The sequence below is a fragment of the Adhaeribacter radiodurans genome (assembly GCF_014075995.1).
Lineage (GTDB): Bacteria > Bacteroidota > Bacteroidia > Cytophagales > Hymenobacteraceae > Adhaeribacter > Adhaeribacter radiodurans.
Genome location: NZ_CP055153.1, coordinates 4,383,035 through 4,440,705, shown reverse-complemented (window position 1 = coordinate 4,440,705; position 57,671 = coordinate 4,383,035). Strand labels below are relative to the sequence as shown.

The following is a 57,671-nucleotide window of genomic DNA, read 5'->3' as shown; positions in this document are numbered from 1 at the left end:
CTACTTTTACCGTTACCGCCAGAAACAATGGTCTTAGTAATGCCACTAATGTGAGCGTACTGGATCAGTTACCCGCAGGATTACAATTTGTAAGTGCAACTCCCTCCGATGGTTCTTACAATTCAACCACAGGAATCTGGGATATTGGTAATTTAGTAAATAATACGCAGGCTACTTTAACTTTAATCGTTAAGCCCACTACTACGGGTACACTTTCTACTACTGCCAGTAAAAATGGCGCTACGGAATTTGATAATGTAAGTTCTAATAATCAGGCTACTGCTAGTATTCCCGTGCTTGCCAATGCCGATTTAGCAGTTACCAACACAGTTTCTCCCAGCCCATACGTGGTAGGTACTGATGTTACTTATACCATAACGGTTACGAACAATGGCCCGAATGCCACAAGTGCAGTTTCTATTACCGATCAATTACCAGCTGGACTTGATTTTAAAAGTTATACTGCCTCTACGGGTGTTGGTACTTATAATTCTACCACTGGGGTATGGACCGTAGGTGCCTTAGCGAGTGGCGCTTCTCAGACGTTAACTTTAGTAGCGGCTCCGAATACAACCAACACTATTACTACTACTGCTTCTGTAACTAATTCAAGTACTTACGATAGTCAAACAGGTAATAATGCCGCGTCTAATTCTATAAACGTGAATGCTAAACCTGTAGCCGATATTGCCATAACCAATACACCGGCAGCTGGTCCTTATTACAACAAAGTACAAACAACTTTTACGGTAACGGCCAAGAACAATGGACCGGGTGCTACTTCTGGGGTGCAGGTTACCGATTTATTGCCAGCTGGTTTAACTTTTATAAGTGCCGTTCCTAGTGTAGGTACCTACAATAATACTACTGGTATCTGGGATATTGGAAGTATTGGTAGTGGGGTTACCCAAACCTTAGTGCTAACTGTAGAACCAAATACAGTAGGTGATCAAGTCACCCTTGCATCCAAAACCGCTCAGGCTACTACTGAGAACGATAATGTTCCTGGTAATGATTCGGATAGCAAAACTATTACAGTAAGTCCTAATGCAGATATTGGGATAGATATATCAGTAGGTAACGGACCTTATTATTTAGGTGATTACCCCGTATTTACAGCCAAAGTGCGCAACAATGGTCCCAATACGGCCACAAATGTTCAATTCTACGATAATAGACCAGGTGCCTTCGATACTAATACTATAATTACTACTACGTCTACCGGAACGTATAACCGTGCTACAGGTTATTGGGATATCCCATCATTAGCACCGGGTCAAGAAGCAACAATTACCCTCACCGGAAAACTTATTCGTTCTGGGGCAGTATCCTTTTTAGTAAGTAAAACCGGCGAGACGCAATTCGATAGTAATCCGGGCAACAACGAAGATTTTGCGTCTATTTACGTTAATCCGGCTTCTGATATTGAAGTTACGAATACAGTATCGGCAGAGCCCTACATTAACGGCAACCTAGTAACTTATACCGTAAATGCAAAAAATTTAGGTCCAAGTCCAGCTTCCGGAGTTGCTATCACCGACAAGTTACCAGCCGGCTTACAGTTTGTGAGCGCTACCACCACATCAGGAACCTACGATGCAGCCAACGGAATCTGGACCGTAGGAAACATTGCGCTAAATGCTACTCAAATCCTTACTATAGTTGCTAAGCCTATCCAATCAGGTACTTTTATTACTACCGCTACCAAAACGGCTCAAAATGAAAACGATAAAGTAACTGAGAATAACAGTTCGCAGAATACTATTACGGTTGGAGCCAGTGCCGATGTAGCGGCATCTTTTAACGTAACTCCTGGTCCCTATTATAACGGGGTAACTCCTACTACCTTTACCGGCACTATAACTAATAATGGCCCGGATATAGCAACTGGAATTATTTACTACGATAACCGTTCTTCGGGTGGGAATGTAAATGTTCAGGGAATTACCGTTAGTCAGGGAACGTATAATCCGCTAACCGGATACTGGAATGTAGGCACCTTAGCTCCTGGGGCAAGCGCTACTTTTAAAGTTGAAACCTTGCCTTCCGCTACGGGTAGTACAAATATCACCATTTCTAAAACCGGGCAAGATCAAACAGACCTGGTACCGGCTAACAATGATGCAACTATAACAATTAATGTGCAGGAGGCAGCAGATATTGCATTAACCAGTTCGCAAAGTAATGCTCCTTATTTTACCGGTCAGCCAGCTACTTTTACCATCACGGCTACCAACAACGGAGCTAACGATGCTACTGCCGTAGCGGTTACCCATGCGTTACCGGCTGGTTTAACTCTGGTTAGTGCTAACCCTGCCGTTGGTTCTTATAATTCTTCTACCGGTATCTGGCAAATTGGAAACTTGGCTAAGGCTACATCCACTACCATTACCTTTACGGTTATCCCTACTATTGCCGGCCAATTAACGGTACAATCCAGTAAATCGGCCGCTACTGAGTACGATGCTGTTGCTGGCAATAATTCAGTAAATACGGTTTTCAACAATGTTCTTATTCATCAGCCAGCCGTTTATACGGCCATTGCTGCCCGCAACGTAGATTCTTATACCAATGGGCAAAGCTTAGCCACGGTTGTTGACCCGGATGGGACTATTGCAGCGGCTGAAATTACTTCCGGAACCTTGCCGGCCGGGGTAGCTTTTAACACGACTACCGGCGAATTTACGGTTGCGGATAGAAGTTTATTAGCTGCCGGCTCTTATACTTTTCAGGTTAAAACCACTGATCCCATGGGTGGTCAATCTACGCCATCCGTAACTATAACTTTTCTACCCGATGCTGAAGCAAGTGCTGTTGTTTTTACTGCCAAAAACTTCTACGATTATAAAAACAACGATATACTGGCTACTTTCACCGACGATGACGGCGCAATTACTAACACTACTTTAGTGAGTGGCCCCTTACCAAACGGTGTTACAATGCCAGATGGGCATATTGTAGTAAATAATCGTTTTTTAATCCGTCCGGGCTCTTATCCTATTACCGTGCGCACTTTAGATGCAATCGGCGGTACTACAGAAAAATCAATCACCTTAATCATAACCCAAGATCGGGACGGCGATGGGGTAAGTGATTTTGTGGATATTGATGACAACAACGATGGCATTACGGATCTTATTTCGGGTAGCGGCATTGATCCTTTCGGCGATGAAAACGGTGATGGTAATTTTAATTATTACGATCCTACCTTTCTGCATCCAAAATATGGTGCTTTCCGCGATATTAATAATGATCAAATTAATGATTGGTTTGATATTGATCTGGATGGAATTATTAACAGCTTGGATTTAGATATGGATGGCGATGGTATTGCTAACACCAGAGAGGCTAATCGCGGGGTAGCTCCAGGTAATTATAATACATTATTAGGCAGATACGGGGGTATTGTTGGCAATAATGGGATGCCTGATTTTGCAGAAACCAGTCCGGATAATGGTATTTCCAGATTGCCCATGCCTGATACTGACGGTGATTCTTTCCTGGATTTTCTGGATCTGGATTCTGATAATGATGGTATTCCGGATAATATAGAAGCCCAAACAACGGCTGGTTTTATTGCCCCGAACCAAATAGATGATGACAACGACGGCATAGCCAGTGTTTACGATGGTAGTGAAAATGGTCAGCCCCTGGTACCCATAAATACTGATGGCGCCTACGTTAACAGCGATACCATACCAGATTATTTAGATTTAGATTCAGATAACGACGGCAGTAGCGACTACTACGAAGCCTTTGATGTGAACCATGATAAGAAAGCGCTGGATAATTTACTGCAAAGGGCTCAGGACTTCGAAGCATCGTCTAACCTGGGATATTACCTGAACCGCGATAGTAATAATTTTCAGGATGGCGATAACGTGCCCGACTGGCTAGAAAAGCAAGCAACCAATCCCAATTTTTTAAGTGCGAATAATACTACTTACTACCGCGATACAGATAAGGATGGACTGGTAGATTTGTTTGATAACAATAACTTTGGAGTGGTGGTGAATCCGTCGGTATCAAACAATATAGCTGATTTCCGCAGCGTTGATGTAATAGTTCCGCTGCCAGTGGAGTTGTTGCGGTTTGAAGCCAAAAATCAAAACAATCAGGTATATCTTACCTGGGCAACTGCCTCCGAAAAAAATAACGATTACTTTGTGGTAGAGCGCAGTTCCGATGGTAAAACTTTTACCAGCATTGGACAGGTGAAAGGAGCAGGAACTACTAACCAGTTAAAAGAATATTCATTTTTTGATCAAAGTCCTTTGTTCGGAACGGCTTATTACCGGCTTAAACAGGTAGATTTTAATGCCGTTAGTAAGCTTAGTAAAATAATTGCCGTAGATGTTAAATTAAGTCCGGTAACTGCAACCAAACTCTATCCTAATCCGGCCCAAGATAAAGTAAATCTTCAATTTTCTGCCATTGCTAATGGTACAGCTGCAATTGAAATAATGGATGCGAAAGGCCGACGAGTCAAAACTCAACTTATTACAGTAACAAGCGGTCAGAATATCATTGTGCTGAATATTCAGGATTTAGCAACGGGTATGTATGTGCTGTATTTGAACGGAAATAATATGCATTCAACTATTCAGTTGATAAAAAATTAAAAAGCCTAATTCAATAAAAAAAGCCTTGAGTGACAGGGCTTTTTTATTACATGAAAGTCATAAATTTACTGCATTTTCATTTAAAAAGAAGCAGAAGTATTTAGCTACAGGAAAGCCTGAACGAGTAAGTAATAAGTAGTAAAGGCAACTACTTTGATAAATTAGAATTCTATCAAAGCTTACACGTACCTTTGAATTTACTAAAATTATAAACTACAAAATCCTGCTAACAAAAGTGCCTCATAAATTTGAATTGTTCTGTTTATTTTGCAAATAGTGCTCTGGAAATGAGTTTCTTATTAAGTAAAATTGAATAAGCTTTCTAGCCCGTATTAATTGCCTATACTTAAAAAATAAAAACACGTTCCTATTTAACTTTCCTTTTCTAACAAGAATAATGGTTCGATAACTAAATTTTTTAAGAGAGTGTGCCTTATGGAAACAGCTTCTCAACTTTTAGATCAGGCCAGGAAAACGATGCAGTCGCAGCAACTAAGTAACCGCACCGAGGCCGCTTACTGCGATTGGATTTTCCGGTACTTTCTTTTTAACGGGAAAAAAGATCCTCTGATATTGGGGGAGAAAGAAGTAGCAACCTTTCTCGATTATCTTTCCCTTCAGAGTAAAAAGTCGGCTTCTACGCAAAACCAGGCGCATTGTGCACTTTTATTTTTATACAACGAAGTATTACACCAACCACTGGCTAAACTCCATTTCTCACGTCTCAAGCATTACCGTTCTATCCCGGCTATACTTACTAAAAAAGAAATAGACGTATTATATTCTTATTTAGATAGAGTACCCCGGTTGGTGGCAGGTTTGTTATACGGTTGTGGTTTAAAAATTACGGAAGGACTTTCGCTGCGTGTCCGGGATGTGGACGTAGAAAAGAAGCAGTTAAAATTAAATAACCGGGTTTTATTTTTTCCGGCTTCGTTAGAACCAGAATTGCAATTCCAGATTCAGGAAGTAGCAGCTATTCACCAGGAAGATATAAAACTTGGCTTTGGCGAAGTAGATATTCCATTAACGGTACGCGCCCAAAATCCTGCCGAAGCAAAAACCTTGGCTTGGCAATATCTTTTTCCGGCAGCCCGGTGCTCGGTGCATCGTTCTGCAAATACAGGAATTCGCTTTCATTTGCACGAGAGCATATTGCAAAAAGCTATAAAACAAGCTGTAGAAAAGGCTCAATTAAACAAAAGTGCCTGTTGTTATTCGTTACGGCACAGCTACGCTGCCCATTTGCTAGAGAGTGGGAATGATATTGGCACAATCCAGAAATTATTAGGCCTTCAAAATAAACGCAGTACCATGATCTATACTTACCTGGTAAAACAACAAGCACAGACTGGTAAAAAACAAATTAAAAACCATTTATCTAAAGAAGAAGATTTTAATTTTGCTCTATTGTAGTTCGTATTTCATTCCTGAAAAGCTGATTTTTCTTTTTGCCTTCCGCTTAAATTAATAGTTGTTTTTACTTGATTTTGAGATACCTTACCCTGTTTATAATTGGTTTGCTTGTAGGCTGCCAAAGTTGTATTACCCAAAATTTAGATACTACTCCTTATCAAACCACAACTTACTACCAACAATCCAAAAAGCAGATAGTCGAGTTACCCTTAATTACTTCTAATACTAATGATACCGTTCAGGTAGGCTGGGCTAAAATAAATATTACGCCGCCTTATCCGGTAGCTATGGCTGGCTATGGCAAACGAAAAGGCAAAAAGTACGAACAAGTACACGACTCTGTTTGGGTGCGGGCTTTTGTTTTTAAAAAAGGAAATCAGAAAGCTGCCTGGGTAACGGCTGACTTGCTAATTATGCCTATGAGTGTGACGGAGCAGTTACTGAAAACTCTTGTTAATAAGGGATATACGTTAAATAATACTTATTTAACGGCCACCCACACGCACTATAGCTACGGCGGGTGGGGTAAAAAGCTCGCCGGACGAATAATGGCGGGTAAATACAATAAAAATTTAGTAAATAATACCGCCGAAGCGATAGAAAAAGCCATTACACAGGCCGAAAAAACTGCGGCACCTACTGCTATCGGATACCAGGAAATACCCGCAACGGCATTTGTTTACAACCGTTTAGTTGGGCAAAAAGGTGATTTAGATACTTTAATCCGGGTAATGCACTTCCGGAAAACTTCCGGAGAAAAAGCGCTTATCTGTACTTTTGCCGCACATCCTACTTCTGTTGCTTCTAATGATCTTCGCCTATCGGCGGAGTATCCCGGAGCCTTGGTTCAGTTACTGGAGAAACAAATGCAATTGGATATAGCTGCTTTTGGAGCAGGTGCTGTGGGAAGCCACGGACCACAAGCCTCCGGCGATGAATACACGAAAGTATCGAATTTGGCTATGGGGTTGGCAGATAAAATTCAGGTTGATCAGGAAAATGTATCATTGGCTTTTCAGACAAATTTGCGTAGCGCTTATTTTCCGGTAAGCTTAAACAAACCGCAATGGCGGCTAGGAGAGAAGCGTTTTCGGCCCTGGCTTTTTTACACTGTTTTCGGAAAGTACCCGGCGGGATTATCGCTGTTGCAAGTAGGGCCAATTTCATTTATAGGCACTCCCTGCGATTTCTCCGGAGAATTATTACCCGAAATTACAACCACTGCCTCCGCTCGTAATCAAAAATTAATCGTAACCAGTTTTAACGGCAGTTATATTGGCTACGTAACTCCCGAAAAATATTTCAGCTTAAAGAAGTACGAAACCCGCGACATGAATTTTTTTGGACCCTACACGGGTACTTATCTGGTTGAGCTGATAAAATTAATTATTCAGCGAACGAATGAATAGCAAAGTGGAAGATTATGTGTAAACAAAAAGGCTTCACGGGTGGGTACCCGCGAAGCCTTTTATGATAGTGTTGGATTTGAAAGTGTTAATTATAAATTTTAACCATAAACACGTAATCCTGTAATTTCTTAATTTGTTGCGTACGGGCTAAACCGGCTAAGTTGTTTCTGCTGGATAAGTAAACTGGTTCCGTTACCGTATCTTTCCGCATTTTCTGAATTAGCTCTTTCAAATAAGCCGATTTAATGGCAAATGCAGTACCCTCTTGCCCTATTTGCTTACCGCTAATTACTCCAATTAAATTGCCTTGGCTATCGATTAATGGACCTCCGCTATTACCTGGGTTTACCGGAATAGAAATCTGATAGGCGGTAGTATCGCCTTCAAAACCGCTGCGGGAGCTTAAAGAACCTTCGCCGTATACCATATCTTCGCGCGGAAATCCCAAGGTATACACTTTTTCGCCTAAATCTGCCGAACTAGATTTAAACGCATAAGGTAAATAACCCAAAGAAGTAAAATTAGAATCGGCAATTTTTAAAATAGCTAAATCGTGCAGTTTATCTTTATAAACTTCTTTTACTTTATACCGCAGCCCTTTTTTGTTTTCAATGTAAACCGAATCGGCGTCTTTAATTACGTGGTAACTGGTAACAAAATAACCATCGGCGTTTAACAGAAAACCAGTACCACTAAAAGAAGCTGGTCGTACATCGGCCTTTGAATTCCGAACCGGCGGGATAGTAGAAAAATCCTGAATAAGCGCTTTTTGGCTGCGTTTAATTTGATCTACCTCGCGGCGTAATTCTGAGTAACGGGCATTTTGTTGTTTTTTAACCGAGCGCCAGGCGTCTATGCTTAGCAAACTGCCAAACACGGTAATAATGGCCACCGATGCAGCTACCGCCATGGTTGCATAATGCTCTTTCCAGAATACCCGCCACGTAGACGGCGTTGGTTGCGATGCAGTAAGCTGTGACGTTTCTGCCGGGGTAAATTCGGCCGCATGAATAGTTTCCAGTTTGTTTTTCAGGTTCGTACGGGTTTTGTATACCTGCATGGCCCCATAAAATTCCTGATAATCGCGGTAACGTTCAGCAAAAACCGGATCGTTTTTGCGGTATTGATCAAAATCGAACTCCTCTGTCCGGGTAAGTTCTCCGGCCAGGTAACGTTCAATTAAAACAAAAGTTTCTCTTTCTGTCATGGTTTTAATTGGCGATTAATAGAAAACATCACCAATAATTAATTTACTTTAAATTTTATGCCTTCTTTTAAACCTGCATTTTATACAAACTAAAAAATAGTTTTTTCAGGCGCATAAGGCACTTGTATTTCTGATTCTTGGCATTATCGGCGTTGGTGTAACCAAATTTTTCGGTTATAAGCTGCATCGATAAATCCTGAAAATAATAATCTTCGAGTAACGTTCGGCATGGCTCACCTAACTGTTCTAAAGCCTGCGCCATGGTTGTAAACTTCTGATCGTTTTCCTCTAAAACAGGAGCTTCGCTTACTAAATTCAAATAAACATCCGAATCATTAACAGAGCCGGTGTATTTACTTTTTTCGGCCAGCCTTTTAAGCCAGAGCCGCCGACAAACTGAATACAAGTACGTTTTAATCTGGCAGTTAAGTTCCAGAGTGCCCGCTTTAATCTTTTCGTAGAAAACAATTATGCTTTCCTGGTAAATATCTTTTGCTTCGTCGTCGGTGCCGTTGTTATTCTGAATGAAGTGTAAAATCATAGGAAAGTAAATCCGGTACAGGTAAGCCAGGGCTTCCTCGTCGTCATTTACTATTCCGTGAATTATGGCTTCATCCGAAAAATAAAGTGCTTTGTGCATTAAACTCTTTCTTTAATACTTTCGGGGCTACAAATGTAACCCAGAAAAAAATATTTTTTAATTGGGTTACCTTTTCTCTTTTGCGGTATGAAAGTGAAATTAACTCGAAACTCTTTTAAATTATCCACAACAATGAAAAACTTATCAAAATTCGCCTTCGTAGCTTTAACTGCATTAACTTTCGCTTTTACTTCTTGCGGTAACTCTGGAACTAAACAAGAAGGTGAATCTACTACAGAAGGTACTGCTACAGAAGGTACCGATGCTATGACTACTGATACTACTGGTGCTATGGGCGCTGATTCAGCTGCTACTACCACTACTCCAGATTCAGCTTCTGCTCAGTAATTTTAAGTTAAAACCAGTTTTTAACTTTTACGGATTAGATTTTAAGCTCTAAAGTACACTATACTTTTGTAAACCCGTACTGGTACCTTTAGGTAACGGTACGGGTTTAAATTTAAGTATCTGGCCCGGCAGAGAATAAATTTACTAAAATGGGGTTACCAGTCAAAGCGTAATTTTATAAAAGGCAGTATTGTGCGACTTACAAAAGATACGTACATTTGTGCTCCATTTAGAACTGCGCACGTGGTGAAATTGGTAGACACGCCATCTTGAGGGGGTGGTGCCCTACGGGTGTGGGAGTTCGAATCTCCCCGCGCGCACAAACAAAAAAGCCGCTGATGAAAGTCAGCGGCTTCTTTGTTTACGAACCCGGATATTTCTCAAACGGGTTTTCGGGTTTTACTAATATTACTTTTTCCCGTTCTACTACTACCTGGCCGGGGGCAGCGCCTTTGGGTTTTCGTACATATTTTTTGGGCGTATACAATACCGGGCACAACGAATCGGTTTTGCGCTTAGAATAGTAAGCAGCCAGTTGAGCCGCTTTATAAATTACCGGCTCCGGAAAAGTTTTGCCTGCCTGGTATTTTATGACCACATGCGAACCGCTTACATCTTTGGCATGGAGCCATAAATCTTCTTTAAAAGTAAATTGCTGGGTAAGCACATCGTTATTCTGGGCGCTTTTACCTACCAGAATTTGAAAACCATTGGTTTGAAACACTCGAAATGGTTTTTCGATAACAGTTGGTTGACTAGCTAAAGATTCTACGTGTTCTTTTACAAATGCTTTCAAGGTTCTGTAATCGGAAATAGTAGCTAGTTCCTGCAAAGCAATTTCTAATTGTAATAACTCTTCTTCTTTCTCCTGGAGGCGTTCTTTTAGCTGAGTTACCTCAATTTGCTGGTTTTTACTTTTTTTATAAAGTCGCTCGGCAAATTTTTGCGGACTTTCATTTGCTTTTAATTTAAATAACCTTTCTTTTTCCAGATAGAAATCAAATAAAACTATCGATTCAGCTCGTGGCGGAATAACGGTTAAATTGGCCATAATTACATCGGCCGTTTGCGCGTACGATGCTTCGGTTTCCAGGGCTTTTAACCGAAGTTTAATTTGCTGCAGCGTTTGGGAAGCAGCCTGAAATTTTCGGGTAAGATTTTGATGAGCCAGCCGGTAATTTCTTTCATAACCAGAGTCGGCCAGGTACGTCTGTACAAATTCTTTTAACGCGGTTATGGGCGAGGTAAATTCTTTTTTTATTTCGCCCACCGGTAAAAGCGATAAACGAGTTTGATTATTTACTTTTATTACGTAAAAAGCTGCCGGGTTTTCCAGTTCATGTCTAACCGTTTGTATTAAATCCCATTTTTTCTCCGGCAAAGCACTTTCGTAACCTTTTGTTTTTAAGTAAATACCGGGTAAATCTCCAAAGGTAGGATATACTTTTTCTGGTGCAGGCAGATTTAGTAAATATTCAGCTTTGGTGGGCTGTAATTGGCGGTGTAACTGCTGTAAATTTAATTCAAGATCTTTGGGGAATTTTTTATGAAATAAAGCTTTGGCTTGATTTTGCTCGAAATAAACGATATTAGATCGGTTACCGAATAATTTAAATAATAAGGCTTTTTGATTACTTAAAACCAGGTAAAAACTTCTTTCATTCTTGTGTTGAACAATCTCCCGCACTTCTTCCCCAATTACTTCCGGGAAAAGATTAACTGAATTAGATTTGGCCCGGTTAAAACTCTCCGGAAAATAGAGCGTCGAAAACTGAGCGGTGAGCATCGCCTTCAAAAAAAAGCTACCACCTGAATCAGACTTACGGAATGTAATAATGAGCTCGTCTTTCTCCTGGCTAAAGCAAGAATCAATAACTGAACCTATTAAAGGAACTCTTAAGGCTTGCGTGAGTTGGCGCAGAAAGTAATAATTGTTGTGCACTGTGCAAATTACGAATGTTTTTTAGCTAAGTAGAGGTTTTAGCCATTTTGGTTATACTAACTCCAGGTAAAGCCAATGAAATTATCCAGCAACTTGCGAGTCGTAACTTTTAATTTTAACTAAATTCTACTTTTAAGCCATCGTAGGCCAACCGGATAAAATCAGGTAACTCGGCCTCCACTTCGCGGTGAAGACCAAGCAAGTGGCTGATATGCGTTAAATAAGCTTTTTTAGGTTGTAATTCTTGCAGTAGCTCAATGGCTTCGTTTAAAGAAAAATGAGAAATATGCGGTTCGTGGCGCAACGCGTTCAGCACAACTATTTCTGACCCTTTTATAAGTTCCTTTGATTCTTCCGAAATAAAATTAGCATCGGTAATGTAAGTTAAATTACCAACGCGAAAACCTAAAATGGGTAACTTATAGTGATAAATGCGAATGGGTTGAAAAAGCACTCCTTCCACTTTAAAAGTTTCTTCTGAAATAGGGTAGAGGAGTACGCGCGGAATACCAGGGTAGTTAGCTCCGGAGAAGATATAAGCAAATTCGGCTTTAATTTGATCGAGTACGCGCGGTTCGCCGTAAAGAGGCATGTTGCGCTGCTGTAAAAAATTATAGGCCCGGATGTCGTCTAGGCCTGAGGTGTGATCTTTATGTTCGTGGGTAAAAACAAGGGCATCCAACGTTTTAATTCTTTCCCGTAACACCTGCTGACGAAAATCCGGACCTGAATCAATAATAATACTTTTACCCCCAATTTGCAGGTGGGCAGAAGTACGTAAACGTTTGTCGCGATAATCTACGGATTGGCAGACTTCGCACTCACAACCAATAACGGGTACGCCCTGCGACGTGCCGGTACCTAAAAAAGTTAACATCAACGAACAGGCTCCTTCTGGCATATTTCCTGGTAAAACTGCCGGGTCTTATCGCTTAAACAAGAATCATCTAAGGTTACGTTTTTTAAAATTTCGTACAAGCAATTTATTCTACCTTCAATCGGGAAATATTTATTTACTATTGCCACTTTAGAGTCTTTGATTAAACAAAACCCGGATTTGAAGTTGCCTTTTTCGTAGCGCAGCACGTAGTTCGCTTCGGTAAAAACTTCTTCGAGCTTGCTCAAAAAATGGCGCGTATATTTTATTTCCATGCAAAAATTTTAAACCACGTATTGTTTAACAGTTTGTACCAGCATATCAAAATCGAGCGGCTTTGGTAAGTAGGCATTAATACCCGCTTCTTTAAACTGCTCCATAGTATAATTGTTAGCATTACCCGTTACGGCAATAATGGGAATTTCGGCAATTTGTTTGTTATCGCTGCTCCGGATTTCTTTGGTGCACTCCATGCCGTTTTTCTTCGGGATATTCAAATCCATCAGGATAGCGTCAATTTTCTGATTCTGAACTTGATTTAAAACTTCAGTGCCATTTTTGGCGGTTAATATTTTATAATTTTGAAGTTCCAGAATCTTCTTCGTTAGATTTAGAATTACAGAACTATCTTCCGCAATTAAAATTGTTTTACTCTCTGCCATTTGATTTTAAATAAATTTGTTTCGATAATTTTTTTTGTAATAAGTGAAATGTTTTTCTAACAATTTAAAATCCTGATCTACCTCGGTGTAAATACCTTGGCGGATGTCGTGCTCCATCTTCTTAACTAATTCGGCCAAAGGATTTAAGCCAAGGGTAAAACCAGTACCTTTCATCTGATGCAAGGTACTTAAAATATTATCGTATTGTTTGGTTTCAACATCTTTTTTAGCCTCTTCGAGCAAAGGTTCAGCTTCTTCTTCAAAATCAATGAAAAGTTGCAAAGCGAAATCTTTACCACCTAACTGGGCTAATTGATCAATTATTTCGGTATCAATAAAGTTATCTACGGTAAACGCATCGTTGCTGCTTGCCAGTTCTTCTACTTGTATCTCTTCATGTGATTTTTCCTCTGTTTCGGTTGTAGTTTCTGCTGTTTGCACCTCAATTGGTTCTATCAATTCAGCCTCAGTTTCCGCCGCTTTCCATTTCTGAATAATAGAAAATAAATCGTAGGCTTTTACCGGTTTAGATACGTAATCATCTAATCCTTGGGCCATAAACTTTTCTGCATCATCTTTCATGGAATAAGCAGTCATGGCCACTATGGGCGGGCATTTAGAGCCTAGCTGATTTTTTATGTGCCCGGTAGCTTCTACGCCATCCATTTCGGGCATCTGAATATCCATGAAAATCAAGTCGTAAGTATTAGAAATAGCCTTATCAATGGCCTCAAAACCATTAGAAGCTAGCTCTACCCGGCAACCAATTTTTGTAAGTAGTTTTTGAGCCACTTTCTGGTTAATGCTATTATCATCCACTAACAGCACGTAAGCCTCTTCTTCCAATACACTGGTGCTAGGTTGTGTTTTGCCGCCTGGCTCATTCCCTTTAATTATTTCTTCAATTTCACGTGCATTTGCGGCGAGGCACCGAATGGTGAACCAGAAAGTACTGCCTTGGCCGTAAACCGACTCTACTCCAATTTCTCCACCCAGTAGTTCACTTAATTGCTTAGAAATAGCTAAGCCCAAGCCGGTACCGCCAAAAGTTTTGGTAGAGGTATTATCGAGCTGAGTAAAATTAGTAAAAAGCAATTTTTTATCATCATCGGTAATGCCTATACCACTATCTTTTATCCGGAACATAATGGTATACATTTCACCATCTGAAGAAATACTATTTATGTGAATGGTTACTTTGCCGGCGTTGGTAAATTTAATAGCATTAGAAGTCAGATTCGATAAAATCTGCAATAGCCGGGTTTCATCAGTTATAATATAACGAGGGGTATGCGGAGTAATAGAATAACTGAATTCCAGATCTTTTAAGTTAGCCCGGTTAGTAAAGAGAGAATGAATTTTTTCTAAGGCATAATATAAATCAACACCAGTCTCGTTCAGTTGTAATTTACCCGCCTGAATTTTTGATAAATCCAGAATATCGTTGAGGATAGCTAGCAAGGCAGCAGATGATTTACGCAGCGTATCAATGTATTCGCTTTGCTCTTCGGAAGTTTCGGTACCGTGAAGCAAATCAATCATGCCAATTATCCCGTTCATTGGGGTTCTTAGCTCGTGGCTCATATTGGCCAGGAACAGAGTTTTGGCTTGTAGCGAACTTTCAGCCACTTCTTTCGCCCGGATTAATTCCGTTTGAGTTTGTTTTAACTCGGTCATGTCGCGGCCTACACCTTCAATGCCCAGGTGATTGCCTGCTTTATCTTTTAAGAGGTGCGCATTTATGAGAAAAGGAATAATAGCCCCGCTTTTACTTACCAGGTTTGTTTCGAAGTTTCGAATAGAACCTTCATGTTTTAGCTTACGCGTTAAATCCAATAGTTCTTCCGGATACGCGTAAAATCCGGTAGCAGGCATTCCTATTACTTCCTCAGGTTCGTAACCCAACATTTCCTGAACGGATGGGCTCATCAGCACCACATTATTTTCCTCGTCGGTACGGTAATATAAATCCTGAAACGATTCAAAAATGCTCCGGAATTTTTCTTCTTCTTTGGCCAGCGCCAAACGCGACAGTTTTTTCTCAGTTATATCCTGGGCCATCCCAGATATTTCGTCAAAGGAACCATCTTCCAGGTAAATAGGATTCAGATAAACTTCGCGCCAGATTGTAGATCCGTCCAGTTGCGTTAAGTCTACCTCAAAGTGCTGTGGAAAGCCGTTTAAAGCTTGTTCGTAATACGCATTCCATTCTTCTACCTGAATTGTTTCTGAGTTACGCGTTTTAATATCGCGCAGAGGCAGATTAAACTGAGGCATGTGCCCGTGGCGTTTATAGAAGGCCGTAGCATAATTCTGGTTAAAAGAGGTAAGCCGGGATTCTTTATCGACGGACCAGATTTGGTGCGAACCGCTTTCGAAAATAGCTTTTAAACGGGCATTTTGATTGTTAATCTGAACTTCGTTGCGCTTTCTTTCAATGGCTAAGGCTACCTGGTTCGAGATAAAGTGCAGTATTTCTATGTCGGAGTTTACGTAAATATCCGGCTTTTTATAATCTTGAACGGCAATAATTCCAATAATACGCTCTCCTACCGAAAGAGGGGAACAAAGCATTACTTCGGGCAGTTTGCCTTCTAATTGTAACAAGCCTTCTCTTTCCAGTTCCAGAATATCTTCGCGCAGCAAGTAGGCTGGTTTGCCCGTATTAATAATGTATTCCGGCATGCCGTTAGAGAAGGGTCGTTCCTCTATTTGCTGGCCTTCAGTTTTAAATTGATCGACGTAATAAACAAATTGCAGTGTGGTTTTTTCATCATCGCAGAGCGCAATGTAAATGTTATTGGTTTCAATAATTTTACTTAATTCACGGTGAATGGCGCCGTAGAGCGAATGCAAATCTTTGCTGCTGATAGCTAAATTAGCAATACTGTAATATACTTTTTGAAGCCGTTCGGCTTTAATCCGGTCAGTAATATCGTGCAGGATGGCCCGCGATAGAACCGGTTTGCCATTTTGCCAGGTGCAGTTAATACTACCAATTAAATGGACTGGTTTGCCGGTTTTAGTTAAAAAAACTGTTTCAATTTTATTTACATGCTCGCCTTTGTACAAATTACGCAGCTGGTAAATAAGCTTGGCTTTGTAATAAGGATGCACAATGTCGTTTAGGGTGAGCCGCTCAATATCAAAATCATCATAACCCAGCTTTTCTTTCCAGGCTTTGTTTACAAAAATAAACTTGTTGTCGATAGAAATATTCTGAATTAAATCGTGGGCGTTGTCAAAAATATCTTGTAACCGGCTTTTATTATCCCGCAATGCTTCCATCGCCGTTTTTTTGTCGGTTATGTCGCGGCCAAGGTGCGTTACGCCAATAATATTTCCATTCTCGTCAAAATCGAACATGCGCTGCCAACGCAAGGTTTTTACCAGACCTAATTTAGTTTCAATATCCCGTTCGTTATAACTGGTTATACTTTTCGAACGAATCATATCAAAATAATTCTGTCGCCGCTCCCATCGTTCTGCTCCCGGCACAAAAATGTCAAAAAAATCAAGACCAATTATTTCTTCCCGGTTGTAATTTGTATAATCCAGAAAATAGTTGTTTACATAAATAATCTTACCTTCCAGATCGAGACTAATGTAGGCTAACTCAATTTTGCTCAGGAATTGACGGAAATGTTTCACCGATTCGCGCAAAACTTTTTCCCGTTGTGGAATAGCTACTTCTTGCTTAGTTGCAGTAACATCGCGCAGTAAAATTTGCCGGTAAGCTTTATTGTTTTGCTGCGTAGCCGTAACCGTAATTTGAAGTTCTAACTCCGCTTCATCAGGACGTACCATGGTCCATTCTACTACTTCTGTCTGGCCCGGAAGTAATTCTTTATCTGTTAAAATCTGGGCTTTTAATTGGCGATCTTCGTGTTCTCCCGAAAAAAGCCCGGTATTATGAACAGGTAAGAATTTCCAGAGGGGAGAGTTAATAATCTCTTTTCTAGGATAACCTAGTAGAGTGGCGGCCTGATTATTACAATCTATAATATATTTGTTGTCCAGGAGCAAAATAGCATCGCCGGACGCCTCAAAAAGAGCCTGGTATTTATTCTGGGTTTCAGTTAGCTTCGTTTGTAATTCCGTTTGAACTGTTAAACTGCTCAGCGGTTCCAGACGAACACATTTAAATTCCTGACCTTCTAAAAATAAAGAAGATAGGTGATAAGTAAAGGGTTTTTCAGATGCCGTATCCTGAGCGCCAGCATACGTACCGCTAATGGAAGCCGATAACTCATTCCATACGCTGGCTAAAGGAGGCGTAACATTTGGTAATAGCTCCCGAATATCGGCGGAATCCTGGTCGTAATTTCCCGTATGTAAAAGGGCAGTTGCCTGCTCGTTTTGGGTTAATATAATTCCCTCGGGGCTGCAAATAAAAATAGCCGTTCCCGGAGCGGATACGGCGGCTACCAGCCCCAGTATTTGCTCGGCAAGAGTTAGAATATCGGTTAATTGGGTGATTTGATTATCTTTGATCGGCATGTGCAAGTAACAATTAGCCTGTAATTAATTTCTTAACGAAAAGAAAGCTTTTGAGGACTTCGAATTAAGGAATAATTTAGGAAAAAAAAATAAATTATCTAGTACTAATTTAGGATACAGTGTTTATTAATGCATTTAAATAAGAAAGCTCTTGTATTCTGCCAAGAACAATAGGAAAATTGTATTTGCCGTAACCACCGGTCTTAATTACGATCAACGCATGCAACGCATTTGCACTTCCCTGGCGCAAAATGGATATCAGGTTTTATTGGTAGGTAGGCAGTGGCCCCATTCAAAAGCACTCGGGCAACAGATTTATGAGCAACACCGCCTTACATGTATTTTTAACAAGGGTAAATTATTTTATATCGAGTATACCATCCGGCTTTTCTGGTATTTACTATTTGTAAGAGCTGATGCCTACGGAGCCGCAGATTTAGACACCGCCTTACCCGTTTTTATTAAAGCCAGACTAACCGGTAAACCATTTGTGTACGATGCCCACGAATTCTTTCCGGAAGTAGTAGAAGTAGTAAACCGGCCAATAATTAAGCAAATTTGGACCAGCCTCGAAAAATTTATCTTATCCAGAACGCGATTTGCTTATACCGTTAATGAATCATTGGCTCATTTGTTTTATACCCGGTACGGAGTAAAATTTACGGTTATTCAAAATTGTACTTTGCTGGAGCCGCCGGAAACTGATTTACCTGTATTTGCCAGTGAAAAATATTTGCTCTACCAAGGGGCAGTAAACGAAGGCCGCGGATTAGAAACCCTGCTACGGGCAATGCCTACCATAGATTTGAAATTAATAATTTGTGGTAAAGGAGATGTTTATGAAAGTTTAATTGAGTTAAGTAACAACCTAAACCTTACGGATAAAGTAATTTTCAAAGGCTATGTATTACCAGATGATCTTAAAAAAATAACAAAGCAGGCTTACGTAGGAATTAACTTGTTAGAAAATAGGGGCTTGAATTATTACTACTCGCTGGGTAATAAATTTTTTGACTACCTGCACGCGGGAGTTCCGCAGTTAATAGTAGATTTTCCGGAATACTGCCGTTTAAATGAGCAATGCCAGGTGGGGATTACCGTTCCACTGGAACCAAAAGCTATTGCTAGGACTATTAACCATTTAACTCAAGATCCTGCCTTTTATAATAAGTTAGTGCAAAATTGTAAGAAAGCTCGCCAGCAATGGAATTGGCAAAACGAGGAACAAAAGCTGCTAGCTTTTTACCAAAAAATATGGGAAACCACTTAAGTACTCTAAAAGAAAAATATTTGATTGTAGTAGTCGGGCCTACTGCCGTGGGTAAAACGGACTTGTGTATTCAGTTGGCTAAACATTATAAAACGGTAATTATTTCAGCTGATTCCAGGCAATTTTACCACGAGATGACCATTGGTACGGCTAAACCTACGCTTGCTGAAATGCAGGGCATTCCGCATTATTTTATTAATTCGCACCACATTACCCAGGAATATAATGCGGGCGCTTACGAACAAGAGGTACTACGTTTATTAGATGAATTATTTACGCAACATTCGTGCGTTATTTTAACGGGCGGTTCCGGCTTATACGTACGGGCTGTGTTGGAGGGAATGGACGAAATGCCGGAGGTACCTACTTCTATCCGGGAGAGTTTAATACAACAAAAACAAGAACAAGGGCTGGCCCATTTACTTCAAAAATTGCAAGAACTGGACCCCGCGTATTATAACCAGGTAGATAAAGCTAACACCCAGCGAATTATCCGGGCTTTAGAAGTTTCGCTGGCAACGGGTCAACCTTATTCTTCTTTCCGAACCAAAGAACCAGTTGATCGGCCTTTTCAAATAATTAAAATTGGCTTAAATCGCGATCGTGCTGAATTATACGCTCGCATTGATGCCCGGGTAGATGGAATGTTGGAAGCCGGATTACTGGAAGAAGTGCAACAACTGTTGCCCTACCGGAATCATAATGCGCTGCAAACGGTAGGCTACCAAGAGCTGTTTTCTTATTTGGCCGGCGAATACGATTGGGATGAAGCTGTGCGCTTACTAAAACGAAATAGCCGCCGTTATGCCAAGCGTCAACTTACCTGGTTTACTAAAAACAGCGATTTTACCTGGTTTCACCCGCAACAACGGGAAGCCATTCTCGCTTTTATCGATCGGGAGTTAGCGAGTTAAAAGGTTTTAAGGTGGAAAAATTAAAAAGTTGTTCCATGGCTAAAATGATCAGAAGGATGTTTTAGAAAAGATGATATATCGAAATAAAAACAAATTCTTTCTGCTAACAACCTTCTAACTTTTCAACCTTCCAACTATCAGACGCTTAAAATCTCGACCATCCGGACAAAACGCTGGTTAATAATTTTTTTCTTGGTTATGGTATCTTTGAAAGGGGTATAAACCAGCCGGTTGTTTACAAAACCGGCCATTACGTCTTTTTTACCATTGAGCAGCCCCTCTACGCAGGCTATTCCTATTTGGCTGGCTAATAAACGGTCGGAAGCGGTGGGAGAGCCGCCCCGTTGAATGTGACCTAAAATAGAAACCCGCGCATCCATTTGCGGAATAGCTTCTTTTACGCGAGCCGCAATTTCAGTGGCATTTCCTTCTTCGTCGCCTTCTGCTACTACAATAATAAACGAAGTTTTAGAACGACTCCAGCCATTTTGTAAGGTAGATATTACATCAGGAATAGTAGTTTTGGTTTCCGGGATCAGCACTATTTCAGCGCCTCCGCCAATAGCGCAGGGCATGGCAATATAACCCGAGTCGCGGCCCATAACTTCTACAAAAAATACCCGTTCGTGGCTATCGGCTGTGTCGCGTATTTTATCAATGGCGTCTAATGCGGTATTTACCGCCGTATCGTAGCCAATAGTAAAATCGGTGCCGTATAAATCGTTGTCGATAGTACCGGGCGCGCCTACTATTGGAACTCCGTATTCTTCGTAAAATAAGGTGGCACCGGTAAAAGTACCATTACCACCAATGGCTACTATTCCTTCTATTTCATACTTTTGGAGTTGTTCAAAGGCTAAGCGGCGACCTTCCGGAGCCATAAAATCCAGGCTACGCGCCGATTTAAGAATGGTTCCTCCTTTCTGAATCGTATTGCTTACCGAGGAGGATTCCATTTTAAATAATTCTCCTTTAATCAGGCCATTATAGCCTCTGCGAATACCGTACACTTCTACTCCGTGATATATAGCCGTGCGGACAACCGCTCGGATACAAGCATTCATACCCGGTGAATCGCCTCCGGAAGTAAATACTGCAATGCGTTTCATGGCTAATCTTGTTAAGGGGGCAAATTAACTAATTTAGTTGGTGAAAGCGTGCAGTTAACACGTACAATTTAAGTAAAATTTACTTTTAAGCGTCCTAGTTGGTTGAATTTAAGTTAGTTATACAGACGTAAAAAGATATAAAATAAATTCTGGAAAATATTAGAAATAGCCGTTACAAACAAAAGCAACTTGCGTATACTGGTTACTGGCAGAGCAAAAAGCGGGTGATTTACACCTTATTATAGTAAAAATTTAATTTAAGGTAGGTGAAAATTGTTGTTTTTTGTTAATTTAGTAAGATTGAAGAAATACGCTGTTCCCATACTCTATATTGTAAGATATGTTTAACTTTTTTGAAAGTGAGCAATTAAAGCGCATTAAAAGTCACATCCTGAATCTGGGTGCATTGGCAAAAATTGATGGCCACGTTGACTCGGCGGAGATGAATTATATTATTACCATTGGCACTAAAAATGGTCTGAAGCAAGAAGAAGTACGAAGTTTACTCGCCAACGCCCAAACGGCTAAATTTGAATTACCGGCGAATGATTCGGAAAGATTCGATCAGATTTACGACTTGGTTGAAATGATGCTGGCCGATGGTATTGTGGACGATAACGAAATGGATTTTTGCGTGGAAATGGCGGCAAAGCTCGGTTTTAAAAAATCTATTGTGGGGGTACTGGTCCGCAAAATATCCATGGGAGTAAAAGACGGTCAGTCGCGGGAAGAAATAAAGCAAGATTCGCAATCTTTTCTGGAATTATAATAGCTTAAACAAATAGAATTCTTAATTGCTAAATGGTTTACCGGATAAGTAAACTCAGTGGTTAAGCTATTTACAAAGGCCAGAAAAGGGGAACCATGCTTAAAATAATTATTACTAATAAAAAGGTTAAGCCTGAACCAATCCGCATAAAATCTTTAAATTTATACTTTCCTGGCCCATAAACCAGAATGCACGATGGCTCAAAGGGAGTTACCAGCGAGACAGAAGCAGCTAACATAATAGCAATAGCAAAACTACGCGGATTAGCTCCTAAAGTAATTGCCGTTTGCAGCGCTACCGGCACAATTACCAAAGCCGCCGCCGCATTAGACATAGGTTGCGTAAGAAATACGGTTAAGAATACAAAGCCCGCTAAAATACCAAGCTTACCGAATGGTTCTAACAAAGAAACTATATTCTGCGCCAGGAAAGCAGCTGCACCAGATTTTTCCATGGCAGTTCCAAAAGCCGTCATTCCACCAATTAAAATCAAGAGCCGCCAGTCTATAGCGTTGTACGCTTTTTCTGTAGTTATACACCTAAGCAGAATACTAATTACGGCTGCCGATAAAAAACTAATAGAAAGCGGCAATAATCCCAAAGATCCCACTAAAATGGCTAGCAAAAAACAGCTAATGGTAAGCAGACCTTTTTGCTTTTTAAATAAAACGGGCGTAAAAGCATCTAACACCGCTAAATGCTGCGCAGAGCTTAAATATTTTAACCGTTCCGCCGAGCCTTGTACCAGTAATAAATCGCCGAGTTTTAAGCGAACCGCTCCAATCTTGGTTCGGATGGGTTCTCCTTGTCTTGAAATTGCCAGAACTACCAAGCCGTAGCGTCTTTGAAAATCTATTTCTTTTATCGACTGCCGGATCATATCGGAATGAGCTGTAATCAGAATCTCGGCCAGACGAATATCCTCACTTTGCAGCTCTTCTTCAATTAACACATCGGCCATTATTTCTACGCCTTTGGTTTCTTTTATCTTAATTAAGTCATCTTTTTCACCTTCAACCAGAATAATATCATTGGCCCGGATGCGGGTGCGGTGGTCAGGTAAAAACTTTTCTTTATTGCGAATAATATTTAAAATTTTAAACTTCAGTTTCGATAAGTCTGAGGCGTAGGCAATTTGACCTACTAATGGAGAATCTTCCATTACTACCACCTCAGAAATATACTTCTGAATTTTATATTCTTCGGTTAAACCATGGTCCTGATTATCAGGTAGCATTTTTTGCCCAATGGTCATCATGTAAACTAAGCCGACCAAAAAAATGACGATTCCAATAGGGGTAACTTCAAATAAGCCAACGGGTTCCATACCGGCTTTAGCAATGTAACCACTAACCGCTACGTTGGTAGAGGTGCCAATTAAGGTACAGGTGCCCCCTAAGATAGAGGCATAAGCCAAAGGCATTAATAATTTAGAACTACTGGTTTTTATTTGGCGGGATAAAGAAACTAAGGGTGTTACAAACATGGCTGTAACCGTAGTATTGTTCATAAACGCGGATATGGCACCAGCAATCGCCATTACCAGAAACAACATAAAACCAGCATTTTTACCAGCCACCCGCACCAGTCTTACAATTACAAAATCCAGAATACCGGTTTCTTCCAAGGCTGCACTCAACACAAATACCGACGCTATAATTACAATAAAATCGCTACTGAATCCGGCAAAAGCTTCTTCGGGAGTAATAATGCGGGTAGCGCATAAAACAATCAGCATAATGAGCGTTACCACGTCTACCGAAATTTTTTCGGTAGCGAACAGAATAACAGCAATTAAAAGTAAAACCAGTACAATAATTATTTCCATAAAGTTGAATAAGGACAGAAAACCCTTGCAAAACAGATAGACCAGCTTTATTTACGGGTTTGGAAGAAGCAATCTACTAATTAGTAGCAACGTGGCTAAGCCATTTAAAAATACCTTTTACTTGAATTTTGCCAGATAGTTGATGTATGACAAAAAAACTCAGCAATGAATTAAAATTAAATAGTTGCCGCCTGCTCTGTGCACGTTAGAAGTAATTCTATTAACTAAAGAGATACAAGTATCAAGATAGTAGATGTTAGCCTTTTACGGATAATTTACCGAAATACTTCTGGTAAAACCAATATAAGGTGCGGTACTGATAAACTTGAAAAGGCTAAACAGCTTCAATGTTAAATTAATTGGAACTTACTTCTTCTATCGACTTTAGTATAACGGTGCAGGCTTCTTTAATTTCCGCCTCGGTAATAGTAAGGGGAGGGGCAATACGCATGGAATTATCGCAAAACAAAAACCAATCAGTGAGTACGCCATTTTTAATTGCCTGATCTATTATAGGTTTTAAAATAGCAAAGGATTCAAACTCCGCCGCCATTAATAAACCGCAGTTACGAATGCTTTTAATCTGCGGATGCACGAGTAATTGCCGGAACAAATCTGCTTTAGCTGGTACTTGGTTAATTAAATTGGTTTTCTGTAAAATTTGCAAAGTAGCCAACGAAGCCGCGCAGGACACCGGGTTACCGCCAAAAGTAGTAATATGGCCGAGCAATGGATCATTTTTAAGGCTTCCCATTATTTCCTGCGGCGCAATGAATGCGCCAATGGGCATGCCGCCACCCATACCTTTGGCACAAATTAAAATGTCGGGTTCTATACTAAATTGCTCGAAAGCCCAGAAGGTACCCGTGCGACCAAAACCAGCCTGAATTTCGTCTAAAATTAACAAAGTGCCGGTCTCCTGGCAGCGTTGGCGCAGAGCGGGTAAATAACTGGGTTGCGGCAATTGTACGCCAGCCTCTCCTTGCACGGTTTCAATAATAACGGCGGCAGTTCGATGAGTAATATTTACTAAATCCGGCAAAGAGTTATGCCGGATTTGGCGAACATCGGGCAATAATGGTCGGAAAGCGTTTTTAAAATTTTCGGAACCATTAAGTGATAAAGAACCGTGGGTAGAACCATGGTAGGCATTAGAGCAGGAAATTAACTCGGTACGGCCGGTAAAACGTTTGGCTAATTTCAAAGCCCCTTCTACGGCTTCCGAACCGGAATTAACCAGGTAAACATTATTTAAATGAGCAGGCAAAGTATGTACTAACTGAGTAGCCAATTGCACCTGCGGGCCTTGCACAATTTCGCCGTATACCATTAAGTGCAAATATTTTTCGAGCTGGTTTTGAATAGCGGCAATAACTTCCGGGTGCCGGTGGCCAACGTTGCTCACGCCAATTCCGGAAATTAAATCCAGGTAGCGTTCGCCGTTGGGGCCGTACATGTAAACGCCTTCCGCCCGTTCTACTTCTAATAATAAAGGAAAATCAGTAGTTTGGGCCTGATGCTGCAGAAATAATTGCCGTTGTGAAAGCATGTTGCGGTAATATTTAAATTTTGGATTTACTTTTCTAGAAGTTAAATTCTGATTTATTTATTTGAGATGGTAAAGGTCATAAAAAAAGCCCGGCTTTACAGAAAGCCGGGCTAGGAAAGAAAACAGGAAACAGGAAAATTCTTTTTTACCGGCGGCCGTAAGCTCCCGGACGCTGGTTATCGAGTTTCTTTAATAAAACGCGGGTAAATTCGCGTTCGCTTTGATAAAGTGTGGCTAGTTGTCTTACAGAAATTACCTTCAAAAATCTATCAACGTATTTTTTTTCTACGTTTAGCTCGTTCTGGCGAACAGCATGCATTTCGTTAATAGCTTCGCGTAATTGCTGATCGGTTAAAGCAGTTAAATTAGCTCCCCGGGTAAGTCGCGTACGTGTATGAGTCGAGCGGCGTTCCGCTTCGTATTCATTATACAATGGCCAAAACTTTTGCGCTTGCTCACTAGATAATTGTAGTTTATCTGTTAGAAAAGCTACTTTGGCTGATTTTATTTTTTCCATTCGCTCTTGGCGCCTTTGCTGGTTTTGCTCCTCGGAGCGTTGCGGTATCTGAGCATAGGTTAAAGAACTGGTTACTAATAATAAAAAAGCAAGAATTAAATTTCTAAAGTTCATGGTATTAATTAAAATATACTTCTTCGAGTTGTTGCTCGTCTACTGTTTCTAAAATATCGTTAGGAGTAAGATTAGTAAAATCAGTGGAAAGATCCGCATCTGTAAAACTTAATTCAGCCATATCCCGACTATCCACTTCGTCCTGAAGCAATACGTATTCTAAAGCATCGCCCCGGCTAATATTTACTAAATTTATACCGGAGGCAGAATTATTGATAACGGATAAATTTTGTGCCCCCAAAAAAGCAGCTACGAAGCTTATAAGTAAAAAAACACTGGTAAATGCTATGCGGTAAGTAGTCCATAAGCTGCTCAGCCAATTGTTTTCAGTTGTTAATGTTCCCGGATTTACCCGCTCCATTATTACTCCCGGCAGTTTTTCAAAATACTTGTCGGGTACCCGGTAAAGGTTAGATTTAGGTAAGTTTTCCAACTTAAAATCTTCTTTCATGTTTATTAGATTACCTGCTTGGCAGAAGGTTTAATTATTATTGATAAAATCTTCAATTTTTTTTACGGCGTGGTGATACGAAGCTTTTAAAGCTCCCACCGAAGTGCCCAGTATTTCGGCTATTTCTTCGTATTTTAATTCATCGTAATAGCGCATGTTAAAAACCAGGCGCTGCTTATCAGGTAACTTTAACAAGGCTTTTTGTAGTTTTAGCTGAATCTCATCGCCGTTTGGGCCCACATTCGCATCAATTTTCTGCGATAGCTCTTCCGAAATATCGGTTATAGGTAAGAAGAATCTTCTTTTTTTCGATTTTAAAAAATTAAGACATTCGTTAGTAGCAATGCGGTAAATCCAGGTATACAATTGGGCATCCTTCCGAAACTCCGGTAAGTTTTTCCAGATTTTAATAAATACTTCCTGGGTTAAATCATCGGCATCGTCGTGGTCAATTACCATTTTCTGAACGTGCCAATACACTTTCTGCTGGTATTTCCGGATAAGCTGATTAAAAGCTAGATTACGCGAATCCGGGTTCTGAAATTTTTGAAGAATTTCCTGATCTTCCAAAGGGTAATTGTTCGTTAATTGCTTACTAGTGTTTAGATCATAGACAATGGGCCAAGGCAGCAAATTTTTGACTACTAGCATTGTATAATTTTAAAATTCATCAACTTTTAACTGACAAGTTTTAAAACATAAATACTTAATAGTTTAGAGTTCATGTCCATGGTCTGTCGTCTGTAAACTATGGACTAAACACTAGTTTTACTTACCTGTGCTTAGACAGTTTCTTTGGCGAATAGTTTAATCGGGAATTGTTCCTTTAAATTTAATTTTTAGCGAAAAAGTTTAACAGTAGTGGTAGCTGCCGAGCGGATTTCGAAAGTTTGTACATCGGTAAATTTGCTGGCATTAGCTGTTTTAGTGCGGAACACTAAACGATATTGACCCGGCTGCAAGGGTAAATTGGTGCGGCTGTTGTTTTCGGATAAATTGTAAATCCAACGCTGGCTACCGTCTTTTTCCAACACGTACAAACTTCCGTACCCTTGTAACTCCGTCGGAATATTAAGTAAACCCGGCGGCGGGAATGTTACGGTATTTGTCTGGCCTTGCTTAATTTCAACATCGTTCAGGTAAATGCGAGGTAAGGTTAATAATTCTAAATCGTACTTACCCGCTACTAATTTCTGACGGCTCCCGAAACGAAGAGCCACTAAAGTATTTTTAGAATTGTTTTCCCGCACAATGGCCTCGGTTACCCCAAACGGCGAAACAGCATCTTGCCGTAAAAATAAAGTGCCTTGCGGCGTTTTAGCCGAAAAAACGTTGTGCTCTCCGGCTTTTATGTCCAGATCTTTTAAAACTACGGGCGGCAGTGTATTAATAACTAAATCATAACTCAACAAGGCATCGATATCTAAAACATCGGTTTTACCAGCGGCCGAAAGATAGTGTACGTAATTGTATTCCGGCTCTTCGGTTACATTATTAATAAAAGTAAGATTTACGTTGGTTTCTACGGGTTTGCCTTGCTCGTCTTTTAACTCCACCGAAACGGTAGTTTTGCTCAGCGCCATTTTTACCACGTTATCGAGTACCTTCCGGAAAGAACTAATATCGGCGGCATTAAAATATTGTCCCATGCAAGCAAGTTCCGGTACAAATTGTTTCTCAATGCCAATTCCAATAACAAATGGTTTAAGAAAAATACGTTTCTTTTGCAGAGCTTTGGCTGTAGCGCAAGGATCGCCGCCGCAGGATTCCAGGCCATCGGTAATTAATATAAGAACGTTCCGGGAATTATTATCTACCGGAAAATCTTTAGCAGCTTGTTCTAAAGAATAAGTAATGGGCGTATTACCCCGCGGAACAATTTGCCGTAGCCGGGTTTTAATCTGTTCTTCGTTGCCTTCTTTAAAAGGAACTTCCAGGCGAGAGTCGGTGCAATTGTTTTTTTCTTTGTCAAACTGATGCCCGTAAACTCGTAAAGCCAATTCTAAATTTTGGTATTGTGCCAAGGAATCAACTAACCGGGAAAGTAAAATTTTGGCCACTTTCATGCGGTCGCTGCTTTCCCATTTGGCCAGCATACTTCCAGACCCATCGAGTAAAAACAAAATGCGGGTTTTCTTAACCGGCTCCGTTTTATTTGCGGTAGTTTGAGCGTAACTCATTCCATTTATAACCAGGAGCAAGCCTAGTACTACCCATATTTTACCTATTGTTTTCAATAAACCCAAAATTTAAATGGAACAGACGGTTATTGCTATATTTAATATAATGTATATAACCAGTTTGATACGAAAAAATTCCCAAACTCATTAATGTCTCTATATTAATTTAGAAACGAGTTTGGGAAATAGTTAGGTATGAAGCGTGATTGGGATCTTGTATGCGCGTAAGATTAATAATAAATAAAATTCTTGTGTAAAGTAAGAAGCTCCAAGTTTATGCGAATAAAAGTAATTTTAAATTATACGGGTAATCAGCAAAGCAAAGTCTCCTATTAATATAGAAGCTGTTTCGCCTTTTAGAAGTTTATTCATTATTTAGTAATTACCGCAACAATTATTCTGTTGCCAGCTACTATAATGTGGTGAAGACACCACCTTAGACAAAATTTTACTTTTTTATATATGCTAAACAGCTTTATAACCGGTTTAACTTTTTACTAATTGTGCTGCGTGATCTTTGGTATCTACCTTCGTGATAATATCCTGGATAATACCTTTTTCGTCGATAATAAAAGTATACCGCATGGTTCCCATGTATTTACGGCCATACATACTTTTTTCCTGCCAAACGCCATACGCTTCTACCATTTTTTTATCGGTATCAGAAAGTAAAGTAAAAGGTAGTTCAAACTTCTGAATAAACTTCTGGTGCGACTTTTCACTATCCACGCTTAAGCCAATTACTTCGTAACCTTTTAGCCGCAAATCATAATAATTGTCGCGCAGGTTGCAAGCTTGCGCCGTGCAGCCCGGAGTATCATCTTTCGGGTAAAAATAAATAACCAGTTTTCGGCCTTGGTAGTCTGATAATTTATGAACAATTCCATCCTGATCCGGAATAGCGAAATCCGGGGCTCTATCGCCAATTTGTAATGCCATATGGTAAGTAGTAGGTATTAAGTATTAAGTTATACGTTGTCTTAAATCAGTTTTGTTTTTTTTAAAGAAGTAAGTTTAATTTGAACAGCTACTTAAAAAGTAAATAAACTCTCGTAGTATATCTGATTTATTAAAAAGAGCATAGTGTTAAATGCGGGTAGTATATACGGTTTCGCGCCCCACGGCATCTTTTACCCATAACTTTAGCTCGCCCGATAACGGTACTTTTTTGTTTAACCTTTCGGAATAAAGCATAGCAGCTTTGTGTTCGTACTTAAGTAAAAGAAACTGGCCGTTTAATTCGGCGCGGTAAGAAGCTAAACCCGATAAATCGTCGCCTACTTTAAATCGAACCAGGGTAGGAGATTTAGAAAGTAATTTTACAGTGGGAGGCTTGAGGTCGTTCATTATTTTGTACTTGCCCAGGTTGCGGGTAGTAAAAGTAAACTGATCGTCTTTCCAGACTCCGTTAATAAAGGCGCGGCTATTGCCCCGGCCCAGCCACACGGCTCCCGCTGTAGTTTTATCCAGAATAGGTTCTTCGGGTTTAAAAGTTACTTTTAACGGCTGAAAAAGTGGGGTGTTAATATCATTAATAGACCAGACACCTGCCTCGTAACCAGACCAGAGGAATAGAGTGTCAAAAATTGTATTAGGATAAAATTGTAAAGTTACGTGGTTGTCGGCGTAAGAATAATCGGTGCCGGCTGGAATGGTTTGCCGGAAGAAAAACTTTTTAGTTTTACCGTTAAAAACAAGGGAGTCGGGTAGGCCGCCCCGCAAATCGTACAAATAAACGGAGTTGGATTGCACGGTATAGCTCGGTACCAGATCGTACCGTTTATTCCGGATAAAAAGATTTATGTTTTTGGGAATGCTTCCGGTGTCTACTGCCGCTATTTTAAGAACATCTTCGACTACTTCGTAATTAATCTGCTGTTTTTTTACTGAATTAGCAAAAGTATGGGTAGCTGCTGGCAAAGTGCCTTGAATAATGAATTGCAGGGTGGTGGTATTGTTGTAAGAATCTTTAAACTGCATGGTTACCGGGTAAGTAGCTCCTGGGTTAATTTTAAATTTCCCTTTATGAGCGCCGGTATTGTAAAGTGGTAAAGTATTGCCATCATCAATATAGCACTTCTGAAAGTTCTTACCGGTCATTTTCAGGTTTTCGTAATTTACGTGCCACGACACCATGCGCTGGTAATCAAAAGGAATATTATCGAGTAAATGAGTATAATGCGGTTTTCCGCCCACAAAAACGTTTACTTCCTGCACCCCGTTCTTATTCCAGGCTCCGGTATACCGGTCGAAAGCATTAAATTCTAACCCCAGCACGCCATTTGCCCGGATAGTATCTTTTAAAATGTAGGAATTAGGAGCATTTTTTATGGCCGGGAACTCTAGCCGGCCAAATAAATGATTCAGGCGGGCATCAATACTCAAGGTTTTAAAAGCAATGGCAATTACTTCGGGTGCCACATTATCCTGAATTTCTTTGAAGCCGTATTTTAGAGGATTTAGTAAATTATTTTTGGCGTCACGTACTTCAAAATGCAAGTGCGGCCCCATTGATCCGCCGGTATTGCCGGATTTAGCAATTATATCGCCTCTTTTAAAAACAAACTGGTCTTTTCCAGGGGTTAATTTTACGTCGAAAGATTGCTTGGCATACTGCATTTCCAGTACGTATTGTTCAATAGCCGGAGCAAAACTTTCGAGGTGGGCGTAAGTGGTGGTTAAGCCGTTCGGGTGAGCCAGGTACAGCATATACCCATACCCGTAGCTGGAAACCTCAATCTTGGAAATATACCCATCGGCGGCAGCATAAACTGGTAAACCGGTTACGCCATCGGTTTTAATATCAATACCCCCGTGAAAGTGATTGGGTCGGATTTCGCCCATGCTGCCCGATAAATAATTCTGGCGGCCCGGATGAATTGGAAATAAAAAATAACTATCGGCTTCTTCGGGATTTTGGGCGTTAACCCCCGGGAACAATACGCTGAAAAAAGCTACTAAAACGAAAAACTTACTTAATCTCAAAATCTAAAACTTTTTTATCTTCTATAAATCCTTCCAACCTATCGCCAATTTTTACGGGACCAACACCTTTAGGAGTACCGGTAAAAATAATATCGCCTTTTTTTAAGAGGATAAATCGCGAAATATAACTGATTATATTTTCGAACGGATGCAGCATCAGGCTAGTATTGCCTTGCTGTTTAATTTCCTGATTAAGGCGCAAAATAAAATTGATATTTTTTAAATCAGGATAATCTGTTAAAGGTAAAAATTCTGACACAGGAGCAGAGCCATTAAAACCTTTGGCTAAGTCCCAGGGCAAACCTTTGCTTTTAGCTTTAGATTGCAAATCGCGGGCAGTAAAATCTATCCCTAAACCAATGGCATCGAAATAATTGGCGGCAAATTTTGGTTGAATGTTTTTCCCTTCTTTGCTGATGCGCAAAATAATTTCTAACTCATGATGAATTTCTTGGGTAAAATCCGGATAGTAAAAAGGATCGTTATTTTTAATTAGGGCGGTATCAGGTTTTAAAAAAATAACCGGTTCGTCGGGTACTTCGTTTTGTAATTCGGCAATATGATCGGCGTAATTACGGCCAATGCAAAGTATTTTCATGCGGGAAGTAGTTTTATTCAAAAATAGCTGAATAATTTTTTTAGAAAAGTCTTACCAACAAAATTCAACAACAGTTTTTTAGAATTTTATACTTTCGTATTCATTTTCAAACCTTTAATAAAATAAAGGTAAGCTCACCAGGTTAAGCAGAAAAGAAGCCGGAACATTTCGGGCTTACCTAGCCGTATAAAGCCAACTGGCATGTAATATGCTCTTTAAAAAGCAGAGTTTTACTTTTACAGAGTAAGTGATTTTTAAAGAATTAAAGTTTTTCATTAAACCAGCTAATTTTATGTGGAAGAAAATATGTGTTTACAGTAGTTTTTTAATGGTAATGGGTTGCGCTACTGTGCCTATTACGGGTCGCCGGCAGCTTTCTTTGGTTCCTTCGGCCGAAATGCAGCAGATGAGTTACGCTTCTTACAAGCAGGTGCTAGATACGGCTAAGGTGGTAAGTAATAGCCAAAATACGGCTATGGTAAAGCGGGTAGGACAGCGTATTCAAAAGGCCGTAGAACAATACATGGCGCAGAACAATCTAAGCGACCAATTAGCTGGTTATGCCTGGGAATTTAATTTGATTGAAGATCCTCAGGTAAACGCCTGGTGTATGCCGGGTGGCAAAGTGGCCGTATATACGGGTATTATTCCCATTGTCCGCGACGAAACTGGTTTAGCGGTAGTAATGGGGCACGAAATTGCCCACGCTATTGCCAAACACGGCGATGAGCGCATGAGCCAGGGTTTACTGCAGCAATTAGGCGGTGCTACTTTACAAGCTGCCATGGGATCTAACCCTAGTTTAACGAATAACTTATTTTTAACCGCGTATGGTGCCGGTTCGCAATTAGGCTTGCTGGCTTATGGCCGCAAGCAAGAATCGGAAGCAGATGAGTTAGGACTTATTTTTATGGCAATGGCCGGTTACAACCCTCAGCAGGCAGTTCCATTTTGGGAAAGAATGGCCGCTGGTAAAGGTGGACAAGCTCCGCCCGAGTTTCTTTCTACTCACCCTTCCGACGAAACCCGGATTGCCGATATTCAAAAACACATTCCAGAAGCTTTAAAGTACTATAAAAAATAATTGAATCGTTCGATGAAAAATAAAAGCCTGGTTGCGTATAAACAATCAGGCTTTTTAATTTGAATTTTATGAAAAAGAAATTATTCTGGATTGCGGCTCTAACGCTGGCTTTAGTCCTTAAATCAGATAAAGCGAAATAGTTGCTAGTTGTTCGTTATTGGTTGTTAGATTAAGGAATTGGTGAATTGCTAAATTGTTAAAGAAAATATAGGACGAGAAACCTTTAGTTTTTAATTTTAAATTCTATCCAGCTATCGCGAGCGTCTTCGCTCGTGATGATTATTGTCAGGTCTTTGGTCGGTTGAAAATAGTTGCTGATATGATTTTAATGAAAGCTTTTTCGTACGCCCGGCCGGAGGCCCTCCCACATAGTAGCCACGATCGAAGACGCTCGCGCCACCAAGATTTTTTAAATTTTTAACCTTCCAACCTAACCTGCAACTTCCAACCTGCAACTTTCAACCTAACTTAAAACTACCTTTAAAACTGCGGAGTTTAATGCGGGTAAAAACTTTTTTGGTTTGCAAAGGAAAATCGCCTTTCATGAGCCAGTCGTAATAGTGCGGATCTTTGGCAAAAATTTCTTCGACGGGCACGTTTTTGTGTTTGCCAAAATTAAATACTTCCTGACCAGCAGGATTAAATAAAATTCTACCAGATAAGTCGGCCGTGTTCTGAAAAGTAAATTTGTGCAGCTTCTGCATGTCGTTGGCCACCGGAAATTCCTCTTTGCAATCGGGAGTGGTTACCGAAACGTTTTCGTATCTCTCTAATTGCGCTTTTAAAATATCGTAGGTAGCAACAGTATCGGCTTCGGCGCTGTGCGCATTTTCCAGAGGTTTGTTGCAGTAAAATTTATAAGCTGCCGTTAGGGTGCGCTGCTCCATTTGGTGAAAAATCCGGCAAACATCTACAATGGAGCGGTTGGTAATATCAAAATCAATATCCACCCGCAAAAATTCTTCGGCCAGTACCGGAATATCAAATTTTATTAAATTATAACCCGCTAAATCGCAGCCTTTTAAAAAAGCATCTACCTGGTGCGCTACTTTGGCAAAAGTGGGCGCATCTTTTATGTCTTCGTCGTAAATATTATGAATTAAACTGGTTTCGAGCGGAATAGGAATAGTGGGATTGATGCGCATGCTTTTGAGAATTTCTTCTCCCGATGGCATTACTTTCAACATGCAAATTTCTACTATCCGGTCGCGGCAAATATCTACGCCGGTAGTTTCCAGATCGAAAAAAACAATGGGTTTACGCAGGTTTAGTTTCATGTGCGCTTTATTTTTAGCAGATGCTGGTAGCCAGCGTTTGAACATCCATATTATCGTACGTGCCCGAACTCATCAACAATAAATTTTGATTTTTCCAACTTAAAGACTGAAGGTAATCAAATAGTTGCTGGCTATCGTTAAAAACCTGTATAGAATCATTGGCAAAAGCTTGTTTAATGTCTTCGGGTTGCAGGGCTGGCATGCGTTTGTGTTCCAGAGTTTTCGGGTTAAAGTAAACAATGGGCACATCGGCGTTACCAAAAGCACCTTTGTACTGCGGTAAAAAATCTTTGTTTAAACTGCTAAAGGTATGCAGTTCCAGACAAGCTACCAGGTTACGATCCGGAAACTGATTTTTTAAGGCTTCAGTAGTTGCTTTTACTTTAGACGGAGCGTGGGCAAAATCTTTATATATGCGGGTGTAATTATTACCGGCTAAAAACTCCAGCCGACGAGCCGCTCCTTTAAATGTTTTAAGAGCTTCGTAAAAAGCTTGCGGTTTAATGCCTAGTTGTTTACAAACTTCTTTCGCTGCCGAAATATTACGTAGGTTATGTTCCCCGAAAATCTGGATCGGTATATCGTCTTTCTTAGTTTTTAAATAGGTAATACCATTATACACCTGATGTTCGTGTGCCGAATAACCAATGTATTTTACTAAATCGTTGCGTGGAACGCAAACGTGCAATACTTGTTCATCGTCTTGGTTGTAGATGAGGGTACCGGCTTTTGGAGTCATTTCGGCAAATATGCGGAACTGTTCCCGGTAAATCTTAGGATCTGGAAATACGTTAATATGGTCCCAGCTAATACCACTAACCACGCCAATATGATGATGATACAAATGAAATTTAGGAACTCTTTGAATAGGAGAAGCTAAATACTCATCGCCTTCTATTATAAAAATAGGAGCCTCTTCGGTTAATTTTACCATGTTATCGAAGCCTTCCAACTGCGCACCTACGGCATAATCAAACAACCGATTATGGTATTGCAGAACGTGCAGAATAATGGAGGTAATAGAAGTTTTGCCGTGGCTGCCCCCAATTACAATACGCTGCTTATTTAAAGACTGCTGGTAAATAAATTCTGGAAAAGAATAAATTGGAATACCTAATTCCTGGGCACGTTGCAGTTCCGGATTATCGGCGCGAGCGTGCATACCCAGAATAACGGCATCCAGTTCCGGCGTAATTTTCTCGGGAAACCAACCCATTTCAGCGGGCAAAATACCGGCTGTTTTCAACCGGTCGAACGCCGGATTAAATATTTCGTCGTCGGAGCCACTAACTTGCAGGCCTTTCTGGTGCAGGGCCAGGGCTAGATTATGCATGATACTGCCGCCTACAGCAATAAGATGAATGCGTTGCAATTGAGTTGTTTGCATGTATTCCAGTGAGTAAGACAACAAATGTACAAATTTTTTTTAGTCACGTTAGCCTTAAAAATTTGCTTCTGCGGGTACATTTACTCAAGACCTACATCTAAAGTTTTTACCTGGTTCAGTACCAGCACCTAAGCTTCTGTGGACGAAAAGGTTTATAAATTGTTAATAAGCCAATCCAGAACTTTGTTAGATTTGTGTATGGAGGAGAGTAAAGTAAAGTTTTCCCGCGATGGTAAAAATGCCCGTTGGAATGGCAAGAGTTCGATTACTGCTGGATTAGGTAAAATACCACCTCAATCTTTGGATTTGGAGGAAGCTGTATTAGGGGCATTAATGCTCGAAAAAGATGCCCTAACAACCGTTATTGATATTTTAAAGCCACAAAGTTTTTATAAAGATGCGCACCAGAAAATTTTTAAAGCCATTCTGGCGCTTTTCGATAAATCCGAACCGATTGATATTTTAACGGTAACCCAGCAATTGCGCGAGGATGGGGAACTGGAATTTGTGGGCGGCCCTTACTACATCATGAACCTGACTACCCGCATCCATTCCGCGGCCAACGTTGAGTTCCACGCGCGTATTATTACTGAAAACTCCATTAAACGGGACCTGATTTCTATATCGAGCGAAGTAGAAAAACGGGCTTTTGAAGATACCACGGACGTATTTGATTTACTCGATTACGCCGAAAAGTCTTTGTTTGAAGTATCGGAAGCGAACATTCGCAAAAACTTTGACGATATGCGTTCTTTGATGCACAAAGCCATTAAAGAACTCGAAGAAAAGAAAAACCAGAAAGAAGGTTTAACCGGGGTGCCCAGTGGATTTACCGCTTTAGACCGGGTTACATCGGGTTGGCAACCTTCGGATTTAGTAATTTTAGCGGCTCGTCCGGCAATGGGTAAAACGGCGTTTGTAGTTTCGGCCATGCGTAACGCGGCTGTAGACTTTAATAAACCCGTGGCCATTTTTTCGTTGGAGATGTCGTCGCTGCAGTTGGTAAACCGTTTGATTTCGGCGGAGGCTGAATTGGAAAGTGAAAAAATTAAGAAGGGTAACCTGGCCGATTACGAATGGGCCCAGCTCAATCATAAAATTTCCAAATTATCGGAAGCCCCTATTTTTATTGACGATACGCCGGGTTTATCTATCCGGGAATTGCGCACCAAGTGCCGCCGGTTAAAAGCCCAGCACGATATTCAGATGATTATCATCGACTATTTGCAGCTGATGACGGGTAACGAAGGCAAAGGGGGCGGCGGTAACCGGGAACAGGAAATTGCTTCTATTTCGCGGGCTTTAAAAATGTTGGCCAAAGAACTAAGCGTGCCGGTAATTGCGCTGTCGCAGTTGAGCCGGGCGGTAGAAACCCGCGGTGGCGACAAAAAACCCCAACTATCTGACTTACGTGAATCCGGGTCTATTGAGCAGGACGCCGACATGGTAATTTTCTTGTACCGCCCTGAATATTATGGTATCACTGAAGACGAATTAGGGAACCCAACCCAAGGCGTAGGTGAAGTAATTATAGCCAAGCACCGGAATGGTTCACTGGCTACGGTACCGCTTAAATTTATTGGTAAGTTTACCAAGTTCGGCGACCTGGAAGGCGACTTTGGCGCTGATCCGTTTGGCGGCGGAGCGTTACCACCAAGTAATTTCGATGATCCGTTTGGTGGAGGCAACGCTGTACGTTTACCTAGCAAAATGAACGGCGACTCTTTACCTAAATCCAGCTTCGACACCGAGGAGCCGCCGTTTTAAGTTGTAGGTTGCTGGTTAGTAAATTAGAAAGTTGTAGAAGAATTCTTTAACCTGCTAGTGCGATTAAAACTATAAAGTAGTCAATATAAAATCTTATAAAAGCAAAAAGCCTCCTATAGGAGGCTTTTTGCTTTTATAAAGGTAGAGCTGTTCCATCTTCTAAACTGATTTAAAAATATTCAAAAAAAGTTCCTCGGAATCAATTTGTCCGGGTTTGCTATTTAGAGAATCTGTAAAAAAAGTAAGGTTTATAGATATCAAATTTACAAATGGGCGTATATAGATGGTATAATTTATCACTTCCATTTTATAGCAAAAATATGAAAAAACATTTTTTACTGTTATTGTGTCTGTTTAGTGTGCGTTTGCTGTACGCCCAGGATGCGGTGCCCATTACAGGTAGGGTTACCGATGCCAAAACCGGTGAAGCCTTAATTGCGGTAAGCGTACTTATTAAAGGCACTACAAATGGTGCCCAAACAGATGTTGAGGGCAATTTTACCGTAAATGCTCCCGCAAATGCCACTCTCGTTTTTAGCTACATTGGTTACCAGTCACAAGAAGTGCCGGTAAATAATCGCACTTCCATTAATGTTCAATTAGCTACCGATGCTACACAGTTAAACGAAGTAGTGGTAGTGGGTTATGGTACCCAGCAAAAGCGCGACGTAACCGGTTCTATTACCTCTGTTAAAGGCGACGAATTAGTAAAACAATCTTCCCAGAACCCGGTAAGTTCTATTCAGGGTAGAGTTGCCGGCGTGCAGATTACTAATACCGGTACTCCGGGTGCTTCGCCGCAGGTTCGGATACGGGGGGTTGGTTCCGCGCAAGGTGGGGTAGAGCCTTTGTATGTGGTAGACGGCACTTTTGTGCCGGATCTGAGTTTCTTGAACCCAGCCGATATTGAGTCGATGGAGGTTTTAAAAGATGCGTCCAGTGCTTCTATTTACGGGGTAAGGGCCGCGAATGGTGTTGTATTAGTTACTACCCGGAAAGGAAAAGCAGGAGCCCCCCGAATAAATTACAACGGTTTTGCGGGTATCCAAAAAGTTACTAACCGGTTAGAAATGGCCAATGCTCAGGAATACGCCACGTTAGTAAACGAGAAATTCGAAGCAATTGAAGAGCCCAGAAGACTTCCTTTAAATTCCCCCTCAACGGATTGGTACGACCAGGTTTTACGTACCGCTCAAATTCATAACCATCAGTTGAGTATGTCTGGCGGAACAGAACGGATTACTTATAATTTTAGTGGTAGCTACCTGAACCAACAAGGTATTGTAAAAAAGAACGATTTTGAACGGATAACCGCCCGCTTGCAGACCGATTTTAAAGTAACTAACAACATTAAGGTAGGTTATAATGCCATATTCTCTAACATTAAAACCGATACTATCCCATCGGGCGTTTTGTATCAGTCGTATGTTGCTCCTTCTATTTTACCGGTTAGAGAAGCAAATGGCCGCTACGGTGATCCGGCCAATATTAATTTAGGTAATTTTTCTAACCCGAAAGCCAGTTTAGATTGGTTTAACCAGGTAAATCGATCTCAAAGGTTAACTGGTAATGTTTTTGGCGAATTAACTTTTTTAAAAGATTTTACTTTTCGGACCAGTTTGGGTATCAATTATTTAGTAAGCGATTACCGGAATTACCGGTCGCGTGATTCTTTAACATCTATCCAATTTGCGGAAAGAAGCCTTTTAACTAAGGGCAATTACAAAGGCAACAGTTGGCTTTGGGAAAATACCTTAACGTATAATAAAGAGATTGGAGCAAACCGGTTTACCGTTTTATTAGGAATTTCATCGCAAAGAGATCGCTGGGAAGAAATTATAGGTACTATTAACGACGTACCTAATAATTCCGAAGCTTCTTATTATTTTGGATTAGGTGATCAGGAAACTGCCAGAATCCAGAATAATGGTGACTTGTATACTTTCGCTTCTTATTTCGGCCGGATTAATTATGCTTTTAAAGATAAATATTTAGTAACCACCAGCCTGCGCTACGATGGTTCTTCTAAATTTCCATCAGACAACCGGTTTGATATTTTTCCTTCCATTGGATTGGGCTGGATGGTAACCGAAGAGCCGTTTATGAAAAATCAAACGGCTATTAATAACCTGAAAGTGAGAGCTAGTTGGGGTAAATTAGGAAATAGTAATATTCCTTCTAATGTTTTTAACCAAACAGCTAATTTAGCTCCGGGTTATATAGCTTTCTTTGGGGGAATACCTTACACCGGCGGTAATTTTGATCAGGCCGTTCCACCTACCCTGCTGTGGGAAGTTGTAAAAGAAACCGATTTAGGTTTTGAAATGGTTACGCTCAATAACCGCTTAACAATAGAAGCAGATTGGTACGATAAAAGAACCGAAGATGCTATTTTCAGGGTGCCTTTTTTGAGTTCTTCCGGGTTAGGAGGTTCTATTAACGGAAACTTTGCCAGTTTTAAAAATACCGGGGTTGAATTTGCCGCTAATTGGAACACCGAAGCTACTTCCAACTTCCGCTATAACGTAGGCTTTAACGTAGCTTATAACCGAAACGAAGTTACTAATATAGATACTTTCATTCCCCAATACGGTGGTAGTGGCGGAGTTGCCGGTAATTTAACTACTATTTCCCGGTTAGGCGATCCCATTGGTTCTTTCTATGGGTTTGTGGTAGATGGTGTTTATCAGACCGAACAGGAAGTTACAGGTTCCGCTCAGCCCGCTGCTAAACCCGGCGATTTCAGATACCGCGATTTAAACAATGATAACGTAATTGATAACCGTGATAGAACCATTATCGGTAATCCTAACCCACGTTTTATTTACGGTATTAACTCGGGTTTTAATTTCTATAATTTCGATTTGCAATTAGATATTCAGGGCGTAGCCGGAGTAGAAATTTATAATGCCAATAAAGGAAACCGGTTTGGTAATGAGAATTATACCAAAGATTTCTTTGATAACCGCTGGCATGGAGCGGGTACCTCCAATTCCTATCCTTCGGCTGATTTAAGTGGCATTAATTTAGACCCGAATAGTTGGTACATAGAAAATGGAGATTACATCCGGATCCGGAATTTACAAGTTGGTTACACGCTGCCTACTACTCTTACCGGAAAATGGAAGATACAATCTATTCGATTTTATGCGAATGCCCAAAATCCAGTAACCCTCTTTAAGTATAACGGCTTTACCCCCGAAGTAGGTGGACCGCCAACCAATGCCGGGATAGATTTAAATGTTTATCCTCTTTCGGCAACATATAACTTCGGTGTCAACGTTAATTTTTAATCTAGCATTAATTTCCAAATGAAAAATATATTTTATAAAACAATATCTAGAATTCTGATTGGTTTTAGCATTCTGGCTTTGGGAGGATTATATTCCTGTAAAGAAGAATTCTTAGATGTAGACCCCCAGGGAAAGCCGGAAGAATCAGAATTTTTTGTTAATCAAGAGCAGGCTGTAATGGGAGTAAATTCCATTTATGCTCAACTACGGGCCTGGCCGGTTGCGGCCTTTGCTCACCTGGCGCTAACCACTATTGCCTCCGACGATGCGGAAAAAGGCAGTACGCCGGGGGATGCTTCCTTTATGAATGATTTTGATAATTTTACGTTTACTTCCACGCAATTTACTTTAAATGATTACTGGAGTGGGCAGTATGCGGGCATAAACCTGAGCAACCAGGTGCTCACCCGAGTACCAGCCATTACCATGGATGAAAGCCTAAAAGCTCGCTTGCTGGCCGAAGCTAAATTCCTCCGGGCTTATTATTATTTTAACTTAGTCCGGGCTTTTGGCGGGGTTCCGCTGGTAACTAAAATTCCGGAAACTCCAGAAGAATTAAACCCTGCCCGGGCAACGGCCGAAGAGGTATACGCCTTAATTATAAGCGACCTGACCGATGCCTCCAGCGTTCTGCCAGTTAGTTACGATGCCGCTAATGTGGGCCGGGCTACCAAAGGAGCCGCTTTAGGCATGCTGGCCAAAGTAAAAATGTATCAAAAAGCCTGGCCCGAAGTTTTAAGCCTTACCGAGCAGGTAATGGCTTTACCTTATTCTTTAACCCCAGATTATTATCAGATTTTCCGGTTTGCGGGCGAGAACAATGCCGAGTCTATATTTGAAGTTCAGGCCGAGGTAATACCCGGCAATTGCGATGCTTCTAACAGTCAATGGGCTGAAGTTCAGGGAGCACGGCCGCAGTTTGGTTGGGGCTTTAGTATTCCTACTACTGATTTAGACAATGCCTTTGAAGCTGGGGATGTGCGGAAAGATGCTACCATCCTGTACCGCGGGGAAGTAACACCGGAAGGTGATAAAATTAGTGAAACAGCCGATAACCCGCGTTACAACCAGAAAGCCTACGTGCCCGGATCAGTAGCTAAGGAATGTGGTTATGCCAAAGGCCAGAATATCCGGATTATGCGTTTGACCGAAGTATTGTTAATGCACGCTGAAGCCGCGAACGAACTAGGCCAAACGGACAAAGCTCTTAGCTCTTTAAACCGGGTACGCGAACGCGCCAAGTTAGACCCAATAACAATAACCGATCAAGCCCAACTAAGAAACATCATCTGGCACGAACGGCGGGTAGAGATGGCTTTGGAAAATGGAGATCGTTTCTTTGATTTAGTACGGCAAGGCCGGGCTGCTGAGGTATTTCAGGCACTAGGCAAAAACTTTACTCCCGGTAAAAACGAAGTTTATGCTATCCCACAAAATCAAATTGAATTAAGTGGCGGTACTCTTACCCAAAATCCGGGTTACTAGGGTTCTAAATTTTTAAAATTTAAAAAATCAGGAAGTCAATCTGTTTGGCTTCCTGATTTTTATTCTAATTCTTTTTTATCAGTAAAGAATGACTTACTCCCGACAGCCTTATTTGTACTTGTTGTTCATTATTACTTTAATTTCCTGTAAGGCAAAGGAAGAAGAAAATGTAACTCCTCCGGTAATTACCCCAGAGATAGCCCCCGTTACACCTGATAAAGAAATACTGGATGAAGTACAACAAGCTACCCTGCAATATTTTTGGGAATATGCGCATCCGGTATCGGCTATGGCTCGGGAACGTACCGGTTCCGGCGATTTAGTTACCAGCGGTGGCACCGGTTTTGGTATTTCGGCTCTAGTTGTTGGTGTAAACCGCGGTTGGATTAACCGCGCCGAAGCCGTGGACCGCCTAACCAAAATGTGCGAATTTTTAAAAAATGCGGACCGGTTTCATGGAGCTTGGAGTCATTGGCTGGATGGGAATACCGGTAAAGCCATTGCTTTTAGCCCAAATGATAACGGAGGCGATTTGGTAGAAACTTCTTTTTTAATAAACGGCTTGTTAACTGCCCGAACGTACTTTACTGGCGCAGATGCCAAAGAAACAGAACTACGCAATAAGATTACCCAATTGTGGGAAACCGTTGAATGGGATTGGTACGCTTCTCGGGGCGATAATCAATTATACTGGCATTGGAGTCCGGATTATAATTGGGAAATGAATATGGCCATCCGGGGCTGGAACGAATGTTTGATTACCTACATTCTGGCTTTAAGTTCTCCCACGCATGCTATGTCGCCGGCAGTTTACCAAAATACTTTTCAAGCATCTGGTTTTGTAAATGGGCAGCCCTTAGAAGGATATTTGCTTCCTATAGGCCCTAGTTATGGTGGGCCTTTGTTTTTTGCCCATTATTCCTTTTTAGGATTAGACCCGCGCCAAATGCAGGATCAGTACACTTTTTACTGGGAACAAAATGTAAAACATACACTTATAAACCGGGCTTATTGTTTGTTTGCTGCTCCCAAAAATTACGGCTATCATGCTGGTTTATGGGGGCTAACGGCTTCTGATGATCCGGATGGGTACAAGGCGCATCAGCCGATGGATGATAATGGCACTGTTTCCCCAACGGCGGCAATTAGTTCTATGCCTTACACGCCTTATTATTCCATGCAGGTTTTGCGGCATTTATATACTACTTTAAATAAGCAGCTTTATGGCAGTTACGGCTTCTACGATGCTTACAACAAATCACGGGGTTGGGTCGCCAAAGATTATCTGGCCATCGATCAAGGGCCTATAGTGGTAATGATAGAAAATTACCGCAGCGGTTTACTTTGGAGTTTATTTCATCAAATACCTGAAGTACAAAATGGTTTAACAAAAGCCAACATAAAGCAACCAAATCCCGAAACCGGCTTTTATCTGGCTATTCCGGAAATCAGATCCGGTTTATATGACTTGTTAAAACATCCCGACCAGAATAAGTACCCGATAGATGTTTCGATAAAAGATGCTGGCGGTTTTACTTTAACTTTAGAAAAAGAAAATGGTTCGGTAACCGAAAATATCTGGCAAGAAGAACAAAAAGCTCCCGGTTTATACCCAATAACCTTCGGCGAAAATGTGCCGGCCGGTAAATATACCTTACGACTAAGCAGCTTGGCTGGCGAGAATAAGTTAGTCGTTTACCTGCACTAAATTTTAAAATTTTTAAAAAATCAGCTTATGAAAAACGTATTCATTCTAATCTGCTTTTTAACAATGCCGGGTTTGCTCTTAGCGCAAAAGAATAAATCTAAAAATACAGCCAATATTTTTGACAGCTCCCGACCAAAAAACCTCTCGGATGAGCAATTACTGGAGTTGGTACAAAAACAAACTTTTGCTTATTTCTGGGATTTTGCCCACCCGGTAAGCGGCATGGCCCGCGAACGCAGCAACAAGTCTTTTGACTACGGCGACGAAGTAGTAACCACCGGCGGCACCGGCTTTGGTTTAATGGCGATTATTGTGGCTGCCGAAAGGGGCTGGATTACCCGCCAGCAAGCCGCCGAACGTACCTTAAAAATAGTAAATTTTCTCTGGAAAGCCGACCAGTTTCACGGGGTGTATCCGCATTGGCTGGATGGGGCAACCGGCAAAGTAATCCGGTTTAGCCAGAAAGACGATGGCGGCGATTTAGTAGAAACATCGTTTTTATTTCAGGGCCTGATTTGTGCCCGTCAATACTTTACTCATGACAACCCTACCGAAAGCCAACTCCGCAATAAAATTCTCTGGATGTGGGAAGGCGTAGAGTGGAACTGGCACACGCAAGGCGGGCAAAATGTGTTGTATTGGCATTGGAGCCCCAACCAGGGCTGGAGCATGAACCATCAAATCCGGGGTTGGAACGAGTGTTTGATTACCTACGTGCTTGCCGCATCTTCCCCAAAATATGCCATCGACCCGAAAGTGTACCACCAAGGCTGGACAAGTAGTAATTTTTTTCGCAACGATCGGGAGTTTCTAGGTATAAAGCTGCCGCTCGGCTTTGATTACGGTGGGCCATTATTCTTTTCACATTATTCTTTTCTGGGTCTCAATCCCAAAGGTTTAAAAGACCAATACGCCGATTACTGGCAGCAAAACTTAAATCATACGTTAATTAACCGGGCGTATTGCCTCCAAAACCCGAAAAAGTTTAAAGGCTACGGTCCCAACAGTTGGGGTTTAACCGCCAGCGACAACCACCAAGGCTACGGCGCCCATTCACCTACCGAGGATTTAGGCGTAATTACACCAACTGCTTCCCTTTCTGCTTTCCCGTACACGCCGGAGTATTCCATGCAGGCGCTCAAACATTTTTACAACGATTTAGGCGATAAAATCTGGAGTAAATACGGCTTTGTGGATGCCTTTAACGAAACCGAAAACTGGTACGCTAAATCGCACTTAGCCATTGACCAGGGACCGATTATTGTGATGATTGAAAACCACCGTACCGGTCTAATCTGGAAATTATTCATGAGTTCGCCGGATGTGCAAAAAGGCCTGAAAAATTTAGGTTTTCAAAGTCCGGAGTTGAAGTAGTATTTAGTCCATAGACGATAGACCAAAAACCATAGCTCAAACAATAAAATTTCCCTATCGCGAGCGTCCACGCTCGTGATGCTTATCGTCCGGCCTATGGCCGGTTGGAATTTAACTTCTTTCCTTGGAAAGAATGTTTTCGGTTAGTCTGGCCATAGGCCTAACACATAATTAGACACGAGCGAAGACGCTCGCGCCAGGGTTTATTTAAAAAAACTTATTAAACTTGGATGGTTAGGAGTTAAAGGAATGAAAACCAGAGTCGACAAAGCTGGTTAAATTGTAATCAACTCAATAAAATGTAAATTTTAAAATTTATCCAGCTGTATAAGGTTAAAGCCTTAAAACGTTAGTAAATTATTAAAAAAGTAAATATTTGTATGTCCTACTTTTTAAAAATAGAAAAAAATAGAACGCCTAAATCCTTCTTGGCTTTAATTGTAGCTATTAGTCTTTTGGGAAATGGCTGTTCTTCGGGTAGTAAAGATTCGGTTACTAAAAGCCAATCAACGCCCGAGCCACCGTTTGAGCGCGTATTTGTGGATAAAGATCCTCCCGTAGCACCTTTGTCGCCGGAAGAAAGCATGAAAAAAGTGCAGCTACCACATGGTTATCGCCTGGAATTAGTAGCCAGTGAGCCCATGGTGCAGGAACCGGTAGCCATGGCCTGGGACGGAAACGGCCGTTTGTACGTAGCCGAAATGAATACGTACATGAAAGATGCACTAGGCACCGGGGAGTACGAACGCACCAGCCGCATCAAACGCCTGGAAGATACCGACGGTGACGGCAAAATGGATAAGTATACCGTGTTCATTGATAGTCTGCTTCTGCCTCGGGTAGTGCTACCAGTGGGTGATCAGTTGCTGGTGCAGGAAACCAACGTGCAGCATATCTGGAGTTACCGCGACACCAACAACGATGGCAAAGCCGATGAAAAGAAAATAGTTTTCCGGAACGATGTGCAAGACGTGCGCAACCTGGAGCACCAAAATGGCGGCCTGCTTTGGAACCTGGATAACTGGATTTACCCAACGCGCGACAATTTGCGTTACAAATACCAAAACGGTAAGCTAATCGCCGATACGCTGGTAGATAACATGATTGGTCAGTGGGGACTTACCGCCGATAATTACGGACGTTTGTTTTACTCCGAGGCTGGACCAGGTTTACCAGCGGTGCAAATCCAGCAAATGCCGGCTTATGGTTCCTTAAATTTTAAAGACCAATACACCCCCGAGTTTGCCATTCCGTGGCCGATTATTGGTACAGTGGACGCGCAAGGTGGCAAAGAAGCGTTGCGACCCGAAGATAATACGCTTAACCATTTTACCTCTGGTTGCGGCCAGTCTATTTTCCGGGGCGATCGCTTACCCACCGACATGCAGGGCGATTATTTTATTCCGGAACCGGTAGGCAGGGTAATTAAACGCGGGAAAGTTTCGAACAAAGAAGGTAAAATTCACATTAAAGATGCCTACGAAAAAAAGGATTGGCTGGCCTCCGCTGACATGAATTTCCGGCCAATTAATACCAACACCGGCCCAGACGGTTGTTTTTACATCGTAGATATGTACCACGGCATTATTCAGGAAAGCGAATGGTCGGGGCCAGGCTCTTACTTAGGCGGCGTAATTGCTGAAAAAGGTTTAGATAAAAACCGGGGTATGGGGCGCATTTACCGGGTAGTACATCAAGATTTTAAACCCGATACCAACCGGCCAAAAATGTTGAACGAGCCCAGCAGCCAACTGGTAAAATACTTAAATCACCCCAACGGTTGGTGGCGCGATAATGCTCAGATTACTTTAATTGCACGCAACGACAAATCGGTTGTGCCGGCTTTAAAGAAAATGACTCTGGCTAAAGAACAACCCAATCATCTGGCCCGCATTCATGCTTTATGGACTTTAGAAGGTTTAAATGCAATTGATAAAGCTAAGTTGTTTCAGGCCTTAGCCGACGAAGAACCACAGGTAAGAAAAACTGCCGTTTGGATTAGCGAAAATTTTCTGGCGAAAAACGATCCGGAAGTTATTCAGAAGTTAAGCGCCTTAAAAAATGACGCGAGCGCCGATGTTCGGATTCAACTGGCCTTATCGCTCCGGACAAATAAAAGTGAATCAGCCCAAGCCACTGTTAAAGATTTGATTGCGGCCAACCCCAACAACGAACTCATGCAGTATTCTTACACTACTTTTACGGAGTCGCAAAAAGCCATTGCTGCTGAAAAAGCCCGGTCTAAAAATTTGAGCCCGGAAGATCAAAAATTGGTAGCGACAGGATCCGTTATTTTTAAACAACTTTGCTCCAGTTGTCACGGGCCGGATGGTAAAGGCCGTTCTTTGGGTGGTGGCCAAATGCCCGCTCCGCCGTTGGCCGGTTCGCCTCGGGTAAAAGGCGATAAAATTTTGTTGATTCAATTGTTGTTAAACGGGTTAAAAGGTCCGGTTGACGGAAAAACGTATCCTGATATCATGCCGGCTATGGGCCACAACGACGACGAATGGATCGCCTCTGTGTTGAGCTACGTGCGAAACAGTGGCGAAATCGGCAATTATGCCTCCGTAGTAACCGCCGAAGAAGTTAAAAATGTACGCGCCAACACGCCAAAAATTCCCGAAGGAATGACCCTGCAACTGCTCGAAATCTTTAAACTTGGTCGTAACGAAAATACCAATTGGGCGAAGTAGGTTTAGGTTACAAGTTGGAGTTTGAGGGTCTCAATACAGTTTTTAATTCTTATCCATTTTTTAAAAATTAATAGATTGGATGAGTGATAATTTAAGTTCCGTAGCTATTTAGTGTTGTAAAATATAGATCTATATCGCCCTGGTTGGTGTCTTCACTAACCAGCAAGTAGCCCGACTTGGGGCCTGGCTGATTAGTGAAGACACCAACCAGGGCGATAGCTAATCTTAAGATTCTAAACAGCTTCTCTGTTTGAAAGGAGATGGTAATAGTTAAGCCCATACCATTTGGTAAGAGATTTAATTATTTCACTCAAAAGCAGAAGTAGTTGTAAAAGCCGTAGCTAAGAACAACTGACACCAGTTTGGCTCTAGAGGGCCTTCTAAGGTTCCGGTTCTGCGTAGCAGAATTCCGAGGACGAGGAAAGGAAGCTTAGACCAGCCCGAAAGAGCCAAACGAGGCCGGCCGGCCAGGAGGCAAACTCAGCCGGGTCAAACGAGATAGCACCGCAGCCTGGAGACTTGAAAAGGCTCCAAGTAAAAACAGAATACTCCCTTGTTCCTCCTAATCTTGCGAAGGGAGCTTAGGAATAAATTATTTAAAAAATTGAAAATGCACGATTTTAAGTTATTACTAATATCTAATTTCTTAATTAAACCACTGGTCAGAATTGGTTTAATCCTCCTGCTGTTACCAATAAAACTTTTAGCTCAGCCCGCCACCTTCACCAATAAGTTCGGAATGGAGTTCGTGTTAATTAAGCCGGGTAAGATGGTTGTTGGAAAGTTTCAGCCGGGAGTAGGGGAGCCCCCAAAAGAGAAATTAAACCGACCCACTTTGCCGCTAAGCTCATACAAAACAGCCGCCGAAATGGCGCGAAAATCGGCTATGCCGGGCTTTACGGTTCAATTAGATAAGTCTTATTACATCGGTAAGTTTGAAGTGACCCAGGAACAATGGCAAAATATAATGGGCAACAACCCGGCGTTTTTTAAAAAAGATAAAGTAAAAGATAATGGTGCCAAGTATCCTGTTGAAAGCATTACCTGGCAAGATGCCCAGGCATTTGTTAAAAAATTAAATGCCCAAGATAAGCAGCATACCTACCGGTTACCAACCGAATTTGAATGGGAATACGCCGCCCGGGCCGGCGCTGAAGGAGACATTCCCTGGGCTGAAATTAACCAAGTAGCCGTTTTGGGCGGCGCTACTACCAGCCCGATTGGTCAAAAAGAACCAAATGCCTGGGGAATTTACGACATGTTGGGTAACGTGTGGGAATGGGTGCAGGATTACTATAATGAGAAAATATTTGCCGATCCGGTGCCACCGAAGTCCGGGAAAGAACACGTTTTAAAAGGCGCCTCTTTCACCGGCGATGTAAAAAATGCCACATACATGACCCATGCCGCTGGCCCCGGCAATGGTTTTGATGTGGGTGTTCGTTTGGTAATGGAAGCACGTAAATAAGTTAAGAGTTAAAAGTTATGAGTTAATGTTTCTAAATGATTGGCTAAAACTCACCTGTTTAAATTAAGGGCTAAGCAGAAGTATTAGCGTCTTTCAATTGAATTTTAAAAAATATTAATTTCCCTGACGCTAGTTTAACGAAGCGTAACTGGTTTATAAAGGTAGTAGCTAGTTTTTAACTGGTTAAAGCGGCCGAGCAAATTACTTCAGACAAGATTCTGAATATTATCATACGAAATTGTTGCTAAAATTTAAATTTAAAAAGTACGAATCAGCACATGCAAATAAAAAGTATTCTGATCCTGGTTTTAACAACTTTTCTGGTGCCAGCTGCCTGGGCGCAAATTCCAGCGGGGTATAAATCTATCTTCAATGGGAAAGATTTACAGGGTTGGCACATTAGCCGAACTACGCACCAGGGTACTACCCCCGATGTACGAGTGGAAAATAACGCTATTGTAATTAGGCAAAATCCTTATGGGCAGGGGGGAGTGTTGCTATCGGATAAAAATTTTAAAAATTTTGATCTGTACCTGGAGGCCAAGATTGATTCGTTCACTAACGGCGGCATTTTTATCAGGGCTTCTGAAAGCGGCATTGCTTACCAGATTGAGTTAGACGAAGCCGCTGAAAACACCGGAAACTTGCTCGGGGAACGCATGCCAGTGAGCCGCGAAGCAAAAACCACCGGGCGGGAAAATGTTTGGAAAGCCAACGACTGGAATTCCTTCCGGATCCGGATGGTAGGGGAGATGCCGCACATTACTCTCTGGATTAACGGGGTACAAATGTGGGACGTTACCCAACCCAAAAACGATTTTATTGCGGGAGCTACCCAAGGTATGATTGGTTTTCAATCGCATTGGACCGCCCTGTACTCGTCAACCGTAGTAGGTTGGAATATTCTGGATTCCTGGGCGCCGGGCGCCACCCATCATTTCCGTAATATTTCTATCAAAGAATTACCTAATGATTTAAAAGAATAATAAACGTGTGTTTAATATAAGAACTTATTTATACAAACAGCTAATAGCCGTACTCGTAATAAAATATATTTTCTGCTGTTTGAACTGTTTTTATTTACTATACTCTTCTATAGCATCTTTTAAATGAGGGAATTGCTGAAGCAGTTTCTCTTTTTCGGCTAATTCAAAATCGGCAAAATCAAAGCCGGGCGCTACGGTGCAGCTTATTAAGGAATAGCCAGTCCTATTTTTTATTTTAGCCGCAAACCAGGTATTAGCCGGTATGATGGCTTGCGGTATTTCCCCCTTCTCAAAATCGTTTCCTAGGAGAACAGAAGTTAACTGGCCATCTTGAATAATAACTATTTCTACGGTCAGTCCCTGATGAAAAAACCATAGTTCATCCGAGAGAATGCGATGAAAAGCAGATTTATAGTTATCCTGTAATAAATAAAATATAGCTGTACTAACATTCCGGTTTTGTCCTTGATTATTTACCAAAGATTGATTAGATCTGTACGTTTCTCTATAAAATCCCCCTTCCGGATGAGGTTGCAATTTTAATCGGCGAATTAAGTCTTGGACATCCATTATTATTCAAATATTATAGATATTTTGTAATTCCGGTTTTATTAGGTAAAAACAAATTTGTTACGGAGAAACTTTTTATTTACGCCAAACCGGAAAAGGTTTTGGTAATGGTTTGAAATTATAAATCTGCTTTTAGAAATATAGTATTATCGATTAATATTTTCTTCTGGGTTATTTAGTAAATTTTTCAGGCATATAAGCAGTATTCTGCTTTTTAAATCCGCATAATCTAAATTCCCGGTTAATTAAATCCAGTGGTTTATTTACTAAATAATTCCAGTTTAGCAAAAAAATCGTTAAACATTAAGTTAATGTCTAATTGGGTATATACCCGAATGGGGCGGCCCTGATGATTGAACTCGTACGCTCCTTGTTGGTTAATGCTGGGCGCGGGTTTTAGTACGTAGGTGCTGGAAGATGGATCGGGTTCGAAGGAGGATTGAAGCGCGGTTAGTAATACCAGGGGGCTATCACCGAGAATATAGGTCTCGCCCATGTTTACATATTTTTGAATCCGGGTCATAAGGCTTTCTAAAATGCCACTTAGGTAACTCCCTGTTTTCCCCTGCGGTTTAATTTTTAGAAGTAACTGTGAGTAAGGCAAAATGGCTTGCCGATAGGCATTGCGGGGTACTTGCCAAATGGGAATACTAGATTTATTAAAGACAACTCTTGCCGCGGCAATATCAATATTCAGGTTGTATTCGGGGTTAGAATAATTTGGTGGCGGGTAGGCCAGATCGGGATATTCCGGACCGCCAATCCATACCAAAGTAATTTTACCGGCAATTTGGGGATTAGTTAATACGGCCGAGGCAATTTCGGTGAGGCCGGCTCCGCAAAGCAGGTACAAGGGTAATTTGGTATCGGTGCGTAAAGCTTCTTTTATAATAAAGTTTACGGCTTCGCTTTTAACCGGCGTGCTGTCGTTGGGCATAGCAGTGTTGGAACCGGGAATTACCGGAATGTTGCTTTTTATACCCATTATTTTTAGTAATTCTTTAGCTTGGTTAGCTGCATTTTGAGCCTGGGTTTGGGAAGGATCAAAGCCATCACCCACTTTAAGGTGCGAACCAATAATGGCCCGGGTTTCTACGGATGGAGATAACAAAAGGTGCGCAAGCTGAAACAATCCGTCTGGATCGCCACTAAAATCATTATCTACAATAACCCGCATTCTGGGAGCAACTGTAGAGCTGCCAATTATTTTCTGACTAAAGCAGGAAAAGGAATAGCTAAGCAGAAACAAAAATAAGAAGTAGGCATTTTTTATCATAGAAGCTTTTGTGGCTGTAAAGTTGGTTTCTAAATATAAACAATAAAGTGTAATAGAAAGACAGACTTTTCTATAAGGAAGGGCTAAATCAAGATAGGGAGAGTTGAATCAGCACTCTGTATAATTTATTTCGAATTATTTGTACAGCTTAACTTACTAAAAAAATTTACCGGTCAGGTTTAACCTAGTATCAAAATTCCATAGAATAATAATTGTTAAGAGTAGATAGTTGGGTAACTATGTTGCAAGTTCCAGGGCATCTACTGTTTTTACCCTATAACAAAATAGTTTTATTTAATTACCAATTCAATATTCTTGTTCTTGTCTATCATACAATTACTCTCTATAAAATCAATTTTTGTGAGTGTGGACATCTTCTACAGTGTGTAGAAAAATTCAGCACATTATATCTCATCAAATTATAAGTAATCTACTAGGTGCCTAAATATGAAACGGTTAGCAACACAACAGTTTTTTGGCATAATATTGGTTAAACGGCAGCATTTTATTGTATTATTGATATGGTGTTTGTGTTAGTGTTGATTAATTAAGATTCGTAATTATAAAAATAATACAAAAATAAAACTAATAATAAAAGTTGTATTAGTTTCAATAGCTGTATTCTTGTCCAAAATTATGTAAATGACTGTTGGTTTTATTTTCGTGAATTTATTATAATTTAATATGCATTTGATATATATGTATTTATAATTGGCAAAGCATAGTCAATTACTTTTATGTTGGATTTACTAAAATTATTGGTGTTTTATTGATAAAAAATTAAATATTAAGCATAAAAACAATTAAAATTTGGTGGATAAAATTTTATGCTCTATGTTTGAGCCATAATTAAAGAATTGTAAAAGGTTACATTGTATAAGTTAAATTATATTTATTTAAAATAATAACGTTGTCCGATGTTTGCTTTTAATCTTTTCAATTATGGTTTTATCCTAATATTTATCTTACTAAATGCTTTTTTATGTTAAATAATATACAATTTCACTTGAGCTGATAGTTGCTGATTAGTGCTTTTACAAATTGTATATTTTTAATATTGTTTTTCTAACTTTAATCGTTCTTTATGAAAACTAAACTACTTTTGTCTATTCCCTTACTGTCATTATTTACAACAGCTTGTGATACTGAAGAATTAGTTCAGCCAGATGTTAAACCAGAAGTCGAATTAGCCAACGCTAGTAATATTACCTCCATTGATTCTTACCGGAAGAATCTTTTGGTAGAACAAAGATTCGAATCCTCTGCCATGAGTCCGTTTAACAAACAAGTATATAAGTCACATGGCTTTGTTCTTACTAGTGCCGAGTCCAGATCAGGATCGAAATCTGCACGTATTGAGTTAAGAAAAGCGGACTACAAACTACGTTCGGAAATATTATTACCAGCCGAAACATCTAGTAACCGTTGGTATGGGTTTAGTATGAAATTACCAAGCAGCTATTGGCAAACCAGCACCGCCGTAGATAGTTGGGATATAATTGCACAGTGGCACGCCATGGAAGATAAAGGAGAGGCCGCTCGTTTTCCCCCCATTGCTTTGGTGGTTAGTAAAGGTAGATTAAACGTGGTAATGTATTGGGCCACGCGTTCGAATAACACCAACTCCACCATTAGCGGTAAAAAAGTATTTGACCTGGGACCGGTAATTAAAGATAAATGGGTTGATTTTGTATTTCACATTAACTTTTCTCACCAATCTGACGGAGTTTTAGATGTATGGTTAAACGGTACTAAATCACTTACCTTCCGTGGTCCGAATAGCTACAACGATAATGATCATCCTTACTTTAAAACCGGTATTTACAAAAGAAAATGGGGTACCATCAGCAAGCGGGCGCTCTTTATCGATGATATCCGTACTGCATCGGGTGGCGCTTCTTACAATGATGTAGCCCCTTCGGGTTCCGGCAAAAATAACCCACCAGCAGAAGATGATGCCCCTGTATCTGCTACCGGCCAAAAAGTAGTAAGCTATACTTTGGTTAACGCGGATACAGACAAAGATATCCGGACAATTGCAAACGGTGCTACTATCAAGCTTTCGGGTTTACCTACCAAAAATATTAATATCCGGGCTAATACTAATACTACCGTTGGTAGTGTGTACTTTGCTCTTTCCGGTGCTAAAAATTATACGAAAACAGAAGGTGGCGCTCCCTATGCATTATTCGGGGATACAAATCTGAATTACGCGGCGTGGCGCCCCGCATTAGGTAAATATACCTTAAAAGCTACTCCTTATTCCGCAGCAGGTCGTAGTGGAAATGCTGGCACGGCTTTAACTATTAATTTTACAGTAACACAATAACTGGGATTCAGGTATTCTGTTATCCTTATCACCAGAATGCTTTATAATAAAAAGAAAAGACTGTTTAGTAACTATACTAAACAGTCTTTTCTTTTTTAAAGGAATTTAGTAAAAAATAAAATCAGATTAGCCTTGCTTATTAAAACATCTAAGAAAACCTATTACACTCATTATGGAAGTATGGTCCATTGAGTCCATTTCGGCTAACTCTACATTAGCAATCCCGGCTAAATTCTGCTGGGCTTTTTGAATACTTCGGACGGGCATAATTACGGTAGAGGCGGCCGCCAGTGTTTGGGTAGTTTCTAAACCAATACAAGTGTAACCGCCGGTTATAATCGCCACTTTTCCGGTAAGGTTTATCCCTACAATTATTTCTGCGGTGTTAGATTTTGCGGTAAAACCAAGGCCAATTGGCTTTTGCAAGACTCTCTTATAATTATTTTTCCATTTTTTGTTTTAGATAACTCTTGGGTGAAAATTAGTTTTTGTTTTCCGCAGAGAGTTATCTAAAAGCCGTGTTTTTCTTCGAAGCTTTTTAGCCATTTATAATTCATCTAGTTTAGCACCTTTTGTAAATCTTTTACCAGATGTAATTCGGGAAGACAGCCGGTAAAAAATAGTATGCTTCGAACTTAGGTCTGGAGGTAAATGACTGAGAGCTACTTTTGAATCCAGAAATATAAATCGCCTCAACGAGATTAATCAGCTTCAATGGACTCCTTTGAAAAGTGACAGCCTTTATTTTGCTCCCTATAAGAAGAAATTTATGATTAATTGCAGGGTTCAGAATTTGGAAGGAATAGTAAAAAAGGTAAATGCAAATGCGTACCCATATTGGATGAAATGGAAACGGTTGCATACGGAAAATTTATTCCTATTCTGGATGCCGAAGGCAATAAGATTGAGCTCTGGGAACCCTTGTAGAAAAGCATGGATACCAGGATTTTAAAAAACAAAGCCAAACTGCTATTCTGCGGTTTGGCTTTGGGTATACTGTGCTACCTTATAAAAACAGGTAAGATTTTAAGGCTCAATTATCTCAATTTAGTAATAATCAGGTAGTGAGGATACCTTAATTGGCGATAATTTAAGCTGCTAAAAATTGGATTAATTTCATACTTTTTGCTACTCTATTTTACATAAGTGTAGCAGGAGGATGAAATTCTTTAAATAAACATGGGGTTATTATTTTTTTGTAGTTGTTAATCCGCCCAGCGCCACTCCCCGGCAATTTTTAGAGGTTCCTGTAATTTGTTAGTAATCAAGAAAGCTTTTGTTTCTGAATCGTTTAAGTGTTTCGCAGGTATTTTAACTGAGTCGGCTAAACCATATACCAGCATGCTGCTAAATCGAACCGTGTTTTTTAAGCCGCTTTCTTCCACCAGGTCAAACCCGTCGCAATCAGCGTGGTAGCAATCGCCGCCACCCGCCGGAAGTTTGCCGCCAAAAGAACCGCCTGTGGGTACGCCGTGCAACATAAACGGCTGGTGATCGCTGTGCAGGCCCGCCCGGCTAGAGAAATTATTCTTAAAAGTTGTATCAATTTTGCTGGCTAAAGCCCCAATGGTTTGGAATAAAGGTTTACAAGCCTCACTGGTGGCATGGTACCCTTTGGGGTCGTTGGTCATGTCGTAGTTCAGCATAAAGGCAATGTTTTGCATGGATTTATCTTTCATGGCTTCGGCTACGTAAGCTTCGGAGCCCAGCAAGCCTTCTTCTTCGCCCATAAACAATACAAACTCTATCGTACGTTTAGGCCGTAATTTTAAAGTCTTAAAAGTACGTGCCATATCAATCACCGAGAAAGAGCCAAGGCCGTTATCAATAGCGCCGGTAGCTAAATCCCAGGTATCCAGGTGGCCGCCCACAACAATTTTTTCTTTTGGCAGTGTGGCACCCGGCAAAGTAGCAATAACATTGCGGGCATTTATTAACCCGGAAAAATTGGTCATGTTTATCGCGGATACCAAAGGACCGGAGCGGAGTTGTTCTTTTAATTTCAGGCCGTCTTCTTTACCGATACACACCGCCGGAATAGGAATTAGTTTGCCAGTAACTGAGGCCGTGCCCGTGAGTAAGGTGCCGCCTGCTACCGTGTTAATGATTATAATACCACTGGCCCCGTACTTCTTAGCCAAAGCCGTTTTTTCGGATCGGTGCAAGGTGCCCGTACCCGGTGCTGAACCGGGTAAAACCCCTAAATAAACCAATGCAATTTTTTCAGTAACTGCCCCCGGTTTGGCCTGGTAATCAACTTCCAGCCCGTTACCCATATCTACAATAGCAGCGGTTAACTCGGCTTTTACCGGCGAATGGGCCAGTGATACCGATTTAATATCCTGTAGGTGATCGGCGTCGGTACCTATTTGTACCCGTAACTCGCCCCGGCGCCAGCTTTCTACTTCAAAGGGTTGGTAACGCACCTTTTCAAAACCATACGACTTTAATAAATTATAAGCGTATTCTTCGGCTTTTTTGCCGTTTTCCGAGCCGGTTAAGCGGTGGCCAATAGTAGCCGAGGCTTGTTGTAAAGTGCTATAAGCTTTAGAATTTTGTTGTACCTCGGCATTAATACGATTAAAAATTTTTCCCCAAGAGGAGTTTTCCTGCGCAGTTACCGGTAGCGATAATAAAAGAGAACAAGTAAGAATTTTAATTTTGTGGAGCATGAAAAAATAAAATAAATTAATAATGCGGTATAAAGATAGAAATTACTCCTATATCCACGGCACGCTCCGCAACTCTTCCTGGTTATAGCCAAGTTCCGGTTCCGGAAGAGTTAAGTAAAAAGATTTGAATTGCAGTAGAACAATTTATTATTTAGCATTTTTCAGTTCCTCTTTGATTTGTTTGTTGCCCGATTTTTTTAAGTAACGGATAAAGGGGATCAGTTCATTGCTAACTTCTGTTAAGGTATACTCTACTTTAAACGGACCTTCGTGATATACTTTTCGATCAATTAAATGGTCTGTTTCTAGTTCCCATAAAGTTTGAGTCAGCAATTTAGTAGTAATGTCCGACATGGTCCTGCTTAACTCGCCGTAACGCAAAATAGAGTGTTCGT

General features: G+C 40.9%; 41 protein-coding genes and 1 tRNA gene (2 of these 42 running past the window's edge). 18 read left to right on the top strand and 24 right to left on the bottom strand.

Annotation, left to right across the window (positions count from 1 at the left end; genetic code table 11):
• From HUW48_RS17720 to HUW48_RS17710, 3 genes are all read left to right on the top strand, one after another.
• Positions 1-4,622 carry the 3' portion of an isopeptide-forming domain-containing fimbrial protein gene (locus HUW48_RS17720; RefSeq protein ID WP_182412207.1) on the top strand. Its footprint begins 3,229 nt before the window's first position, so only the last 4,622 of its 7,851 coding nucleotides appear in the window; the start codon falls outside the window, past its left edge; it ends in the stop codon at positions 4,620-4,622.
• A 435-nt stretch (positions 4,623-5,057) separates the two neighbouring features.
• Positions 5,058-6,038, top strand: coding sequence for an integron integrase (locus tag HUW48_RS17715; protein ID WP_182412206.1), 981 nt, complete (start codon positions 5,058-5,060; stop codon positions 6,036-6,038).
• Positions 6,039-6,112: 74 nt separating this feature from the next.
• Positions 6,113-7,447, top strand: coding sequence for a neutral/alkaline non-lysosomal ceramidase N-terminal domain-containing protein (locus tag HUW48_RS17710; RefSeq protein ID WP_182412205.1), 1,335 nt, complete (start codon positions 6,113-6,115; stop codon positions 7,445-7,447).
• An 85-nt stretch (positions 7,448-7,532) separates the two neighbouring features.
• Here the strand turns inward: HUW48_RS17710 and HUW48_RS17705 are convergent, their stop codons facing one another.
• Complete coding sequence (locus HUW48_RS17705) at positions 7,533-8,654, bottom strand: S1C family serine protease (RefSeq protein ID WP_182412204.1); 1,122 nt, start codon at positions 8,652-8,654, stop codon at positions 7,533-7,535.
• Between the two features lie 67 nt (positions 8,655-8,721).
• Positions 8,722-9,294, bottom strand: coding sequence for an RNA polymerase sigma factor (locus tag HUW48_RS17700; RefSeq protein ID WP_182412203.1), 573 nt, complete (start codon positions 9,292-9,294; stop codon positions 8,722-8,724).
• Between the two features lie 132 nt (positions 9,295-9,426).
• Here HUW48_RS17700 and HUW48_RS17695 point away from each other — a divergent pair, with 132 nt between their 5' ends.
• A complete protein-coding gene (locus HUW48_RS17695) occupies positions 9,427-9,642 on the top strand; it encodes a hypothetical protein (protein ID WP_182416540.1) in 216 nt (71 codons plus the stop codon).
• Positions 9,643-9,879: 237 nt separating this feature from the next.
• Positions 9,880-9,962: transfer RNA gene (locus HUW48_RS17690), tRNA-Leu, on the top strand.
• 41 nt (positions 9,963-10,003) lie between these two features.
• Here HUW48_RS17690 and HUW48_RS17685 read toward each other — a convergent pair.
• The 5 genes from HUW48_RS17685 to HUW48_RS17665 form a co-directional block, all read right to left on the bottom strand.
• Positions 10,004-11,584 (bottom strand): NFACT RNA binding domain-containing protein, encoded by a 1,581-nt coding sequence (locus tag HUW48_RS17685; protein ID WP_182412202.1) that lies wholly within the window; start codon positions 11,582-11,584, stop codon positions 10,004-10,006.
• A 115-nt stretch (positions 11,585-11,699) separates the two neighbouring features.
• Positions 11,700-12,464 (bottom strand): MBL fold metallo-hydrolase, encoded by a 765-nt coding sequence (locus tag HUW48_RS17680; RefSeq protein ID WP_182416429.1) that lies wholly within the window; start codon positions 12,462-12,464, stop codon positions 11,700-11,702.
• Complete coding sequence (locus HUW48_RS17675; RefSeq protein ID WP_182412201.1) at positions 12,461-12,736, bottom strand: hypothetical protein; 276 nt, start codon at positions 12,734-12,736, stop codon at positions 12,461-12,463. Before HUW48_RS17675 ends, HUW48_RS17680 begins: the two co-directional genes overlap by 4 nt.
• Positions 12,737-12,745: 9 nt before the next feature.
• A complete protein-coding gene (locus HUW48_RS17670; protein WP_182412200.1) occupies positions 12,746-13,123 on the bottom strand; it encodes a response regulator in 378 nt (125 codons plus the stop codon).
• A 6-nt stretch (positions 13,124-13,129) separates the two neighbouring features.
• Positions 13,130-17,623: a PAS domain S-box protein gene (locus HUW48_RS17665; RefSeq protein WP_182412199.1), complete on the bottom strand. Its 4,494-nt coding sequence runs from the start codon at positions 17,621-17,623 to the stop codon at positions 13,130-13,132.
• Between the two features lie 151 nt (positions 17,624-17,774).
• On the opposite strand from HUW48_RS17665, the gene HUW48_RS17660 reads away from it, so the two are divergent.
• Complete coding sequence (locus HUW48_RS17660) at positions 17,775-18,893, top strand: glycosyltransferase (RefSeq protein ID WP_182412198.1); 1,119 nt, start codon at positions 17,775-17,777, stop codon at positions 18,891-18,893.
• Positions 18,878-19,807 carry a tRNA (adenosine(37)-N6)-dimethylallyltransferase MiaA gene (gene miaA, locus HUW48_RS17655; protein WP_182412197.1) on the top strand — a complete coding sequence of 310 codons (930 nt, stop codon included), beginning with the start codon at positions 18,878-18,880 and terminating at the stop codon, positions 19,805-19,807. The genes HUW48_RS17660 and miaA overlap by 16 nt, the downstream gene beginning before the upstream one ends.
• Positions 19,808-19,944: 137 nt before the next feature.
• Here the strand turns inward: miaA and pfkA are convergent, their stop codons facing one another.
• A complete protein-coding gene (pfkA, locus tag HUW48_RS17650) occupies positions 19,945-20,916 on the bottom strand; it encodes a 6-phosphofructokinase (protein WP_182412196.1) in 972 nt (323 codons plus the stop codon).
• A gap of 340 nt (positions 20,917-21,256) precedes the next feature.
• On the opposite strand from pfkA, the gene HUW48_RS17645 reads away from it, so the two are divergent.
• Positions 21,257-21,685 (top strand): tellurite resistance TerB family protein, encoded by a 429-nt coding sequence (locus HUW48_RS17645; RefSeq protein WP_182412195.1) that lies wholly within the window; start codon positions 21,257-21,259, stop codon positions 21,683-21,685.
• A gap of 70 nt (positions 21,686-21,755) precedes the next feature.
• Here the strand turns inward: HUW48_RS17645 and HUW48_RS17640 are convergent, their stop codons facing one another.
• The 9 genes from HUW48_RS17640 to HUW48_RS17600 all read right to left on the bottom strand — a co-directional run bounded on the left by HUW48_RS17640 (position 21,756) and on the right by HUW48_RS17600 (position 31,907).
• A complete protein-coding gene (locus HUW48_RS17640) occupies positions 21,756-23,513 on the bottom strand; it encodes an SLC13 family permease (protein WP_182412194.1) in 1,758 nt (585 codons plus the stop codon).
• Positions 23,514-23,868: 355 nt separating this feature from the next.
• Positions 23,869-25,062, bottom strand: coding sequence for an aspartate aminotransferase family protein (locus tag HUW48_RS17635; RefSeq protein WP_182412193.1), 1,194 nt, complete (start codon positions 25,060-25,062; stop codon positions 23,869-23,871).
• Positions 25,063-25,207: 145 nt separating this feature from the next.
• Entirely contained in the window at positions 25,208-25,693 is a 486-nt protein-coding gene (locus HUW48_RS17630; protein WP_182412192.1) for a hypothetical protein, read from the bottom strand.
• A gap of 4 nt (positions 25,694-25,697) precedes the next feature.
• Positions 25,698-26,144, bottom strand: a complete 447-nt coding sequence (locus HUW48_RS17625) for a hypothetical protein (RefSeq protein WP_182412191.1) — start codon at positions 26,142-26,144, stop codon at positions 25,698-25,700.
• A gap of 30 nt (positions 26,145-26,174) precedes the next feature.
• Positions 26,175-26,714, bottom strand: coding sequence for an RNA polymerase sigma factor (locus HUW48_RS17620; protein ID WP_182416428.1), 540 nt, complete (start codon positions 26,712-26,714; stop codon positions 26,175-26,177).
• Between the two features lie 269 nt (positions 26,715-26,983).
• Entirely contained in the window at positions 26,984-28,381 is a 1,398-nt protein-coding gene (locus HUW48_RS17615) for a vWA domain-containing protein (RefSeq protein ID WP_246343531.1), read from the bottom strand.
• Between the two features lie 429 nt (positions 28,382-28,810).
• Positions 28,811-29,263 carry a thioredoxin-dependent thiol peroxidase gene (gene bcp / locus HUW48_RS17610; protein WP_182412190.1) on the bottom strand — a complete coding sequence of 151 codons (453 nt, stop codon included), beginning with the start codon at positions 29,261-29,263 and terminating at the stop codon, positions 28,811-28,813.
• Between the two features lie 147 nt (positions 29,264-29,410).
• Complete coding sequence (locus HUW48_RS17605; protein WP_182412189.1) at positions 29,411-31,309, bottom strand: M23 family metallopeptidase; 1,899 nt, start codon at positions 31,307-31,309, stop codon at positions 29,411-29,413.
• Positions 31,296-31,907 carry a fumarylacetoacetate hydrolase family protein gene (locus tag HUW48_RS17600; RefSeq protein ID WP_182412188.1) on the bottom strand — a complete coding sequence of 204 codons (612 nt, stop codon included), beginning with the start codon at positions 31,905-31,907 and terminating at the stop codon, positions 31,296-31,298. The genes HUW48_RS17605 and HUW48_RS17600 overlap by 14 nt, the downstream gene beginning before the upstream one ends.
• Positions 31,908-32,199: 292 nt before the next feature.
• Between HUW48_RS17600 and HUW48_RS17595 the strand changes: the two genes are divergently transcribed.
• A complete protein-coding gene (locus HUW48_RS17595; protein WP_182412187.1) occupies positions 32,200-32,991 on the top strand; it encodes a M48 family metallopeptidase in 792 nt (263 codons plus the stop codon).
• A gap of 458 nt (positions 32,992-33,449) precedes the next feature.
• On the opposite strand, the gene HUW48_RS17590 is transcribed toward HUW48_RS17595, so the two are convergent.
• Positions 33,450-34,229, bottom strand: a complete 780-nt coding sequence (locus HUW48_RS17590; protein WP_394368474.1) for an exonuclease domain-containing protein — start codon at positions 34,227-34,229, stop codon at positions 33,450-33,452.
• Between the two features lie 52 nt (positions 34,230-34,281).
• Positions 34,282-35,655 carry a UDP-N-acetylmuramate--L-alanine ligase gene (locus HUW48_RS17585; RefSeq protein ID WP_182412185.1) on the bottom strand — a complete coding sequence of 458 codons (1,374 nt, stop codon included), beginning with the start codon at positions 35,653-35,655 and terminating at the stop codon, positions 34,282-34,284.
• Between the two features lie 198 nt (positions 35,656-35,853).
• Here HUW48_RS17585 and dnaB point away from each other — a divergent pair, with 198 nt between their 5' ends.
• The 8 genes from dnaB (at position 35,854) to HUW48_RS17545 (ending at position 50,429) form a co-directional block, all read left to right on the top strand.
• On the top strand, positions 35,854-37,422 hold the full coding sequence (gene dnaB / locus HUW48_RS17580) for a replicative DNA helicase (RefSeq protein ID WP_182412184.1): 1,569 nt from the start codon (positions 35,854-35,856) through the stop codon (positions 37,420-37,422).
• A 320-nt stretch (positions 37,423-37,742) separates the two neighbouring features.
• Positions 37,743-40,715, top strand: coding sequence for a SusC/RagA family TonB-linked outer membrane protein (locus HUW48_RS17575; RefSeq protein WP_182412183.1), 2,973 nt, complete (start codon positions 37,743-37,745; stop codon positions 40,713-40,715).
• An 18-nt stretch (positions 40,716-40,733) separates the two neighbouring features.
• Positions 40,734-42,200: a RagB/SusD family nutrient uptake outer membrane protein gene (locus HUW48_RS17570; RefSeq protein ID WP_182412182.1), complete on the top strand. Its 1,467-nt coding sequence runs from the start codon at positions 40,734-40,736 to the stop codon at positions 42,198-42,200.
• A gap of 88 nt (positions 42,201-42,288) precedes the next feature.
• Entirely contained in the window at positions 42,289-43,908 is a 1,620-nt protein-coding gene (locus tag HUW48_RS17565; RefSeq protein ID WP_182412181.1) for a glucoamylase family protein, read from the top strand.
• A 27-nt stretch (positions 43,909-43,935) separates the two neighbouring features.
• Positions 43,936-45,282: a glucoamylase family protein gene (locus tag HUW48_RS17560; protein ID WP_182412180.1), complete on the top strand. Its 1,347-nt coding sequence runs from the start codon at positions 43,936-43,938 to the stop codon at positions 45,280-45,282.
• A gap of 380 nt (positions 45,283-45,662) precedes the next feature.
• On the top strand, positions 45,663-47,975 hold the full coding sequence (locus HUW48_RS17555; RefSeq protein ID WP_182412179.1) for a DUF7133 domain-containing protein: 2,313 nt from the start codon (positions 45,663-45,665) through the stop codon (positions 47,973-47,975).
• A gap of 610 nt (positions 47,976-48,585) precedes the next feature.
• Entirely contained in the window at positions 48,586-49,443 is an 858-nt protein-coding gene (locus tag HUW48_RS17550; protein ID WP_182412178.1) for a formylglycine-generating enzyme family protein, read from the top strand.
• Between the two features lie 278 nt (positions 49,444-49,721).
• Positions 49,722-50,429 carry a 3-keto-disaccharide hydrolase gene (locus HUW48_RS17545; protein ID WP_182412177.1) on the top strand — a complete coding sequence of 236 codons (708 nt, stop codon included), beginning with the start codon at positions 49,722-49,724 and terminating at the stop codon, positions 50,427-50,429.
• A 90-nt stretch (positions 50,430-50,519) separates the two neighbouring features.
• Here HUW48_RS17545 and HUW48_RS17540 read toward each other — a convergent pair whose 3' ends face one another.
• The gene (locus tag HUW48_RS17540) at positions 50,520-50,999 is read right to left on the bottom strand and encodes a cupin domain-containing protein (protein WP_182412176.1); all 480 of its coding nucleotides are present in this window, start codon (positions 50,997-50,999) and stop codon (positions 50,520-50,522) included.
• Between the two features lie 259 nt (positions 51,000-51,258).
• Positions 51,259-52,275 carry a nucleoside hydrolase gene (locus HUW48_RS17535; protein ID WP_182412175.1) on the bottom strand — a complete coding sequence of 339 codons (1,017 nt, stop codon included), beginning with the start codon at positions 52,273-52,275 and terminating at the stop codon, positions 51,259-51,261.
• Positions 52,276-53,359: 1,084 nt separating this feature from the next.
• Between HUW48_RS17535 and HUW48_RS17530 the strand changes: the two genes are divergently transcribed.
• Entirely contained in the window at positions 53,360-54,604 is a 1,245-nt protein-coding gene (locus HUW48_RS17530; protein WP_182412174.1) for a polysaccharide lyase, read from the top strand.
• Positions 54,605-54,730: 126 nt separating this feature from the next.
• On the opposite strand, the gene HUW48_RS17525 is transcribed toward HUW48_RS17530, so the two are convergent.
• The 3 genes from HUW48_RS17525 to HUW48_RS17515 form a co-directional block, all read right to left on the bottom strand.
• Entirely contained in the window at positions 54,731-55,030 is a 300-nt protein-coding gene (locus tag HUW48_RS17525) for an SDR family NAD(P)-dependent oxidoreductase (RefSeq protein ID WP_182412173.1), read from the bottom strand.
• 779 nt (positions 55,031-55,809) lie between these two features.
• Positions 55,810-57,276, bottom strand: coding sequence for a M28 family peptidase (locus HUW48_RS17520; RefSeq protein WP_182412172.1), 1,467 nt, complete (start codon positions 57,274-57,276; stop codon positions 55,810-55,812).
• Between the two features lie 147 nt (positions 57,277-57,423).
• Positions 57,424-57,671, bottom strand: partial view of a winged helix-turn-helix transcriptional regulator gene (locus HUW48_RS17515; RefSeq protein ID WP_182412171.1) — the 3' portion only. 106 nt of this gene lie beyond the right edge of the window; only the last 248 of its 354 coding nucleotides appear in the window; its start codon lies beyond the right edge, outside the window; its stop codon occupies positions 57,424-57,426.

Coding starts and splice junctions, on each gene's coding strand:
- HUW48_RS17715 (WP_182412206.1), top strand. CDS start 5,058: ATGGAAACAGCTTCTCAACTTTTAGATCAGGCCAGGAAAACGATGCAG.
- HUW48_RS17705 (WP_182412204.1), bottom strand. CDS start 8,654: ATGACAGAAAGAGAAACTTTTGTTTTAATTGAACGTTACCTGGCCGGA.
- HUW48_RS17700 (WP_182412203.1), bottom strand. CDS start 9,294: ATGCACAAAGCACTTTATTTTTCGGATGAAGCCATAATTCACGGAATA.
- HUW48_RS17695 (WP_182416540.1), top strand. CDS start 9,427: ATGAAAAACTTATCAAAATTCGCCTTCGTAGCTTTAACTGCATTAACT.
- HUW48_RS17675 (WP_182412201.1), bottom strand. CDS start 12,736: ATGGAAATAAAATATACGCGCCATTTTTTGAGCAAGCTCGAAGAAGTT.
- HUW48_RS17670 (WP_182412200.1), bottom strand. CDS start 13,123: ATGGCAGAGAGTAAAACAATTTTAATTGCGGAAGATAGTTCTGTAATT.
- HUW48_RS17665 (WP_182412199.1), bottom strand. CDS start 17,623: ATGCCGATCAAAGATAATCAAATCACCCAATTAACCGATATTCTAACT.
- miaA (WP_182412197.1), top strand. CDS start 18,878: ATGGGAAACCACTTAAGTACTCTAAAAGAAAAATATTTGATTGTAGTA.
- pfkA (WP_182412196.1), bottom strand. CDS start 20,916: ATGAAACGCATTGCAGTATTTACTTCCGGAGGCGATTCACCGGGTATG.
- HUW48_RS17645 (WP_182412195.1), top strand. CDS start 21,257: ATGTTTAACTTTTTTGAAAGTGAGCAATTAAAGCGCATTAAAAGTCAC.
- HUW48_RS17640 (WP_182412194.1), bottom strand. CDS start 23,513: ATGGAAATAATTATTGTACTGGTTTTACTTTTAATTGCTGTTATTCTG.
- HUW48_RS17635 (WP_182412193.1), bottom strand. CDS start 25,062: ATGCTTTCACAACGGCAATTATTTCTGCAGCATCAGGCCCAAACTACT.
- HUW48_RS17630 (WP_182412192.1), bottom strand. CDS start 25,693: ATGAACTTTAGAAATTTAATTCTTGCTTTTTTATTATTAGTAACCAGT.
- HUW48_RS17625 (WP_182412191.1), bottom strand. CDS start 26,144: ATGAAAGAAGATTTTAAGTTGGAAAACTTACCTAAATCTAACCTTTAC.
- bcp (WP_182412190.1), bottom strand. CDS start 29,263: ATGGCATTACAAATTGGCGATAGAGCCCCGGATTTCGCTATTCCGGAT.
- HUW48_RS17600 (WP_182412188.1), bottom strand. CDS start 31,907: ATGAAAATACTTTGCATTGGCCGTAATTACGCCGATCATATTGCCGAA.
- HUW48_RS17595 (WP_182412187.1), top strand. CDS start 32,200: ATGTGGAAGAAAATATGTGTTTACAGTAGTTTTTTAATGGTAATGGGT.
- HUW48_RS17585 (WP_182412185.1), bottom strand. CDS start 35,655: ATGCAAACAACTCAATTGCAACGCATTCATCTTATTGCTGTAGGCGGC.
- dnaB (WP_182412184.1), top strand. CDS start 35,854: ATGGAGGAGAGTAAAGTAAAGTTTTCCCGCGATGGTAAAAATGCCCGT.
- HUW48_RS17575 (WP_182412183.1), top strand. CDS start 37,743: ATGAAAAAACATTTTTTACTGTTATTGTGTCTGTTTAGTGTGCGTTTG.
- HUW48_RS17570 (WP_182412182.1), top strand. CDS start 40,734: ATGAAAAATATATTTTATAAAACAATATCTAGAATTCTGATTGGTTTT.
- HUW48_RS17565 (WP_182412181.1), top strand. CDS start 42,289: ATGACTTACTCCCGACAGCCTTATTTGTACTTGTTGTTCATTATTACT.
- HUW48_RS17560 (WP_182412180.1), top strand. CDS start 43,936: ATGAAAAACGTATTCATTCTAATCTGCTTTTTAACAATGCCGGGTTTG.
- HUW48_RS17555 (WP_182412179.1), top strand. CDS start 45,663: ATGTCCTACTTTTTAAAAATAGAAAAAAATAGAACGCCTAAATCCTTC.
- HUW48_RS17550 (WP_182412178.1), top strand. CDS start 48,586: ATGCACGATTTTAAGTTATTACTAATATCTAATTTCTTAATTAAACCA.
- HUW48_RS17545 (WP_182412177.1), top strand. CDS start 49,722: ATGCAAATAAAAAGTATTCTGATCCTGGTTTTAACAACTTTTCTGGTG.
- HUW48_RS17540 (WP_182412176.1), bottom strand. CDS start 50,999: ATGGATGTCCAAGACTTAATTCGCCGATTAAAATTGCAACCTCATCCG.
- HUW48_RS17535 (WP_182412175.1), bottom strand. CDS start 52,275: ATGATAAAAAATGCCTACTTCTTATTTTTGTTTCTGCTTAGCTATTCC.
- HUW48_RS17530 (WP_182412174.1), top strand. CDS start 53,360: ATGAAAACTAAACTACTTTTGTCTATTCCCTTACTGTCATTATTTACA.
- HUW48_RS17520 (WP_182412172.1), bottom strand. CDS start 57,276: ATGCTCCACAAAATTAAAATTCTTACTTGTTCTCTTTTATTATCGCTA.